At 65.6% G+C, this 56,934-nt stretch carries 52 protein-coding genes, 1 pseudogene and 2 riboswitches (1 of these 55 only partly in view); of the genes and pseudogenes, 36 read left to right on the forward strand and 17 right to left on the reverse strand.

Annotated elements, in window-relative coordinates; all coding sequences use genetic code 11:
* Positions 1–97: pseudogene (locus tag CV770_RS44000) on the forward strand (precorrin-3B C(17)-methyltransferase); the annotation flags it as partial.
* Here the strand turns inward: CV770_RS44000 and CV770_RS00010 are convergent.
* Entirely contained in the window at positions 73–819 is a 747-nt protein-coding gene (locus CV770_RS00010) for a cobalt-precorrin-6A reductase (RefSeq protein ID WP_104460903.1), read from the reverse strand. The pseudogene CV770_RS44000 and the gene CV770_RS00010 overlap by 25 nt on opposite strands.
* A 10-nt stretch (positions 820–829) precedes the next feature.
* Between CV770_RS00010 and cbiE the strand changes: the two genes are divergently transcribed.
* The 8 genes from cbiE to cobT all read left to right on the forward strand — a co-directional run bounded on the left by cbiE (position 830) and on the right by cobT (position 8,030).
* A complete protein-coding gene (gene cbiE, locus CV770_RS00015; protein WP_104461053.1) occupies positions 830–2,011 on the forward strand; it encodes a precorrin-6y C5,15-methyltransferase (decarboxylating) subunit CbiE in 1,182 nt (393 codons plus the stop codon).
* A complete protein-coding gene (locus CV770_RS00020; protein ID WP_104460904.1) occupies positions 2,008–2,376 on the forward strand; it encodes a cobalamin biosynthesis protein in 369 nt (122 codons plus the stop codon). The genes cbiE and CV770_RS00020 overlap by 4 nt, the downstream gene beginning before the upstream one ends.
* The gene (gene cobM, locus CV770_RS00025) at positions 2,373–3,155 is read left to right on the forward strand and encodes a precorrin-4 C(11)-methyltransferase (RefSeq protein ID WP_104460905.1); all 783 of its coding nucleotides are present in this window, start codon (positions 2,373–2,375) and stop codon (positions 3,153–3,155) included. Before CV770_RS00020 ends, cobM begins: the two co-directional genes overlap by 4 nt.
* Positions 3,155–4,465, forward strand: coding sequence for a cobyrinic acid a,c-diamide synthase CobB (locus CV770_RS00030; RefSeq protein ID WP_104460906.1), 1,311 nt, complete (start codon positions 3,155–3,157; stop codon positions 4,463–4,465). Before cobM ends, CV770_RS00030 begins: the two co-directional genes overlap by 1 nt.
* Positions 4,462–5,193 carry a uroporphyrinogen-III C-methyltransferase gene (gene cobA, locus CV770_RS00035; protein ID WP_092256179.1) on the forward strand — a complete coding sequence of 244 codons (732 nt, stop codon included), beginning with the start codon at positions 4,462–4,464 and terminating at the stop codon, positions 5,191–5,193. Before CV770_RS00030 ends, cobA begins: the two co-directional genes overlap by 4 nt.
* Positions 5,194–5,238: 45 nt before the next feature.
* Positions 5,239–5,457: riboswitch (cobalamin riboswitch) on the forward strand.
* Between the two features lie 37 nt (positions 5,458–5,494).
* On the forward strand, positions 5,495–6,172 hold the full coding sequence (locus CV770_RS00040) for an energy-coupling factor ABC transporter permease (RefSeq protein WP_104460907.1): 678 nt from the start codon (positions 5,495–5,497) through the stop codon (positions 6,170–6,172).
* 45 nt (positions 6,173–6,217) lie between these two features.
* Positions 6,218–6,967: a precorrin-6A synthase (deacetylating) gene (gene cobF / locus CV770_RS00045; protein WP_104460908.1), complete on the forward strand. Its 750-nt coding sequence runs from the start codon at positions 6,218–6,220 to the stop codon at positions 6,965–6,967.
* 10 nt (positions 6,968–6,977) lie between these two features.
* Complete coding sequence (gene cobT / locus CV770_RS00050) at positions 6,978–8,030, forward strand: nicotinate-nucleotide--dimethylbenzimidazole phosphoribosyltransferase (protein WP_104460909.1); 1,053 nt, start codon at positions 6,978–6,980, stop codon at positions 8,028–8,030.
* On the opposite strand, the gene CV770_RS00055 is transcribed toward cobT, so the two are convergent.
* Entirely contained in the window at positions 8,023–8,595 is a 573-nt protein-coding gene (locus CV770_RS00055; protein ID WP_201759636.1) for a histidine phosphatase family protein, read from the reverse strand. The two genes, cobT and CV770_RS00055, sit on opposite strands and share 8 nt — an antisense overlap.
* Positions 8,596–8,667: 72 nt before the next feature.
* A riboswitch (cobalamin riboswitch) is annotated at positions 8,668–8,869 on the forward strand.
* A 118-nt stretch (positions 8,870–8,987) separates the two neighbouring features.
* Between CV770_RS00055 and CV770_RS42365 the strand changes: the two genes are divergently transcribed.
* A complete protein-coding gene (locus CV770_RS42365) occupies positions 8,988–11,336 on the forward strand; it encodes a TonB-dependent receptor (protein ID WP_201759637.1) in 2,349 nt (782 codons plus the stop codon).
* A gap of 12 nt (positions 11,337–11,348) precedes the next feature.
* Positions 11,349–12,770 (forward strand): PepSY domain-containing protein, encoded by a 1,422-nt coding sequence (locus CV770_RS00070; protein ID WP_104460912.1) that lies wholly within the window; start codon positions 11,349–11,351, stop codon positions 12,768–12,770.
* A 30-nt stretch (positions 12,771–12,800) separates the two neighbouring features.
* Here CV770_RS00070 and CV770_RS00075 read toward each other — a convergent pair whose 3' ends face one another.
* The 3 genes from CV770_RS00075 to CV770_RS00085 form a co-directional block, all read right to left on the reverse strand.
* The gene (locus tag CV770_RS00075; protein WP_245453633.1) at positions 12,801–13,469 is read right to left on the reverse strand and encodes a siderophore-interacting protein; all 669 of its coding nucleotides are present in this window, start codon (positions 13,467–13,469) and stop codon (positions 12,801–12,803) included.
* A 122-nt stretch (positions 13,470–13,591) separates the two neighbouring features.
* A complete protein-coding gene (locus tag CV770_RS00080) occupies positions 13,592–14,284 on the reverse strand; it encodes an O-methyltransferase (protein ID WP_104460914.1) in 693 nt (230 codons plus the stop codon).
* Positions 14,285–14,391: 107 nt separating this feature from the next.
* Positions 14,392–15,216 (reverse strand): AraC family transcriptional regulator, encoded by an 825-nt coding sequence (locus CV770_RS00085; protein WP_091952768.1) that lies wholly within the window; start codon positions 15,214–15,216, stop codon positions 14,392–14,394.
* 607 nt (positions 15,217–15,823) lie between these two features.
* Here CV770_RS00085 and CV770_RS00090 point away from each other — a divergent pair.
* From CV770_RS00090 to CV770_RS00110, 5 genes are all read left to right on the forward strand, one after another.
* Positions 15,824–17,833, forward strand: coding sequence for a hydantoinase/oxoprolinase family protein (locus CV770_RS00090; protein ID WP_104460915.1), 2,010 nt, complete (start codon positions 15,824–15,826; stop codon positions 17,831–17,833).
* A complete protein-coding gene (locus CV770_RS00095; protein WP_201759638.1) occupies positions 17,830–19,410 on the forward strand; it encodes a hydantoinase B/oxoprolinase family protein in 1,581 nt (526 codons plus the stop codon). Before CV770_RS00090 ends, CV770_RS00095 begins: the two co-directional genes overlap by 4 nt.
* Before the next feature lie 10 nt (positions 19,411–19,420).
* Positions 19,421–20,716, forward strand: coding sequence for a class-III pyridoxal-phosphate-dependent aminotransferase (locus CV770_RS00100; protein ID WP_091952760.1), 1,296 nt, complete (start codon positions 19,421–19,423; stop codon positions 20,714–20,716).
* Positions 20,717–20,846: 130 nt separating this feature from the next.
* Entirely contained in the window at positions 20,847–21,779 is a 933-nt protein-coding gene (locus tag CV770_RS00105; protein WP_091952758.1) for an N-carbamoyl-D-amino-acid hydrolase, read from the forward strand.
* A complete protein-coding gene (locus CV770_RS00110; protein ID WP_091952755.1) occupies positions 21,776–22,444 on the forward strand; it encodes a flavin reductase family protein in 669 nt (222 codons plus the stop codon). Before CV770_RS00105 ends, CV770_RS00110 begins: the two co-directional genes overlap by 4 nt.
* On the opposite strand, the gene CV770_RS00115 is transcribed toward CV770_RS00110, so the two are convergent.
* Positions 22,441–23,103 (reverse strand): aspartate/glutamate racemase family protein, encoded by a 663-nt coding sequence (locus CV770_RS00115; RefSeq protein WP_104460917.1) that lies wholly within the window; start codon positions 23,101–23,103, stop codon positions 22,441–22,443. The genes CV770_RS00110 and CV770_RS00115 overlap by 4 nt on opposite strands.
* A gap of 55 nt (positions 23,104–23,158) precedes the next feature.
* On the opposite strand from CV770_RS00115, the gene hydA reads away from it, so the two are divergent.
* The 13 genes from hydA (at position 23,159) to CV770_RS00180 (ending at position 38,732) form a co-directional block, all read left to right on the forward strand.
* Positions 23,159–24,628 (forward strand): dihydropyrimidinase, encoded by a 1,470-nt coding sequence (gene hydA / locus CV770_RS00120; RefSeq protein ID WP_104460918.1) that lies wholly within the window; start codon positions 23,159–23,161, stop codon positions 24,626–24,628.
* Between the two features lie 16 nt (positions 24,629–24,644).
* Positions 24,645–25,619 carry an NAD-dependent epimerase/dehydratase family protein gene (locus CV770_RS00125; RefSeq protein ID WP_104460919.1) on the forward strand — a complete coding sequence of 325 codons (975 nt, stop codon included), beginning with the start codon at positions 24,645–24,647 and terminating at the stop codon, positions 25,617–25,619.
* 1 nt (position 25,620) lies between these two features.
* The gene (locus CV770_RS00130) at positions 25,621–26,370 is read left to right on the forward strand and encodes an SDR family oxidoreductase (protein ID WP_104460920.1); all 750 of its coding nucleotides are present in this window, start codon (positions 25,621–25,623) and stop codon (positions 26,368–26,370) included.
* Positions 26,367–27,803, forward strand: coding sequence for an NAD(P)-binding domain-containing protein (locus tag CV770_RS00135; RefSeq protein ID WP_104460921.1), 1,437 nt, complete (start codon positions 26,367–26,369; stop codon positions 27,801–27,803). The genes CV770_RS00130 and CV770_RS00135 overlap by 4 nt, the downstream gene beginning before the upstream one ends.
* Positions 27,804–27,921: 118 nt before the next feature.
* The gene (locus tag CV770_RS00140) at positions 27,922–29,541 is read left to right on the forward strand and encodes an ABC transporter substrate-binding protein (RefSeq protein ID WP_091952744.1); all 1,620 of its coding nucleotides are present in this window, start codon (positions 27,922–27,924) and stop codon (positions 29,539–29,541) included.
* A 28-nt stretch (positions 29,542–29,569) separates the two neighbouring features.
* Positions 29,570–30,604, forward strand: coding sequence for an ABC transporter permease (locus CV770_RS00145; RefSeq protein ID WP_104460922.1), 1,035 nt, complete (start codon positions 29,570–29,572; stop codon positions 30,602–30,604).
* Positions 30,601–31,449, forward strand: a complete 849-nt coding sequence (locus CV770_RS00150) for an ABC transporter permease (protein ID WP_018315991.1) — start codon at positions 30,601–30,603, stop codon at positions 31,447–31,449. The genes CV770_RS00145 and CV770_RS00150 overlap by 4 nt, the downstream gene beginning before the upstream one ends.
* Positions 31,446–33,116, forward strand: a complete 1,671-nt coding sequence (gene nikE, locus CV770_RS00155) for a nickel ABC transporter ATP-binding protein NikE (RefSeq protein ID WP_104460923.1) — start codon at positions 31,446–31,448, stop codon at positions 33,114–33,116. The genes CV770_RS00150 and nikE overlap by 4 nt, the downstream gene beginning before the upstream one ends.
* A gap of 141 nt (positions 33,117–33,257) precedes the next feature.
* The gene (locus CV770_RS00160; protein WP_104460924.1) at positions 33,258–34,859 is read left to right on the forward strand and encodes an ABC transporter substrate-binding protein; all 1,602 of its coding nucleotides are present in this window, start codon (positions 33,258–33,260) and stop codon (positions 34,857–34,859) included.
* 17 nt (positions 34,860–34,876) lie between these two features.
* A complete protein-coding gene (locus CV770_RS00165) occupies positions 34,877–35,818 on the forward strand; it encodes an ABC transporter permease (RefSeq protein WP_091952736.1) in 942 nt (313 codons plus the stop codon).
* Positions 35,815–36,738 (forward strand): ABC transporter permease, encoded by a 924-nt coding sequence (locus tag CV770_RS00170; protein WP_104460925.1) that lies wholly within the window; start codon positions 35,815–35,817, stop codon positions 36,736–36,738. The genes CV770_RS00165 and CV770_RS00170 overlap by 4 nt, the downstream gene beginning before the upstream one ends.
* Before the next feature lie 15 nt (positions 36,739–36,753).
* Positions 36,754–37,743, forward strand: a complete 990-nt coding sequence (locus CV770_RS00175; RefSeq protein WP_091952732.1) for an ABC transporter ATP-binding protein — start codon at positions 36,754–36,756, stop codon at positions 37,741–37,743.
* On the forward strand, positions 37,740–38,732 hold the full coding sequence (locus CV770_RS00180) for an ABC transporter ATP-binding protein (protein WP_091952731.1): 993 nt from the start codon (positions 37,740–37,742) through the stop codon (positions 38,730–38,732). Before CV770_RS00175 ends, CV770_RS00180 begins: the two co-directional genes overlap by 4 nt.
* Positions 38,733–38,822: 90 nt before the next feature.
* Here the strand turns inward: CV770_RS00180 and CV770_RS00185 are convergent, their stop codons facing one another.
* The 11 genes from CV770_RS00185 to CV770_RS00235 form a co-directional block, all read right to left on the reverse strand.
* Positions 38,823–39,110 carry a YciI family protein gene (locus CV770_RS00185; protein ID WP_091952730.1) on the reverse strand — a complete coding sequence of 96 codons (288 nt, stop codon included), beginning with the start codon at positions 39,108–39,110 and terminating at the stop codon, positions 38,823–38,825.
* 73 nt (positions 39,111–39,183) lie between these two features.
* Positions 39,184–40,158: a sugar ABC transporter substrate-binding protein gene (locus tag CV770_RS00190; RefSeq protein ID WP_165637094.1), complete on the reverse strand. Its 975-nt coding sequence runs from the start codon at positions 40,156–40,158 to the stop codon at positions 39,184–39,186.
* Positions 40,159–40,199: 41 nt separating this feature from the next.
* On the reverse strand, positions 40,200–41,177 hold the full coding sequence (locus tag CV770_RS00195; protein WP_104460926.1) for an ABC transporter permease: 978 nt from the start codon (positions 41,175–41,177) through the stop codon (positions 40,200–40,202).
* Positions 41,174–42,124, reverse strand: a complete 951-nt coding sequence (locus tag CV770_RS00200; protein WP_091952727.1) for an ABC transporter permease — start codon at positions 42,122–42,124, stop codon at positions 41,174–41,176. Before CV770_RS00200 ends, CV770_RS00195 begins: the two co-directional genes overlap by 4 nt.
* A complete protein-coding gene (locus CV770_RS00205) occupies positions 42,117–43,640 on the reverse strand; it encodes a sugar ABC transporter ATP-binding protein (RefSeq protein ID WP_104460927.1) in 1,524 nt (507 codons plus the stop codon). The genes CV770_RS00200 and CV770_RS00205 overlap by 8 nt, the downstream gene beginning before the upstream one ends.
* 10 nt (positions 43,641–43,650) lie before the next feature.
* Positions 43,651–45,045: an FAD-linked oxidase C-terminal domain-containing protein gene (locus CV770_RS00210; protein WP_104460928.1), complete on the reverse strand. Its 1,395-nt coding sequence runs from the start codon at positions 45,043–45,045 to the stop codon at positions 43,651–43,653.
* A gap of 58 nt (positions 45,046–45,103) precedes the next feature.
* Entirely contained in the window at positions 45,104–45,988 is an 885-nt protein-coding gene (locus tag CV770_RS00215; RefSeq protein ID WP_104460929.1) for an intradiol ring-cleavage dioxygenase, read from the reverse strand.
* 16 nt (positions 45,989–46,004) lie between these two features.
* Positions 46,005–46,907, reverse strand: coding sequence for an NAD(P)-dependent oxidoreductase (locus CV770_RS00220; RefSeq protein ID WP_104460930.1), 903 nt, complete (start codon positions 46,905–46,907; stop codon positions 46,005–46,007).
* 21 nt (positions 46,908–46,928) lie between these two features.
* Positions 46,929–48,293, reverse strand: coding sequence for an amidohydrolase family protein (locus CV770_RS00225; protein WP_104460931.1), 1,365 nt, complete (start codon positions 48,291–48,293; stop codon positions 46,929–46,931).
* Between the two features lie 4 nt (positions 48,294–48,297).
* Positions 48,298–49,377, reverse strand: a complete 1,080-nt coding sequence (locus tag CV770_RS00230) for a maleylacetate reductase (protein WP_104460932.1) — start codon at positions 49,375–49,377, stop codon at positions 48,298–48,300.
* Positions 49,374–49,697, reverse strand: coding sequence for a Dabb family protein (locus CV770_RS00235; protein ID WP_018316008.1), 324 nt, complete (start codon positions 49,695–49,697; stop codon positions 49,374–49,376). The genes CV770_RS00230 and CV770_RS00235 overlap by 4 nt, the downstream gene beginning before the upstream one ends.
* A gap of 107 nt (positions 49,698–49,804) precedes the next feature.
* Between CV770_RS00235 and CV770_RS00240 the strand changes: the two genes are divergently transcribed.
* From CV770_RS00240 to CV770_RS00270, 7 genes are all read left to right on the forward strand, one after another.
* A complete protein-coding gene (locus CV770_RS00240) occupies positions 49,805–50,728 on the forward strand; it encodes a LysR family transcriptional regulator (RefSeq protein WP_091952713.1) in 924 nt (307 codons plus the stop codon).
* A gap of 13 nt (positions 50,729–50,741) precedes the next feature.
* The gene (gene xylB, locus CV770_RS00245; protein ID WP_104460933.1) at positions 50,742–52,187 is read left to right on the forward strand and encodes a xylulokinase; all 1,446 of its coding nucleotides are present in this window, start codon (positions 50,742–50,744) and stop codon (positions 52,185–52,187) included.
* Positions 52,188–52,317: 130 nt separating this feature from the next.
* Entirely contained in the window at positions 52,318–53,841 is a 1,524-nt protein-coding gene (locus tag CV770_RS00250; protein WP_104460934.1) for a sugar ABC transporter ATP-binding protein, read from the forward strand.
* Positions 53,834–54,874 (forward strand): ABC transporter permease subunit, encoded by a 1,041-nt coding sequence (locus CV770_RS00255; RefSeq protein WP_091952707.1) that lies wholly within the window; start codon positions 53,834–53,836, stop codon positions 54,872–54,874. The genes CV770_RS00250 and CV770_RS00255 overlap by 8 nt, the downstream gene beginning before the upstream one ends.
* Before the next feature lie 63 nt (positions 54,875–54,937).
* Entirely contained in the window at positions 54,938–55,885 is a 948-nt protein-coding gene (locus tag CV770_RS00260) for an ABC transporter substrate-binding protein (RefSeq protein WP_104460935.1), read from the forward strand.
* 175 nt (positions 55,886–56,060) lie between these two features.
* Complete coding sequence (locus tag CV770_RS00265; protein WP_104460936.1) at positions 56,061–56,528, forward strand: MarR family winged helix-turn-helix transcriptional regulator; 468 nt, start codon at positions 56,061–56,063, stop codon at positions 56,526–56,528.
* A 46-nt stretch (positions 56,529–56,574) separates the two neighbouring features.
* Positions 56,575–56,934, forward strand: partial view of an FAD-dependent oxidoreductase gene (locus CV770_RS00270; RefSeq protein ID WP_104460937.1) — the beginning only. Its footprint extends 1,362 nt past the window's final position; the window shows 360 of its 1,722 coding nt (coding positions 1–360); the start codon lies at positions 56,575–56,577; the stop codon falls past the right edge of the window.

Consider the following 56,934-nt stretch of genomic DNA (forward strand, 5'->3'; position numbering starts at 1 on the left):
GCCCGAGATGGCCGACATGCGCACGCTGGTGATCGTCGGCAATTCGCAGACGCGCCGGGTCGGCCGCTGGGTCTATGCGCCGAGGCAAGTGCGATGACCGAGCCACTGCATGATCTCGGCCACGCTCTCGACCCGCAGCCGCTCGGGCAGCTTCGGCCGCGAGATCATGATCACGGGCAGGCCGAGCCTGCGGGCCGCGTCGATCTTGGCGCGCGCGCCGTCGCCGCCGGAATTGCGGGCGACGATCCAGCCGATGCCGCGTTCGCGCATCATCTCGATCTCGCTGTCGAACGTGAACGGTCCACGCGACACGATCACGTCAGCGGGGAAGGGCAGCGGCGCTTCCGGCGGATCGACGAAACGCAGCGTGTAGGCATGCTGCGGCTTCATCGCAAACGGCGCGATGTGCTGGCGGCCGATGGCGAGGAACACGTTTGCGGGCGCCTCGGGCAGCGCAGCGGCCGCGACGCTGACGTCCGTGACTTCGATCCAGTTGTCGGTGGGCGCTTTCGTCCAAGGCGCGCGCTCCAGCGCAATCAGCGGTGTGGCGGTTTCCGCGCACGCCTCGACCGCATTGCGGCTCATCTCCGCGGCGAAAGGATGCGTCGCGTCGATCACATGCGTAATGCCTTCGCTGCGGATGGTGTCGGCGAGCCCGCTCACGCCGCCGAAGCCACCGATGCGGGTCGGCAGCGGCTGATCCGCCGGTGCGCGGGTGCGGCCGCCATAGGAATAGATGGCCTCGATGCCTGCGCGCGCGATTGCCGCCGCGAGTTGGCTCGCATCGGCAGTTCCGCCCAGAATGAGGGCGTGCGTCATGGCTGATTCCTTGGCTGATCCCTGGCTGACCATCATCGGTATCGGCGAAGATGGCCTTGCCGGGCTGTCGGAAGCAAGCCGAAAGGCGCTCAACGAGGCCGAAACCGTCTTCGGTGGTGAACGGCATCTCGCGCTTGTCGGCGTCGGCAGCCGCGGCCGTCCGTGGCCGGTGCCGTTCGACGCCGATATCGTTCTGAGCAGCCGCGGCAGGCCGACGGCGGTGCTCGCCTCCGGTGATCCGTTCTGGCATGGCGCTGGTGCAGCTCTCGCCGAGAAGCTGCAAGCCGGCGAGTGGATCGCGCATTCCGCGCCGTCGACCTTCTCGCTTGCGGCCGCGCGGCTGGGCTGGCGGCTCGAATCCGCCGTCTGCCTCGGGCTTCACGCCGCACCGTTCGAACGTCTCGTTCCGCATCTGACGCGAGGAGCGCGCATCATCTGCCTCGTGCGCGATGGGAAAGCGGCAAGCGATCTCGCAAAATGGTTGAGCGAGCGCGGATGGGGTGCCTCGACCTTCTGGACGCTCGCCGCACTCGGTGGTCCGCGCGAAAGCATCCAAGAATATCGCGCCGACGGTTTCGCCGGTGATCCCGCTGGAAACCTGGTCACCGTCGCCGTTGAGGCGAAGGGCACGCATGGTATGCCCCACGCCTCGGGGCGTCCTGACGATCTGTTCGTCCACGACGGCCAGATCACCAAGCGGCCGGTGCGTGCGCTCGCGCTCTCGGCGCTGGCGCCGCGTCCGGGCGAACGGTTGTGGGATATCGGCGCCGGTTCGGGGTCGATCTCGGTCGAGTGGGCGCTGTGCGGCGGGGCGGCGACTGCGATCGAGCCGCGCGAGGATCGCGTCGCGAACATCCGCAGCAATGCAGCGGCGTTTGGACTTTCGCACCGGATCACCGTCGTCACCGGGAGGGCGCCCGAAGCTGTCGCGGCCCTCGAAGCACCGGAGGCGGTCTTCATCGGCGGCGGTCTCGACATCGCGATGTTCGATGCGATCTGGTCGCGGCTTGCACCGGGCGCACGGCTGGTTGCACATTCAGTCACATTGGAGACGGAAGCGTTGCTCGGCGATCTGCACCAGCGCCACGGCGGCGAGCTGATGCGGGTCGACATCGCTTATGCCGGCCCGCTCGGCCGTTACCGGTCCTGGGAGGCGGCACGGCCGGTGGTGCAGTGGAGTACGGTCCGATGAAGGTGGCCGGGTTTGGGTTCAGGAGAGATGTCACTCTCGCTTCGCTGCGCGAAGCGCTGCTGGCGGCGGGTGATCCCGAAGGCCTCACGGCGATGGCAACTGTCAGCGACAAGGCCGACGCGGAGCCGCTGAAGCAGCTCGCGCGCGAGTGCGGCGTGCCGATCAAGGCTGTTCCGGCCGACATGTTGGCCGGTATCGCCACGCCGACCTGGTCCAATCTTGTGGCGGAGAAGTTCGGCACTGGATCGGTCGCCGAAGCAGCAGCTCTCGCTGCGGCCGGGCCGCGTGCACGGCTGATCTCGACACGTGTTGTCTCGCAGGATCGCACCGCGACCGCGGCGATTGCGGAAGGAGACGGCGCATGACGGTGCATTTCATTGGCGCAGGACCGGGCGCGGCCGATCTGCTGACGTTGCGGGGGCGCGACCTGATCGCGGCCTGTGCGGTCTGCCTCTATGCCGGCTCGCTGGTCCCCGAGGGCGTGCTGGCCCATTGTCCGCCCGGCGCGCGCATCGTCAATACCGCGCCGCTGTCGCTCGATGAGATCATTGCCGAGATCGCCGCCGCGCATGCGGCGGGCAAGGACGTCGCTCGCCTGCATTCGGGCGATCTCTCGATCTGGTCGGCGATGGGCGAGCAGCTCCGCCGCCTGCGCGCGCTTGGCATTCCGTTTACCGTGACACCTGGTGTGCCGTCCTTCTCCGCCGCTGCGGCAGCGCTGGAAGCCGAGCTCACGCTGCCGGGGCTTGCTCAGACGGTGGTGCTGACGCGCACGCCGGGCCGTGCCAGCGCGATGCCTGAGGGCGAGAAGTTGGCAGCCTTCGCCGCGACCGGTGCGGTGCTGGCGATCCATCTGTCGATCCATCTGCTCGACAAGGTCGTCGCCGAGCTCGCGCCGTATTATGGCGCGGATTGCCCGGTCGCCATCGTCTGGCGCGCGAGCTGGCCGGACCAGCGCATCGTCCGCGCCACGCTTGCTACGCTCGATGCTGCCGTCGGCACCGAGATGGAGCGCACCGCGATCATTCTGGTCGGCAGAACGCTTGGCGCTGCGGATTTCGACGAGAGCCGCCTCTATGCTGCCGACTATGATCGCCGCTATCGGCCTGTCGGTGCCGAGCCACGCTTTCCGGAGGCCTCGTGATGGCGGCAGGGCTCGTCATCTCCGCACCGGCTTCCGGCGTCGGCAAGACCACGGTGACGCTGGCGCTCGCGCGCGCCTGGCGCAATCGCGGATTGAACGTGCAGTGCTTCAAGAGCGGTCCCGATTACATCGATCCCGCCTTCCACGCCGCCGCTACGGGACGCGCTTCCGTCAACGTCGATAGCTGGGCGATGGACCGCGGGGCGATCTCGCATCTCGTCAGCCGCGGCGCGAACGCCGATATCGTGCTCGCCGAGGGCTCGATGGGCCTGTTCGACGGCGTCGCCGCGCGCGGTGTCTCCGGCACCGGTGCCACCGCCGACATTGCGGAGTTGCTGGGCTGGCCAGTGGTTCTGGTGATCGATCCCTCCGGCCAGGCGCAGACCGCGGCGGCGATCGCCGCAGGCCTTCGCGATTATCGCCCCGGTGTGCGGCTTGCCGGCGTCGTGCTCAACCGCGTCGCCAGCCCGCGCCATGAAGATCTCGTGCGGCGTGCGCTCAACGGCGTCGGCATTGCCGTGTTCGGCGCGCTGCCGCGTCACGCCGAGATCAACCTGCCGAAGCGACATCTCGGCCTGGTGCAGGCCGAAGAGCAGGGCGAGATCGGCAAGCTGATCGACGAGGCCGCTCGCTTCGTTGCCGAGCATGTCGATCTCGATGCGGTGCTGGGATCGGCTGCCAGCTGGTCGCCGCAACCTGCCGCGAATGGGCTGAACGTGACACCGCCGGGGCAGCGCATTGCGCTGGCCCGCGACGAGGCGTTCTCCTTCGTCTATCCGCATATGCTGGAAGCCTGGCGCGGGGCGGGCGCGGAGATCTCGACATTCTCGCCGCTCTCCGATGAGGCGCCCGACGCGAGCGCCGACGTGTGCTGGCTGCCCGGCGGCTACCCCGAGCTCCATGCCGGCAAGATCGCGGCCAATGCGCGTTTTCGCAGCGGCCTGCGCGCGTTCGCCGAAACGCGGCCGGTGCACGGCGAATGCGGAGGCTATATGGTGCTGGGAACCGCTCTGACCGACGCGGACGGTGTCCGCCACGAGATGACAGGCCTGCTTGGCCTCGAGACGAGCTTTGCCAAGCGTCGCATGCATCTCGGTTATCGTCTGGCCGAACTCGCCGCGCCGATGCCGGGACATCGCTCCGGCGCGCGCCTGCGCGGCCACGAATTCCACTATTCGACCATTCTTGCCCAGCCGGACATGCCGCTGGCCGTAGTGCATGATGCGACTGGCGCAGTCATCGCCGAGACCGGCTCGCAGCGCGGCCACGCCACCGGCACGTTCTTTCATCTGATCGCGGAGGACCGGTGAGCGGATTCGTCTCCTTCATCTCCGCCGGACCCGGCGACCCCGAGCTTCTCACGCTCAAGGGCGCCGCGCGGCTGCGCGAAGCCGACGTCGTGCTCTATGACGATCTTGCCTCCGGCGCGATCCTCGATCTCGCCCGGCCCGGCGCCAATCTCGTCGCGGTGGGGAAACGGGCAGGGCGTCCCTCGACCAAGCAGCACCACGTCAACCGCTTGCTAGTCGACTATGCCGCAACCGGCGCGCGCGTGGTTCGGCTCAAGTCGGGCGATGCCGGCATTTTCGGCCGGCTCGAGGAGGAGTTGGAGACGCTGCGTGAGGCCGGCATCGGCTACGAGATCGTTCCCGGCGTGACATCGGCCTGTGTTGCCGCGGCGCAAGCCGGCATTCCCCTGACCCGGCGCCATACCTCGCGCCGGGTGCAGTTCGTCACCGGGGCTGATGTCACCGGCGAGCTGCCGCCCAACCTGAACTGGGCGGCGCTGGCCGACCCTGAAGCGACGACCGTGGTCTATATGGGCCGGCGCACCTTCCCGGCGCTTGTCGCAAAGTTGATCGCGCACGGGCTCGCTGCGGATACCCCCGCGCTGTTCGCCGAATCCCTCGGACGCCCCGACGAACGGCTGGTCCGCACCACCATCGCCGAGCTTGCCGAGCAGCTTGCGCGCGGCGGCGCCGCCTCGACGGCCGCCGTGATCCTGTTTGGGGCGCTGGCGGGGGATTATCCGTCATGACGGCCTTGGCCGCCGCTCGCCCCTTGACGCAGGCTCAGCGAAAGGGGCACACAAGAGAGGCATGGTGCTCGACGCGGCGCAAAGCGCCGGAGCATAATCGGGAATGGGGGTGGGCGGACCCAGTTGCGGCGCCCAAAACCCCAGCCGCCCCCGCGACTGTAAGCGGTGAGGGACTCCGATCAGCCACTGGGCCGCAAGGTCCGGGAAGGCCGGAAATCCCGGGGAACCGCGAGCCAGGAGACCGGCCCTGCACGTTTTGAGGCCAAGGCCGTCGGGTGTGACGGCAGGAAGGAATTGAGCCATGCATATCGAACCCGGGGTCGTGACGGGCGCCAAGCTCGTGTTGAGTTACGCAACCGGCATCGCCGCAGGCGGCGTTGCGCTGAAGCTCGCGGTGGAGACCGTGCGTGAGCAGGGCATCACGTCGTTCGCGGCGCGGACGCTCGCCACCACAGTCCTTGTCTTCACCTTCTTCGAGATCCTGCCGCACTTCCCGGTCGGCGTCTCCGAGGTGCACTTCATTCTCGGCTCGACACTGTTCCTGCTGTTCGGTGCGGCGCCCGCGGCCTTCGGCCTCGCATTCGGCCTGCTGCTCCAGGGCGTCTTCTTCGAGCCGGTCGACATCCCGCAATATGGCATGAACGTCACGACGCTGCTGGTGCCGCTGTTCGCGATCCAGGCGATCGCCACACGGATCATTTCGCGCAACACCGCCTATGTCGATTTGAAGTATCGGCAGGCGCTGGCGCTCTCGACGACCTACCAGGCCGGCGTGATCGCCTGGGTGGCGTTCTGGGCGGTCTATGGCTCCGGTTTTGCCATGACCAATCTCGCCAACATCGCGACGTTCGCCGCGTCCTATGCGCTGGTCATCGTGATCGAGCCGCTCGCCGATCTCGCGGTGCTGGCGCTGGCGAAGTCGCTGCGCGGCGTCACCGCGCCCGGCCTCGTCACCCCGCGCCTGCACAACGCGGCCTGAGAGACAAGCGAGCGGGCGGCCGCAGGGCCGCCCGTCGCGTTCGCGATGCTCACGCTCTCTTTGATAGGCATCGGTTGCGGTGATCCCGACCAGCTCACGCGCGCCGCTGTTCGAGCGATCAACGCCGCTGATCTCGTCCTGATCCCGCGCAAGGGAACGGCGAAGTCCGATCTCGCCGATCTCAGGCGGACGATCTGCGCGGATGTGCTCACCAGCGACAAGACAGCCATCGCTGAGTTCGACCTTCCCGTGCGCGACGTCGCTGAAGCTGACTACCGCAAAGGCGTAGACGATTGGCACGATGCGGTTGCCGCGGCCTGGTCGCAGACGGTCTCAAACCATCTCGAAGGTGAGGGCAAGGTTGCGCTGCTGATCTGGGGCGATCCCTCGCTCTATGATTCCTCGTTGCGGATTGCGCGGCGGCTCAATCCGTTGCCGACGATCAAAGTCGTGCCCGGCATCACCTCGATCCAGGCGCTGTGCGCGGCCCATGCGCTGCCGCTCAACGACATCGGCGAGCCCTTTCTGGTCACGACCGGGCGGCGTTTGCGTGAAGGCGGCTGGCCGCAAGGTGTCGACACCGTGGTGGTGATGCTCGATGGCGGCACGGCGTTTCAATCGCTTGATCCGGAAGGCTTGCAGATCTGGTGGGGCGCCTATCTCGGCATGCCCGACCAGATCGTCATGTCCGGCGTGCTCGCCGAGGTTGGCCCGCGCATCGTCGCGGCGCGGCAGGAAGCGCGCGAGCGGCACGGCTGGATCATGGACAGCTACATTCTGAAGCGCAGGCCGTAAGCGAGGCAGTATGCTCCCCGAATGGGTCACCCGAAACTGCCCCGACGTCTCCGCCGTCCATCGCGAGGCGGCAATCGCGCGGCAGGCGCAATTGACAAAGCCGACCGGCGCACTCGGCCGGCTGGAGCAGCTCGCGATCGAGCTTGCGGGCCTGCAGGCGACCGAACAGCCGCGTACCGCGCGGGTGCCGATCATCATCTTCGCCGGCGACCACGGCATTGTCGCGCAGGGCGTCTCGGCCTATCCGCAAGCCGTGACCATCGCGATGATGGCGAATTTCGCCGCTGGCGGCGCCGCGATCTCGGTGCTGGCGCGCGAGCTTGGCTCGAGCCTGGACGTCGTCGATGCCGGAACGCTGGCAACAGAGGCAATGGCGGGTGTCATCACCGACAAGCCGCGCCTTGGCACACGCGATTTCAGCGTGGACGCCGCGCTGACGCCTGCGGAGCTGGCGTTCGCCTTCGAGGCTGGCCAGCGCGCGGTTTCACGTGCCGAGGCGGGCAAGCCGGATCTGCTGATCTTCGGCGAGATGGGGATCGGCAACACCACGACGTCGGCGGCGATCGCGGCGAGCCTGCTCGGCATCAGCGCCGAAGAGATCGCCGGCAGCGGCACTGGCGTCGATGCGGTGGGTCGCGCGCACAAGGCGCGGGTGATCGACGCGGCGATTGCGCATCACGGCGTCGCGGGCGCGGCGCCCGAAAAAATCCTATGCGCCGTTGGCGGCCTGGAGATCGCGGCGATCTCAGGTGCGATCATCGCGGCCGCGCAGCGCCGCATCCCCGTCTTGATCGACGGCTTCATCGTATCGGTGGCAGCGCTCGCAGCAGTGCGGCTCAACCCGTCGTGCCAGCCGTTCCTGCTGCCGTCACATCAATCAGCGGAGCAGGGCCATAGGCTGGTGCTTCGCGCGCTGAACGTGCAGCCCTTGATCAGCCTCGATCTCCGGCTCGGCGAAGGATCGGGCGCGGCCATCGCGCTGCCGCTGGTTCGGCTCGCCTGTAGCCTTCACAACGGCATGGCGACGTTTGCGCAGGCCAATGTGCCTGACAGACCTAGCTGATCCGCTGATTGACCGAGACGACACGCCAGCCGGCCGCGAGGCGATCGATCCGGGTCAGCGACAGCGGATCAATCACGAAGCGCAGGGCGGCCTGTGGCGTGAGATCCAGCGCGATGCAGAGCGCAGCGCGGATGGTGCCGGAATGCACGACGAGCGTGGCCGATCCGGCTGCGATCCGCGACAGACCCAGCCGGACACGCGCGACCTGATCCGCAAAGCTCTCGCCGCCCGGCGGCCGTCCGGCAGCCGGATCGCTCCAGAACTGCGCATAGGCGTCGCCGCCGGTGGCATTGAGCTCGTCGTGCCGGCGGCCGGTCCAGTCGCCGAAATCCTGTTCGCGGAATTCACTGACCAAGTCCGGTTCGAGCCCCAATGCGCGCGCCGTCTCGACCGTGCGCCGCGACGGGCTGGCATAGCTGGCGGCATCCCGCGGCAGACGCCGCCGCAGAGCGTCCAATTGCACGCGATCGCTGAGATCGGCCGGCGCGTCGGTGGCATGGATGGTGCCTGTGACGCCCGCGACGGGCGCGTGTCGTATCAGCCAGAGGAAGGTCTCGCCTTCCATGCTCATCTCCAAGGAAGTTGGTCGTTGTGGCCATAACGCCGCAACTGGCACATTGACTCTGTTGTGATGGTAATCCTAGATGCTTGCGACGGTTTCCCCGAGAGGGGATGAAAAGGGAATACGGTGCGGGGACATTGTCCCCAACGCCGTGGCTGCCCCCGCAACTGTGAGCGGATAATCCTTCGTCATAAGCCACTGGGTCCTCGGTCCCGGGAAGGCGACGAAGTGGTAATGACCCGCGAGCCAGGAGACCTGCCGTCAGCCGCGGTCACACGCGAAGATGTCGGTCGGGGAGTACAGACATTCGGCTTCATCGGACGGCTGAAGAGCCAAAAGGTGAGACCTCGTTCGCTGTGACGTGCCACTGACGTCATACCGAGGTCCGAAAAACCGTGTCTTCCATCCGTATCGTACGACCGCGAAAATTCCTGCTCGCCTCCGCGGCACTCACATCCTTTGCCGCTCTCGATCTGCCCGCTGCGCTGGCGCAGCAGGCCCGTGAACCCCTGCCGCCGGTCGAAGTATCGCCGGCTCTATCCCGCAAGCAGGCCAAACCTGCCGGCCGGGAGGCGCAGAGCACGCGCCGCGCAGCAGCGCGCAGGCCGGCGGCCGCAGCAGCGATGCCGAAGCCCGTCGTGCCGGCTGCGGCACCTCCGACGCCGCTCAACAGCAATGCCGTCGCCGAAAGCGCCTCGCGGCTCGGCCTGACGGTGCGCGAGACGCCCGCGACCGTCGAGGTGATCTCCGCCGAGACCATTCGCGAGCAGGGCTATCGCACCGTGTCCGACGTGGCGCAGGGCGCGGTCGGTGTCACCGCCGGCGACAATCCGGCCGAGCCTTCCGCCTTCTCGATGCGCGGCTTCACCAACAGCCAGATCAACACGCTCTACAACGGCATCAAGATCGGCCCGCAGAACATGACCTCACGGATCATGGACACCGCCAATCTGGAGGCCGTCGAATTCCTGAAGGGCCCGGCATCGCTGATCTCGGGCGAGGGCGCCGCCGGCGGCGCGATCAATTTTGTGACCAAGCAGCCGCACACGGGACCGATCCGGAACGAAGCTGATTTCTCCTGGGATTCGCTGAATTCGTTTCGCGCGCATTACGGCTCGGGCGGCAGCACCAACGTCCAAGGCCTCGACTACCGCTTCGACGTCAGCCGCTCCGCGCTCAACGGCTTTGCCGACGACACCAACACCAAGATGCTCGACGTGTCGGGCCAGCTCAACTATCGCATCTCCGACAGTCTCAAGATCTGGGGCGCAATCGAGTATCGCGAAGACCGCTCGAAGGCCTATTGGGGCGCGCCGTTGGTGCCGATCGCCTTCAGCGGCTCGCATGCGACGACGGGGATCGTCTCCGGCAATTACTTCAACAGGACCGACCTGGGCGCGGTCACGATCGACGACCGCACCTTCAACACCAATTACAACGTTCTCGACAATCGCAACGTCGCGCAGGAGGTGTGGCTGCGCGGCGGTTTCGAGCTGAAGCTGGCGCCGGGCCTGACGCTGAAGAGTCAGGCCTATGGTTACGGCGCGGAGCGCACCTGGTTCAACAACGAGATCGAGGCGTTCGATTCCACCAACAACCAGGTGTATCGCGAGCGCTTCTATGTCGCGCACAGCCAGCGCCTCGTCGGCAACATCACCGATTTGATCTGGGACGCTGATATCGCAGGCTTCGATAACCGCCTGGTCACGACGCTTTCGTCGAGCTATCTCGACTTCGTCAGGCCGGGCGCGGCCAACTTCCCGAACGATTATGTTTCGCTGGTCGATCCCGACCGCGGCTTCTACGGTCTGCTCACGACCAAGCAGCAGACCGCGCGGATCGACAACGAGGCGCTGTCGTTCGAGGACCGGCTGAAGCTGACGCGGACCTTCGCGCTGATCGGCGGCCTGCGCGTCGAGCACATCGGGCTGGATCGCAACTCGACGGATACCGCCGGCCTGATGAACGCGGGCTTCCCGTTCACGAAAGACTGGGCGCCGGTGACGGGCCGCATCGGCTATACCTGGGAGGCCGTGCCCGGCCTGACCTTCTTCAGCCAGTACGCCACCGGCGCCGACGTCTCCGCGAACACCAGCTTCCTGTTGTTGCCGACCCAGCCGCTCGACCTCACGACCTCGCGGACCTACGAGACCGGCGTCAAGCATCTGTTCTGGGACAACAGGGCGGAGTGGTCGTTCTCGGCCTACGACATCGTGCGCAAAAACGTCTATGCCGCGGCCGGCGGCATGGCGCTCAACATCGCCGGACGACAGGAATCCAAGGGTGTCGAGCTTGCCGCCTCGGTCCGTCCGATCGATCCGCTGCGCCTGTGGGGCAACATCGCCTATGTCGATGCCCGCTATGCCGACTACAATTTCGTCGGCGGCTCGTTCTCCGGCAATACGCCGCCGAACGTGCCGCGCATCGTGGCGAATGCCGGCGCGTCGTACCGGTTCTTCACGCCCTGGCCGGTAGAGCTCGGCATCACCGGCCGCCATGTCGGCGATCGCTACAACACCGATGCCAATGTCGTGACGATGAAGGCGTATACCGTCGCCGACGTCTACGCGTTCGTCGACATCCCGAAGACGGTGTTCAATGCGGTCGACCAGGCCCGCCTGACCTTCCGCGTGCGCAACATCACCGATAAGCGCTATGCGGTCTGGGGCGATCCATTCTATCCCGACCAGATCCTCTTGGGCGCGCCGCGGACCTACGAGCTCTCCGCCGCGTTCAAATGGTAGGGCGCTGACCACATGATGAGCGCGATCGTCCTTACGCATCGCTGGCTCGGGATCGCGTTCTGCCTGCTGTTCGCGATGTGGTTCGCGACGGGGATCGTCATGCACTTCGTTCCGTTTCCGTCGCTGACGGAAGCGGAGCGGTTGGCCGGCCTTGCGCCAATGGATCGCGGAGCGGCGAGGATCCCGGTTGCGCAGGCGGTCGCTGCCAGTGGGGTCACCGACGCCGTGCGCGTCCGGCTGATCCAGCGGAGCGATGCAGCGGTCTACATCGTGTCGGGACCAGCGCATTCGCGCGCGGTCCGCGCCTCCGACGGAGGGGATGCGTCGGTCGCAATTGCCGATACCGCGCTTGCCATCGCGCGGGAGCACGGGCGCAATCGCGGGCTCGATGCCGCGCAGGCCGCGGTCGTTGCGCGTTCGGACCATGATCAGTGGAGCGTGCCGAACGGCTTCGATCGCCACCGGCCGCTGTTTCGTGTGACCCTCGGCGATGCTGCCGGGACGGAAGTCTATGTCTCCTCGACCACCGGCGAGGTCATCCTGGACACGAGGCGGCGCGAGCGGGGCTGGAATTGGGCTGGCAGTGTGCTGCACTGGATTTATCCGACGGTCCTGAGAAGCAACTGGTCGCTGTGGGATCGTGTCGTCTGGACACTGTCATTGCTGGCCCTGATCGCGGCGATGCTTGGTGCGGTGCTCGGGATCGCGCGGGTGCAGCTGCGAGGGCGCCGGATGTCCTCGCCCTATCGTGGCTGGCACGCGTTGCACCACGTCATTGGCCTCACGGCAACAATGTTCGTGCTGACGTGGAGTCTGAGCGGCTGGCTCTCCATGGATCACGGCCGGCTGTTCTCGCGGGGGCAATTGACCTCGGCCGAAGCCGGCGTGATGAACGCGTTGCCTGATTGGGCGGCTGCCTCATGGCTCGATCGGCGGCCGATATCGCCCTCGGCCCGGGAGATCGAATGGTTTGCCTTCAACGGCAAAGTCTATCGCCGCGATCGGGTGAGCCTTGACCATCAGGTCTTGATCAAGGCAGGGGACGCGTCCCGCGACGGACCAACGGAATTTGTGGACGTGCATGAGATCCAGAGTCTGGCGGCGCGCCTTGCCGCCGGCTGCGGCGCGCCGTCCGTTCTTGCTGGCAACGACGACTACCCCGCGCAATCGGCTATCCCGGGTGCGCCCGCCTACCGCTCGCGCTGCGGCGACCTCTGGTTCGATATCGACGGTGCCGATGGCAGTGTGCTGCAAAGGCTGGATTCGTCGCGGCGGGCCTATCGCTGGTTCTACAGCGCGCTCCACACGCTCGATTTTCCGGTCCTGCTGGCGCATCCGCGTCTGCGCGATGTCCTGATCGTCGGACTCTGTGCGTTGGGACTGGCGTTCTCCGTCACCGGGATCGCGATTGGCTGGCGGCGCCTGCGGTCCTGACTAATGGCCGTCGGTCACATCGGCTCCTCTCTAATCCAGACCGGCCTTGCCCGGTGCCCAATAGGCTTTTGCCCTGATCCGCGATGACGCGACGCCGGCGGCCTTCAAGGCGCGGCCGATGCGCTGGATCGAGGATGCCTTGCCGGTCAGGACGAACTGTGCGCCGTTTGCGGCAAGGCGGAGCAACTCGGATTCGGCGGTTGCAAGATGGGTATCATCGGCGCTGCGTGCGATTAGCCTGGCCTGGCCGAGGCCGATGGAGTCCAGCACCAATCTCGACTCTGCGATATCAGTGGCTTCGAACAGATGCAGTGCGCCGCCAGCCCGCAGGCTGTCGCGCAACGCCGCCGCAAGGCCGAACGAGGTTTCATCGCCGAACAGAACGATGGGCGCTCCGAGGTCGGCAAGGTCGAACGAGCGGCGTGGACCAAACAACTGGCAGGTGTCATCTTCGCGCAGACCTCTGGCCCAGCGGCTGCCGGGGCCTTCGCCGTGTGCAAAGGCGAGCAGCCGCGTTCTGCCGTTGCGAGCGTCCCACGACATCGGCGTATAGGTGCGCGCGCTCAGGCCCGAGCCCATCGCGACCTGGATCTTCTCGCCGGCCGTCCAGGCGACGTTCTCGAGCGCTTCGCCTTCGAGCTCGACGAGCCGGAAACGCGCCGAGAGCGTCCTGACGCCTGCAACGTGTGCAGGACGCATCAGCCATCGCAGCAACATCCGTGTGAGCCGTCCCTGCGGTGCCCGCGATGGCTCGGACGTTTGTGGCTCGTGAGCGGGCTCGTTCAAGTTTGGCTCCATCACAGGGTTCACCTCCGTGCCGATCATCTGGTCTTGATCGTGAATTCGTTGCCACGTCCCGGCTCGAACGGCAGCGATAGTGAGAGGTAACTGTTCTCGGGATCGCGCACGTAGTCGATATAACCCGAGGCTTCTTCGAGCGCGTTCTCGCCGACGATGAGCGCGCCGCGCTTCAGGTGCGGCTCCAGCAGCCTGAGAATAGGAAGATAGAGAGTGAAAGCGCCATCGAGCATCACCATGTCGATCTCGGCGCCAAGGCCGGAGCTGAGCGTTTCGCGCGCATCGCCGTGCCTGAACTCGACGAGGTCGGCGAGCCCCGCGGCGGCGACGTTCGCCCGTGCCCGCTCGATCTTGCCGGGTTCGAGATCGGTCCCGATCAGGCGGCCGCCGCCGATGTCGCGCAGGCCCGCCGCCATGTAGATCGCGGAAATCCCCATCGAGGAGCCGAACTCGACGATGCGCTTTGCCTTGCAGACACGGACGCACATGTAGAGGAAGCGTCCGAACCGTGGAGAGACGCTCAGGAAATTATCCGCGAGTCCGCGATAGACTTCGTTCAGATCGCGGCTCTCGGCTGCGATGGCCTTGCTGATGATCTCATCGCGGCTCTTCGCTTCATTCGCGAAGGTTTGCATCAGTTGCCCGTCGGCAATCTCCGCTTCCTGGTGAAGGCGATGGAGGACGTCGGCGATGACGCCCTTGCTGAGTGAATCCATGTCGGTCGGCTCCTTGCCAATGCGCCCGCCTGGCGCTTCGGAGCCTGGATACGAAATGGTCCCTCAGACCGCATTCCGCGAACGGGACAATCGATTGCGAATTCCGGTCAGTGTGCGCCGATGCGGCGTTCGGCCAGATATCGCGCCGGCGGCTTGCCCAGCGCCTTGCGGAACATAGTGACGAAGGCGCTGGCCCCCTCATAGCCGAGATCGAGCGCCACCGCTTGAACCGATGCGCCCTGGTCGAGGCGCTGAAGCGCGATCAGGATGTGGAGCTGCTGGCGCCAGCGGCCGAAGCTCATGCCGGTCTCGCGTTGCAGGATGCGGGTGAGGGTGCGCGGGGCGACGGCCATGCGCCGGCTCCAATCCTCAATCGTCGCGCGATCGGAAGGATCAGTCATCATCGCGCTGGCGATACGGCGCAGCCTGGCATCGGCCGGCATGGGGAAGCGCAGCTCTTCGGCGGGAGCCAGCGAGAGCTGGTCGAGCAGCACCGCGGCGATCCTGCCGTCGGCGCCGTCGGGATCGTACATGACCGGCATGTGGGTGGCGTGCACCAGCAAACGCTCGAGCAAGGGCGAGATCGTCAGCGCGCAGCATTGCCGCGGAAGCGCCGGCACCGCGTCCGGTTCGACGAACAGGCAATGCATCTCGACGTCGCCGGCGACGCTGACGCTGTGCGGAACATGCCCGGGAATCCACACCGCACAGCGCGGCGGGACGATCCAGACGCCGTGTCCGGCCTCCAGCTTGACGAGGCCGCGCATGGTCAGGACGAGCTCGTCCTTGCGATGCTCGTGCATGGCCAGCTCCATGCCCTTGGTGACCATGTGGCCCCCGAAAGCGGCGACGGCGCGCGGCACGGTTTCAGGGTCGAAATCCCCGAGATCATCGGGGTTCATATGGTCGTCGTTGAGCCGGAAGAAGGGCATGGTGGGCGAAGGTGGATCCGAATTTGACTGGCTGGTTCAGGCAATATCTGGCCCGTGATCGCGACTTTCAACGCAGGACGTCCGAATCTCGATGGTTTCTAACGAGCTCGTCCCAACGGATGGCTGTGCTGTCGCCCATCGATCGGACCGGACGATATCCTCGCTTACTGACCGTACAATAAAGAAAGGCTGAGCCGCCTGCCGTGCATAGCTCATGGGCATCCGAACCTCGCGCAGCGCCGTTCGATCGCCTGCAAATTAGACAGATGATTTTGGACGTTGGGATTGCAGTGCAACGGACGTGACGGTTTGCGCCGAAAAATCCGTGGTGCGATGCACTCTGCTGGCGTCCAGCAGTCGACATCTGCATGCTCTCCGCGCGGGCACAGCTGCACCAAAACGTGCAACCGAACTTGCGGCTCGCAGCGCGGCCCGGTGATTTGCGACAACTCTGGCTCTATCCCGACCTGACCGCTCTGTCGCACACTCGCGGACAATGGCAAGACAAGGGATGCATGATGAGCGCTCTCGGTTGGGCATTGGATGTCGCGATGGACGGTAACAGCCCGACGTCCGGTTCGGACCTCATCTGTCGCTGTCCCCGCACATGAGTTCCTCCGAAAATCACTGGGAGGTCGGCACCGATATCGGCGGCACCTTCACCGATATCATCGCGATCCGGCGCGATTCCGCCGAGGCGCGAATTGCGAAGGTGCCGTCGCGCCCCGCCGCTCCGGTTCAGGCGATGCTGGAGGCGATCGAGGCGGTGGGCCTGCGCAGAAGCGAGGTCAAGCGCTTCGTCCACGGCACCACGCGCGTGACCAACGCCATAGTCGAGGGTCGGTTGCCGAAGGTGGCGCTGGTCGCGACCGAGGGATTTGCCGATGTGCTCGAGATTGCGCGTTATCGCCGCCGCGATCTCTACCGTCTCGACGTTCCGCCGAAATCGCCGCCGCTCGTGCTGCCTGAGTGCTGCTTCGGGCTCGCCGAGCGCCTCGATCACGAGGGACGCGTGCTGAAGCCGCTGGAACAAGCGGAGATCGAGCGCCTGGTGGCCTGGCTGAAGGAGACCGGCGTTCAGAGCGTCGCGGTGGCTCTGCTTCACGCCTATGCCAATCCCGTGCACGAAAAAATGCTCGGCGAGTGCCTCAAGGACGTCGTCGCCCATGTCTCGCTGTCGCATGAGGTCAACCCCGAGGCACGCGAATATGAGCGGACCTCGGCAACCGTGTTCAACGCGGCTGCGATGCCGATTGCGGTGGAATATCTGAGCGAGCTGGAGCAGCGGCTGCCGATTGGCCCCGGCCTGCAGGTGTTCCATTCCGCCGGCGCCATGATCCCGATCTCCGCGGTGAAGCGCCGCCCGCTCGTGATGGCGATGTCGGGCCCGGCCGCCGGCGTCTCGGCGTCGGTTAGCATCGCGCGCCAGCTCGGCACGCCGCGCATGCTGACCTTCGACATGGGCGGCACCACGACGGATGTGTGCCTGATCGTCGACGGCCAGGCCGAGATGACCGACGGCCGCATGCTCGGCGACAAGCCGCTGCGCCAGCCGATGCTCGCGGTTCACTCGATCGGGGCGGGCGGCGGATCGATCGTGCGCAACGGCCCGGGTGGCCTGACGGTCGGGCCGGAGAGTGCCGGTTCCGAGCCGGGTCCGGCCTGCTACAGCCGCGGCGGCACCGAGCCAACCATCACCGACGCCAACGCCGTGCTCGGCTATCTCAATCCCGAAACGAAGCTTGGCGACCGCATCGGCATCGACATCGAGGCCGCCAAGCGCGTCATCGCGCCGATCGCGGGGGCGTTGGGGTTGAGCCTGACCGAAACGGCGCTCGGCATCATCAAGGTCGCCAACGCGACGATGGCCCGCGCGCTGCGCCGCGTCACGGTCGAGCGCGGCATCGACGGGCGCGACTGCACGCTGCTCGCCTTCGGCGGCGGCGGCCCCATGCATGCCGCAGGACTCGCCGATCTCTATGGGATTGCGCAGGTCGTCGTGCCCAGCGCATCGAGCGCGTTCTCGGCGCTGGGGTGCCTCACCGCCGATTTCAGCTTCCTGCAGCAGCAGACTTTGCGCGCCGGTCTCGACGGCATCGATCTCGTACGCGTATCGGAGCGCATTGGAGCGTTGATCGACGATGCTTCGGTGCCGCTGATCGCCAACGGTGTCGCACAGGCGGAGATCGAGATCGAGCTGGTGGCGCTGATGCGTTACGCGGCGCAGAATGACGCCATTCCAGTCCCGCTCGCACTGCCGCTCGACGTGATCAGGCTCAAGAAGGATTTTCTGGCGCGGCATCACGAACTCTTCGGCTATGCGACGAGCGAGCCCTGCGTCATCGAATCTGTGCGGGTACAGGCGCGCCGGCCGTCGACAACAGTGGTGAGCCGGCCGGCGACGGCGGCGAGGGCGATGTCGTCAGGCACGCGCCTCTGCTCGTTCGACGGCTTCCACGACATCGCGACAGGGATCATCGACCGCGCCTCGCTGGCCGACACCGTCCGCGGCCCGGCGATCATCGAAGACGCCTGGTCGACTGTGGTGGTGCCGCCGGGCTGGCAGGCGAGGCCGGACGTTTCAGGCAATCTGTTCCTGACGCGGAGGGCAACATGAAGCTCGATCCGTTCGTCGTCGAGGTTATCAGGCACGGGCTCTCCGCGGCAGCCGAGGAGATGAGCCTGGTGATGACGCGGTCGGCGCGCTCGCCGCTGCTGCGCGAGGCCGGCGATTTGTCGTCGGCGATCACGGACGGCTATGGCGGCCTGGTCGGGCAGGGCCGCGACATCCCGATCCACCTTGGCGCGATGGCTTACACCGTCCCCGAATTGCTGAAGGTGGTGCCGCGCGACAGCCTGAATGATGGTGACGTGCTGATCTACAATGTCGGCGCGCTCGGCGGCAATCATCTCAACGACGTCAAGGTCGTCCGCCCCGTCTTCGTCGACGGCGAGATCGTGGCCTTCGCGGTCAGCCTCGCGCACTGGCCCGATATCGGCGGCACCTGGCCCGGCAGCTATTTTGCCAAGGCGATCGACACGTTCCAGGAGGCGATGCGCATTCCGCCGGTGCTGATCGCGACCGCGGCCGGCGTCAACGCGCCGATCGTGCAATTGCTCAAGGCCAATGTTCGGGACGCCGAATCCTGTGAGGGTGATCTGCTAGCGCAGATCGCGGCGACAAAGGCCGGCGAACGGCGCATCGTCGATCTCTGCCGCGAGCACGGCAAGGCGGTATTCACCGCGACGCAGTCGCGCCTGCACGATCTCTCCGAAATCGAGATGCGCGAGGCGTTGCGCGCCTTGCCGGATGGCGTCTACGAAGGCGAGGACCATCTCGACGACGGCAGCGTGAACGACGCGCCCGCGCGTATCCACGTCAGGATTACCATTGCCGGTGACGAGGCGACCTTCGACCTTTCGGGGAGCTGTGACCGCGTCTCGAATTTCTGCAACACGACGCCGTTCATGGCGCGGTCGGCCGTCGCCTATGCCGCGCGCATCATGAGCGGGCGCGACATGCAGCAGAACGCGGGCGCGCTCCGTCCCCTGACCATCATCACCCGCCCGGGCTCGATCCTGGAGCCGGGTTGGTCGGCCTCCGTCGCCGCCGGCAACCACGAGACGTCGATGCGCATCGTCGATGCGATCTTTCGCGCCATGCAAGACACCATTCCGGAGCGCTTGTCGGCGGGCGGCGCGACCACCGCGGGCGTCCTGTTCTTTGCGCAGCCGCGGCAGGACGGTTCCTGGAAGATGCTCTACGAGGTCCACGGCGGCGGCGAAGGCGCGCGTCATGACCGGGCCGGCATCTCGGCAACCCGGGTGCATCTGTCCAACACCTCGAACACGCCGGTCGAGGTGATCGAGGCGAACTACGCGATCCGCCTCGAGCAGCAGGCCATTCGCCGGCAATCCGGCGGCGCCGGCGCCCATCGCGGCGGCGATGGCGTCGTGCGCGCTTACCGCATTCTGGCTCCGTCGATGCATCTGACCACCTGCATCGAGCGCATGGTGATTCCGCCGTTCGGCATGCAGGGCGGTGAACCCGGCAAGGCCTGTCGCATCTCGCTTGTCAGGCAGGGCGCAAGCGTCGCGATCGACGGCAAATCTAACCTCGTGCTGCAGCACGGCGATCTCGTCACCGTCGAGACTTGCGGCGGCGGCGGCTACGGCGCTGAAGCTGCGGAGTGAAGGGATTGCGATGAGCAAATTGTTGCGAACCGGGCTGAACGCGGGCGACAGCGCGCCCATGGCCGTGGTCGGCGGCGAGGGCGTCTATTTTCATCTTGCGGATGGCCGCAAGCTCATCGACGGCAGCAACACCGGTGGCGGTCTCGGTCACCGTCATCCCGCGATGGTGGAGGCGATCCGCCGCGCGGCGGATACGCCCGTCGTCAACGAGGGCTGGACCTGGGTCGGCCGCGAGCAGGCCGCCGACGATTTGATGGCGACGGCGTTCGGCGGCGAGGAGGATTGGGTCGGCGCAGTGCGCTTTTGCATCAGCGGCAGCGAGGCCAACGATATGGCGCTGTCGCTCTGCCAGGCCTTGACGCAGCGCTCGGCGCTGGCAACACGCGAGCGTGCCTATCACGGCATCACGGGCCTGTCGCGCAGCATGACCGTGCAGCCGCAATGGCACGGTGGCCTTGCGGTGCACTCCGGCGGCTCCAGGCTGCCGGCGCCGATGGCGCCGGTGCGAATCCTGCCGGCGCCGGATGGCGCGATCTACGGTGGGCCGGCCAACAACAAGCCGCCGCGCGAATATCTGGCCGACGCCACGCGTCTGCTGTCGGATACCGCGGCAACGATCATCGACTACACCCAGGGCGGCATCTATTACGACGGCGCCTATCAGGACGAAGTGGCGCGCTGTGCGCGACAGGCCGGCTCATACTGGATCGCCGACGAGGTCGTCACCGGCGCGGGCCGGGCCGGGCGCTGGTTCGCGTTTCAGGGCGCCGAAAGTCGCCCCGATATCGTGACGCTCGGAAAGTCACTCGGCGGCGGCGCGGCCGCGGTGGCGGCGGTCGTGGTGTCGAAAGAGATCGTCGAGCGATTGAAAGGCACGAGCTGGCAAAACTACGGCACCTTGCGCGGCCATCCGATCAGCATGGCTGCGGTCAGCGCCTACCTGAAGGTCATCAGCGAAGAGAAGATTCTCGAGCATGTGAAGAGCCTCGAAAAGCTGTTCAGCCGCCGCCTGCTCGCGATCGCGCAGAAACATCCCAGCGTGCAGCGCGTAGCGGGGCAGGGGCTGCACTGGACGGTGGAGCTGCACGGACCGGACTGGCGCTCCTGGCACGCCGACACCACCGAAGTGCCGATCGCCTCGCGCGTCGCGACGCGGGCGCTGGAAGCCGGCGCGGTGATCGGAACCAGCGGCGAGCAGGTTTCGCTGTTCCTGGCACCGCCGCTCGTCATTTCGGAGAACGAGGCCGACCGGCTTCTGGACGCGCTCGATCATGGCCTGGATGTTGCCGACGAGGAGCACCGATGAGCGCCGATCACGCCACAAAAACTGTCCAGCCCATGCGGCTGGAAACCTTCGGCGGTGCCGCGTTATGCTGCACGCGCCGGCAATTCGTTGAAGCTTTCACTTCCTCCAAGAGATCACCGGGAAATCGCTGATGCGTATCGTCAATGTTGCCGCCGCCCAGATGGGCCCGATCCAGAAGGCCGATAGTCGCGAGGCCGTAGTCAAGCGCATGATCGCGCTGATGGACGACGCCAAGAGCAAGGGCGCCGATTTGATCGTCTATCCGGAACTGGCGCTGACGACATTCTTTCCGCGCTGGTACGCGGAGGACCGCGCCGAGTTCGACATCTGGTTCGAGCGCGAGATGCCGAACGCGGCGACGAAGCCGCTGTTCGAGCGCGCGGCGCAGCACCAGATGGCGATGAACTTCGGCTATGCGGAGCTGACGCCGGACGGCCATCATTTCAACACCGCTATTCTGACCGATAAGTCCGGCAAGATCGTCGGCAAATATCGCAAGGTCCATCTGCCGGGCCATGTGGACTACGACACCAAGCGCTCGCACCAGCATCTGGAGAAACGCTATTTCGAGCCCGGCGATCTCGGCTTCAACGTCTGGCGCGAGCTGGGCGGCATCATCGGCATGGCCATCTGCAACGACCGGCGCTGGCCCGAGACCTATCGCGTGATGGGCCTGCAGGGCGTCGAGATGGTGCTGATCGGCTACAACACGCCCTCCGTCAATGCGGAGCGAAGCGAGGAGGGCGTCGAGAAGCGCCTGTTTCACAACCGCCTTTCCGTGCAGGCCGGCGCCTATCAGAATTCGACCTGGGTCGTCGCGGTGGCCAAGGCCGGCAATGAGGATGGCCATCCGCTGTTCGGCGGCAGCCTGATCGTCGATCCCAACGGCGAGATCGTCGCGGAAGCCAGGACCGAGGACGACGAGCTTCTGGTCCATTCCTGCGATCTCGACGCCACAAATTTCGGCAAGACCACGATCTTCAATTTCTCGCAGCATCGCCGGATCGAGCATTACGGCCTGATCACCAGCCAAACCGGCGCGGTGCCGCCGCCGGAGAAATGACGCCGATGTCGGATCATGGCATTTCCTTGCGCGAGCTTGATCCGCGCGATCGCTACAAGCTGCTCTGCGGCGTGATCGTGCCGCGGCCGATCGCGCTGGTGACGACACTGGACGAGAACGGGGCGGTCAATGCGGCCCCGTTCAGCTTCTTCAACGTGTTCTCCGAGAGCCCCGCGCTGATCGTGCTCGGTCTTCAGCACAGGCCGGATCACAGCCCGAAGGACACCACCCGCAACATCCATCGCGACGGCGAGTTCGTCGTGCACATGGTGGATGAGGCGCTGTCGGTGACGATGAACGACTGCGCGGTCGATTTCCCCTCCGGCGACAGCGAGGTCGCCGCGACCGGGCTCGCAACGCTTCCCTCCGTCGATGTGAAAGTGCCGCGCCTCGCCGCCGCACCCTTCGCGCTCGAATGCCGGCGCCACGTGGTGCTCACCTTCTCGCCCGATCGCGAATTGCTGGTCGGCGAGGTACTCAGGGTTCACGCCCGCGAGGGCCTTGTGGATGAGGCCAACATGTATGTCGATCTCGACGCCTACCGGCCGATCGGCCGCATGTTCGGCAATCTCTACACCACCCAGCGGGATGTTTTTTCGCTGACGCGCGAGAGCCACGCGCAATGGCGCGCGCGGCAGGACGCCAAAGAGCTGAAGGACGCCTAGTGAGCCGAGAACTGCACCGTACCCAGCGCCATGGTGACCGCGGCCTGTGTCGGGTCGATCACGGGGATACCGAGCGCGTCTTCGAGCGGGCGGCGGTGCCGCGCCATGCTGGCGCAGCCCATCACGATGGCGCGGGCGCCGTCCTGGTCGCGCAGCGCGCGGCCGATTTCGATCATCTTCGCCAGCGTGCCTTCGCCCGAGGCGGTCTCCGCGACGCTCATGTTGAGCGGCCGTTCGCCGGCGAGGCGATCGGTCAGGCCCATCTGCCTGAGATAGCGCATGTGCCGCGGGATCGAGCGCTGCGCGATGGCGATGACGCCAAAGGTCTCGGCGCGGGCGAGCGCCATCAGCACGCCGCACTCGGCAATGCCGAACACGGGCCGTTCGGTGCCTTCGCGGCAGACCTGAAGACCGGGATCGCTGTAGCAGGCGATGACGAAGGCAGCCGAGCTGTTGTCACCTTCCACCAGCCGTCGCAGCGGCATCGCGACGCTGTCGACGTCCGCCTGGCTTTCGATGCCGAAGGGACCTTCGGCCAGCGTCTGGCAGACGACTTCCGGCCCGCCCTCGAAACCGAGCGGCTTCAACGCATCCTCCAGCCCCAGCGTGACCGCAGGATTGGAGTTCGGGTTGATGACGAGAATGCGCGGCCGGGACATGATGGTCTTCCTGCGGAATGGAGATCATTTGCCCAAGCCTATCACGGAGTGCCTCATGACTGAACCCACTTACGATCTGATCATCCGCGGCGGACGCGTCGCCACCACCACAGACGTGTTCGAGGCCGACGTCGCCATATCAGGCGAGACCATCGCCGCGATCGGCCGCGGGCTTCCGGCGGCCAGGCGCGAGATCGACGCGCGAGGCAGGCTGGTGCTGCCGGGCGGCGTCGACAGCCACGCCCATATCGAGCAGCTGTCGGCCGCCGGCATCATGAACGCCGATACGTTCGAGAGCGCGACGGTCTCTGCCGCTTTCGGCGGCACCACGACGGTGATCCCGTTCGCCGCCCAGCATGTCGGCATGAAGCTGCCGCAGGTGGTGGAGGATTATCATGCGCTGGCGAAGAAGGGCGCCGTGATCGACTACGCCTTTCACATGATCATTGCGGACGCGACCAAGGAGACGGTCGAGGAGCACATTCCGGCGCTGGTGAAGCAGGGCCACGCCTCGATCAAGATCTTCATGACCTACGACCGGCTCAAGGTCGACGACGAGCCGTTGCTCGACATCCTGCTCGCGGCGCGCCAATCCGGCGCAATGCTGTGCGCGCACGCCGAAAATCACGGCATCATCGCATGGATGGTGAAGCGGCTGCTCGCGCGCGGCTACACCATGCCGAAGTACCACGCCGTCAGTCATGCCCGTGTGTCGGAAGCGGAAGCCTTCACCCGGCTGATCGGCATGGCTGCGCTGATCGACCAGCCGATCATGATCTTCCACGTCTCGACCGCCGAAGGCGCCAAGGTGATCCGCGACTCCCGCGGGCAGGGGCTGAAGGTGTTCGCCGAGACCTGTCCGCAATATCTGTTCCTCACCGCCGCCGATCTCGACAAGCCCGGCGCCGAAGGCGCCAAATGGATGTGCAGCCCGCCGCCGCGCACGCATGCGGATCAGGAGGCGCTGTGGCAGGCACTGTCGCTCGGCGATCTCCAGACCATCTCGTCGGATCATGCGCCGTATCGCTTTGACGAGACCGGCAAGCTGCGCGCCGGTCCCATTCCGAATTTCAAGCAGGTCGCGAACGGCCTGCCTGGGCTGGAGCTGCGGCTGCCGCTGCTGTTCGACGCGATGGTGTCGAAGGGGCGGCTGGGCCTGGAAAAGTTCGTCGAGCTGACGTCGACCGCGCCGGCAAAGATCTACAATCTGCACCCGCGCAAGGGCTCGATTGCGGTCGGCGCCGATGCCGATATCGCGATCTGGGATCCCAACCGCGAGACCGTGATCGCCGACGAGATGATGCACGACCTCACCGGCTACACGCCGTTTGCGGGCCGCAAGCTGAAGGGTTGGCCGGTATCGGTGCTGTCGCGCGGCCGGGTCATCATCGACGGCGATAAGTGTCTCGCGAGCGCCGGCAGCGGAAAGTTCCTGGCGCGCAGCGGTGGCGAGGCGGCGAAGCCGACGGGCCGGCTGGTTGCGGACATGGATCCGGAACGGAATTTTGGAGCAAAACTGCTGTGATCGCGGATCGCGCGCGATGAGGATCGTCATTTTCGGCGGCACCGGCTTTGTCGGGCTCAACCTCGCCGAGGTGCTGCTCGCGCGCGGCCATGAGGTGACGCTTTATGACCGTAAGCAACTTCCAGCGGGTGCGGAGCGATCCTGTGCCGACCACCGGGAGCGGCTTACGATTGTTCAGGGCGAGATCACGGACGTCGACGGGATTGATAAGCTGATAAAGCGGGGATTCGATACGATCGTCCTTGGCGCCGCCATAACCGCCGGGGACCACCTCGAACGAACCAACACCTCGAGTATCCTTGAAATTAACGTGATGGCTCAGATGCCGATCCTGAGCTCGGCGATCCGCCGTGGCGTTCGGCGCGTCGTGAATCTGTCGTCGGCTGCGGCCTATGGCGCCGCAGGCCAGCATTACCAAGTCCTCGACGAGGAAACGCCTTGCGATCCTGTCTCGTTCTACGCGCTTAGCAAGTTTACGTCGGAAAGATCGGTGGCACGCCATGCCGAACTATTCGGTGGTGATTTCCTCAGCGTGCGGCTGAGCGCCGTATTCGGTCCATGGGAGCGGATTGGAAAAGTACGCGACACGCCGAGCCTCCAGTTCCAGATTCTCGCCGAGTTCGCCCGCGGTGAGCCGGCGCTCCTTCCCGCACCGGGCATCAAGGATTGGACCTATGCCGTCGACGCCGCCGAGGCCGTGGCATTGCTGATCGAAGCCGAGCGGCCGCGCCATCGGCTCTACAACATCTCCAGCGGTGCTGCCTGGTCGGCGTTGCAATGGGGCGAGGCCTTTGCGGCGTTGCATCCGGGACTGGTGTGTCGGCTCGCGTCTCCCGGAGAGAAGACCTTCATCAAGCTCCACGGCGGGGATCGGGCGCCGATGTCGGTCGAGCGGATGGCCGATGAGTTCGGCTGGCGCGCCCGGTTCGGCTGTGCGGAATCGGCCGCTGCGATGAGCGCTTGGTGGATGCAGCACAAGGATGGGATCTGACATGCGGCTGCAGGGGCGCACGGCCATCATCACCGGAGCGGGCTCGGGCATCGGGCGGGCCAGCGCCAAGCTGTTCGCTGAGGAGGGCGCGCATCTCGCTCTGGTCGACCGCGATGCCGCGGGGCTTGAAGAGACATTGCGCTTGGTGGGCGAGGCCACGACGCATATCGGCGACGTCGGCGATGCCGCATTCGCCGAGACCGTCGTAAGCGACATCGTCTCTCGGCACGGCCGGCTCGATATCCTGATGACGGCGGCCGGAGTTTCCGTCGGCGGCACGGTGCTGACCACGAACCCGGACGACTGGGACGCCGTGTTCCGCACCAATGTCGGAGGCACCTGGCTGTGGGCGCGGGCCGCGGTGCCGCAGATGCAGCGGCAGAACAGCGGCTCGATCATCACGCTGGCGTCGCAACTTGCGATCGCCGGCGGCAAGGGCAACAGCGCCTACATCGCCGCCAAGGGCGCCATCGTCAGCCTGACGCGGACGATGGCGGTGGATTTCGCCGCGGAGGGCATCCGCGTCAACGCGATCGCGCCGGGTGCGATCGACACGCCGATGCTTCGCCGCAGCTTTGCCCGGCACGCCAACGCGGACGAGGTGCGCGAAGCCTCCCGCAACCGCCATGCCATGAAGCGGTTCGGTGTGGCCGAGGAGATCGCGCAGACCGCGCTGCATCTGGCGAGTGATGCATCCTCGTTCACGACCGGCACGGTGATGGTGGTCGACGGAGGTTGGCTCGCGGCATGAGTGGTGCGCTGACAGAGCTCGAAGCGGGCATTCGCGCCGATCTCGCCAGGATCGCGCATCCCGGCGCCGCCTGGCTCGAGCCGAAGATGGGCCCGGACGGCAAGCCTGCACTGGACGTGCTCATCGTCGGCGCCGGCCAATCCGGCGTGGCCATCGGCTTTGGCCTGATGCGCTCCCGCGTCGGCAACATCCTGCTGCTCGACAAGGCCGCGGAGGGGAAAGAGGGTCCGTGGCTGACCTATGCCCGCATGCCGACGTTGCGCAGCCCGAAGGATTATACGGGGCCCGACCTCGATATCCCGAGCCTGACTTATCAGTCCTGGCATGAAGCCCGCTTCGGCAAGGAGAGCTGGCAGACGCTCGACCTTATCCCGCGCGGCCATTGGGCCGACTATCTACTCTGGTTGCGGCGCACGATAGACCTACCTGTGCGCAATGGCTGCGAGCTACTGAAGATTGCGCCATCGGCCGACGGCCTGCTGGCTGCCCTCGTGACAAGTGCCGATGGCGTCGAGACGCTCCACGCGCGCAAGATCGTGCTCGCGACGGGGCAGGAAGGCATGGGCGGCTGGATGATCCCCGAGCCGCTGCGCGATCTGCCGGCACGCTCGGTCGCAACCGTCGCCGACGATATCGATTTCGAAAACCTCCGCGGCAAGCGCGTCGCCGTGATCGGTGCCGGCGCATCAGCGTTCGACAATGCGGCCACGGCGCTGGAGGCGGGTGCTGCGGAAGTGCATCTGCTCTGCCGCCGGGCGCAGATCCAGGTGATCCAACCTTATCGCTGGCTGACCTTCCGCGGCTTCCTGCGCCATCTCAGCGATCTCGACGATGCCTGGCGCTGGCGCTTCATGCGAAAAATCCTCGAAATGCGCGAAGGCTTTCCGCAGCCAACTTTTGACCGCTGCGCGCGTCACGCCAATTTCATATTGCACGAAGGCGCGCCAATCGAGGCTGCGCGTGAGACACGCGAAGGGGTCGAATTGCAGACGCCGCGCGGCATCATCGCCGCGGATTTCGTCATCTGCGGCACCGGCATCGACATGGACTATTCCGGCCGCGGCGAGCTGCGCGCCTTTGCCGGCAATATCGCGATCTGGGCCGACCGCTACCAGCCGCCGGACAACGAGCCCAACGCGCGGCTCGGCCGCTTCCCTTATCTCGCCGACGATTATGCCTTCACCGAGCGTGTGCCGGGAAAGACGCCGTGGATCTCCGACATCCATCTCTTCGCCATCGCCTCGACCATGAGTTTCGGTCCGTCGGGGTCGTCGATCAACGCGATGACGACCGCGGTGCCAAAGCTGGTTCACGGCCTGACGCGCGGCCTGTTCCGCGCCGATGTTGCGCGGCACTGGGCCTCGCTCAGCGCCTACGACGTGCCGCAGGCGGTGGTCACGCGGCCTGCGCGAAACAGTGGGGAATTGCGATGATCATCCATGCGCCGCCGCGACGAAGCATCCGCAACAGCGCTCCATGAGACTGGCGCGCAACTTGCTTCTTTCTTAACCTGCCTTGCTGGCGTTGTTGTCGAAATCTTGGGGAAAACGAATGCGTTTTGTGTCTTTCAGGCCGGCGTCCTCCGTGCTCGCCGCCACTGCGCTGTTGCTCATCGCCACCGCGCCTTCGCAGGCGCAAACCCGGGCGGAGACGCTGCGCTATGTCACCGGCGCATCCGTCAACACGCTCGATCCCAACATTCCCGGCTCGACCCGCGAATCCTTCGCGCTGAGCATGAGCACCTATGACCGGCTGGTGGCGTTCGGTCGCAAGCAGCTCAACGGCAAATGGGTGTTCGATCTCGACAAGATCACCGGCGAGCTCGCCGAATCCTACGACGTCAGCCCCGACGGATTGAAGCTCACCTTCCGTCTGCGCAAGGACGCAAAATTCCAGGACGGCTCGCCGGTCACGGCCGAGGACGTGAAATGGTCGCTCGATCGCTGCGTTACCGCGCCGATCCTCGGCAAGGCGCAGCTGCTGACGGGCTCGTTGACGTCGGCCGATCAGTTCAAGGTGATCGATCCCCTCACCATCGAGGTGACGCTCCCCAAGCCCGACAAGCTCGCGCTGCCGAACTTGGCCACCGTCTATCCCATGATCATCAACTCGAAGGTGGCGAAGGAGCACGCGACCGCGGATGATCCCTGGGCCACCGCCTGGCTGAAGGAGCACACCGCCGGCAGCGGCGCCTATGTGATCGAGACGTTCAAGCCGGGCGAGCAGGTGATCGTCAAGCGCAACGAGGCCTGGAATCGCGGCTCGCCTGACAAGCCGGCGTTCTTCAAGCGTGTGATCATCCAGTCGGTGCCGGAGCCGGCGACCCGCGCCAATCTGGTCGAGCGCGGCGATGCCGATCTCGTGGTCGATCTCCAGGCCAGCGACGTGCAGTCGTTGGAGGCCAAGGGCAAGTTGAAGGTGATCTCGACGCCGCAATACAATTCGATCACCTTCGTCTCGATGAACAACCAGATCCCGCCCTTCGACAACGTCAATGTCCGCCGCGCCGTCGCCTTCGCGCTGCCCTATGACGACATGTTCAAGGCCGCTCTGTTCGGCCGCGGCGCGCCGCTGTTCGGTGCGAGCTGGCCGGACGGCAAGCCGCTGAACGGCATCTATCCGTTCCAGCAACCCGTGAAGATCGATCTCGACAAGGCCAGGGAATATCTCAAGGCCGCCGGGCTCCCCGAGGGCTTCTCGACCACCTTCAGCTTCAATGTCGGCCAGGCCTCGACCGCCGAGCCGATGGCGGCACTGGTCAAGGAGTCGCTCGGCAAGATCGGGATCAAGGTCGACATCCAGAAGCTGCCGGATGCGCAGATGTCGACACAGATCAACGAGAAGAAGCTGCCCTTCTACACCGAAGGCATCGTCGCCTGGCTGCCGTCCACGGACTACTTCTACCGCAATTTCTACACCGGCAATCAGCGCTGGAATTACAGCTCGATCAACAACCCGGACCTTGCCGCGATCGCGCAGGAAGCCCGCTTCGAGCCGGATAAGGCGAAGTACGAGGAAGCAGGTCGCAAGCTCAACGCGATGCATTTCGATTTGATGCCGCAAATCATGCTGTGGCAGCCAAACCAGGATGCGGTAATGGCGTCCTCGATCGAGGGCTACACCTACGAGTTTCACCGCCAGGTCGACTATCGCGATGTCAGCCGCAAGTGATAGCGTCAGACGAAAGGAGCCCTGAAAGGTGATGACCGGTCTCGGCGCAACGATGGTGCGGGCGGGCAGGCGGCTGTTGTCGTCGCTGCCGGCGCTGTTCGGTGTGTTGGTCTTCACTTTCCTCCTGATGCGCGTCCTGCCCGGCGACCCCGCGGTGTTCTTCGCCTCGGGGCCCAATGCCGGCAAGGAGGAGATCGAGCAGATCCGCAAGCAGATGGGGCTCGACAAATCGGTGCCGGAACAGCTCGTGTTCTATCTCTCCGATATCGGCCGCGGCAATCTCGGCCGCTCCATGATGACCGGGCAGCCGGTGCTGAAGGATCTGCGCGAGCGGCTGCCGGCCTCGCTCGAGCTCACCTTCACCGCGCTGCTGATCGCGCTGATTGCGGCGGTGCCGCTCGGCGTGCTCGCGGCCTTGAGGCCGGGATCGGTCGTCGACCACGGCGTGCGGCTGTTCTGCGCGCTCGGCGTCTGCGTGCCGACCTTCGTGTCGGGCCTGCTGCTGATCTATGTCTTCTACTATCTGCTCGGCCTTGCACCCGATCCGACGGGGCGGATCGACGTCTTCACCTCGCTGCCGCCGCAGCGCACCGGGTTCCTCTCGATCGACTTCCTGCTCGCTGGCGATTTCGAGGGCTGGTGGGCGGCCTGCAAGCAATTGATCCTGCCGGCGGTGAGCATGGCGCTGTTCGTGATCGCGCCGCTGGCGCGGATCACACGGGCCTCGATGCTGGTCTCGCTCGGCAGCGACTTCGTGCGTACCGCGCGCTCGGTCGGGTTGTCCTGGCGCAAGGTGGTCGTGACCTACGCGCTGCGCAATGCGATCCTCCCCGTCATCACCATCGCCGGCATCGTGTTCTCGACCATGCTGGGCGCCAATGTGCTGGTCGAGAAAGTGTTCTCCTGGCCGGGCGTTGCCTCCTATGCGCTCGATGCGCTGCTGTCCTCCGACTATGCGCCGGTGCAGGGCTTTGTGCTGCTGATGGCCAGCCTGTTCGTGCTGGTCAATCTGGTCGTAGACATCTGCTACGGCATCGCCGATCCCAGGGTGTCGATCGGATGACCAGCGCAACCCTCCGCCATTCGGTCTGGATCCTGCGCGGCAACCCGCTCACCGCCGTTGCCGCAACCGGCGTGCTTCTGTTCGTGCTGGTCGCGATCTTCGGACCGTGGATCGTGCCTTACGATCCCGTGGCCTCCAATGTCTCGGAGGCATTGCTGCCGCCGAGCGCGGCGCACATCGCCGGCACCGACCAACTCGGACGCGACGTGTTCAGCCGTCTCATCATCGCCGCGCGACTTGATCTCGCCATTGCGGTCTCGGCCGTCGGCATCTCCTTCGCGATCGGTGCCGTGGTCGGCTCGTTCTGCGGCTATGCCGGTGGCCGGCTCGATCGCGGCGTCGGCCGCTTCGTCGACGTGATGATGGCCTTTCCACTGTTCGTGCTGGCGATGGCGATGGTCGCAGCCCTCGGCAACCGGATCGAGAACATCGTGATCGCGACCGCGATCATCAATCTTCCCTTCTACATCCGTTTCGCGCGGGCCGAGGTCAATGTCCGGCGTAACGTCGGCTGGGTCGAGGCGGCGCGGGCCTGCGGCGAGAGCCATTTCTCGGTGGTGCTGCGCTTCCTGCTGCCGAACATCCTGCCGGCGATGGCGGTGCAGATCTCGCTCAACCTCGGCTGGGCCATTCTCAACGCCGCGGGCCTGTCCTTCATCGGTCTGGGCGTCAAGCCGCCGACGCCGGAATGGGGCATCATGGTCGCGGAAGGCGCGCGCTTCATCTCGACCGGGCGGTGGTGGCTGGTCGCATTTCCTGGCCTGGCGCTGATGATGGCCGTGCTGTGCTTCAATCTCCTCGGGGACGGGATGCGGGACATTCTCGACCCCCGCATGCGCACATGAGCGAGGCGCTGCTCAGCATTGACGACCTCCACGTCGCGTTCTCGACGCGACGTGGCATGGTCGAGGCTGTGCGCGGCGTGACGCTCACGGTCGAGAAGGGCGAGATGCTCGGCCTCGTCGGCGAGAGTGGCTCGGGCAAGTCGGTGACCGGCTTTGCCACGACGCGGCTGCTCGACGCAGCAGGGCGCGTCACCGGCGGCAAGATCCTGTTTCGCGGACAGGACGTGACCAAGCTCAGGGGCGATGACCTCCGTCAGCTCCAGGGCGCCGCGATGTCGATGATCTTCCAGAACCCGCGGGCGGCGCTCAATCCGATCCGGGCCATCGGCCTGCAGATCGCGGACGCGATCCTCACCCATAAGCGGATCTCGAAAGAAGCCGCGCGGGGCGAGGCGCTGGACTTGCTGCGCGCCGTTCAGATCCGCGAGCCCGAGGCGCGGATGAACGCCTATCCGCACGAGCTCTCCGGCGGCATGTGCCAGCGCGTCATGATCGCGATCGCGATCTCCTGCAATCCCGCGCTGCTGATCGCGGACGAGCCGACCACCGGCCTCGACGTCACCACCCAGAAAGTGGTGATGGATCTTCTGGCGGATATCGCCGCCGCGCGCGGCATGGCCACGATCCTGATCACGCACGATCTCGGGCTCGCGGCGCGCTATTGTCGCCGCATCGCCGTGATGGAGCGTGGTCGCATCGTCGAAGAGGCGAGTCCCAGGTCGCTCTTCAGCGCGCCGCAGCACGCTTATACCAGGCGTCTGGTTGCGGCATCGCCGACGGCGACGTCCCGTATCGAAGACCTCGTGACGGAGGAGGAGCGGGAGCGCTACGCGACTGTCGTCGGCAAGCCCCGAGCGGAGCTCGCGCACGGCACGCCGCCACTTCTGGAGGTGCGAAAACTGGCAAAGCGTTTCGACCAGGGCTCTGCTGCGGTGGCCGACTTCTCGATGACGATGGCCGGCGGCGAGAGCGTCGGTCTCGTCGGGGAGTCCGGGTCCGGCAAGAGCACGACGTCGCGGATGATCTGCCGCCTGATCGACCCGAGCGAAGGCGACATCGTGTTCGACGGGCATTCGATCGGTCACGTGGCCTCGCGCGACTTTTACCGCTCGCCCTTGCGCAAAGACATCCAGATGGTGTTCCAGGATCCGAACGAGAGCCTCAATCCGCGCTTTACGGCCTTCGATTGTATCGCCCACCCCCTGCTGCGGCTTGGCGGCATGCGCGCGGGTGAGGCGCTGCGCGAACGGGTGGAGGAATGCGCCGTGCGGGTGGGGCTGCCGCTGGATCTGTTGCCGCGGTTTCCGCACCAGCTCTCCGGCGGCCAGAAGGCCCGCGTCGGCATCGCCCGCGCCATCGCCTGCCGGCCGCGGCTCCTGGTGCTGGACGAACCGACGGCCGCGCTCGATGTCTCGGTGCAGGCGGTTGTGCTGCAACTGCTCGATCGCCTCAGGCGCGAGAACGACATCGCGCTGCTGTTCGTCAGCCACGATCTCAACGTGGTGCGTATGCTCTGCGACCGCACCATCGTGCTGCGCAATGGCGGAATCGTCGAGCAGGGCGAGAGCCGGGCGCTGTTCGACAATCCGAAGACCGACTACACGCGCAAGCTGGTCGAGGCCATCCCGCATATCGAGACCGGCGAGATGCTGGCGGCAGCTCTGTGAGACCTGGGCCGGCCCAAAAGACGTTGAGATCCCGCTGGCGAAGGTCCGGTTAGTGGCATACCATTTGCACGCCAACGGGTTCTGGTTTCACCTGCTCTTGGCCAACGATGGCCGGCATCACGGCATTACTGGGAGGACTTCATGGATCGCAGGACCGTATTGAAGGGACTGGCTGGCGCGGGCGGTCTGGCATTGACGGGCCTCTCGGCCCCCGCGATCGCGCAAGGCGCATCAGCCCGCACCCTCCGCTTCGTGCCGCAAGCCAATCTCGCCAACTTCGATCCGATCTGGGGCACGCAATATGTCGTGCGCAATGCCGCCGCGCTGGTCTGGGACACGCTTTACGGCATCGATTCCTCGCTGCAGCCGCAGCGGCAGATGATCGAGTCCGAGGAGACTTCCGACGACGGCAAGACCTGGACGTTCCGCTTGAGGCCCGGTCTCAAGTTCCATGACGGCGAGCCGGTGCTGGCCAAGGACGTCGTTGCGAGCCTGTCGCGCTGGGCTGCGCGCGATCCGATGGGCCTGATGATCATTGCGATCCAGCAGGAATTGACCGCCGTCGACGACCGTACCTTCAAATGGGTCTTGAAACAGCCCTTCCCGAAAATGCTCTACGCGCTCGCCAAGAACAACGCGCCGTGCTCCTTCATCATGCCCGAGCGCATCGCGAAGACCGATCCGTTCAAGCAGATCACCGAATATGTCGGCTCGGGTCCGATGAAATTCGCCAAGGGCGAATGGGTCCCCGGCGCCAAGGCCGTGTTCGAGAAATTCGCGGACTACGTGCCGCGGCAGGAGAAGGCCTCCTGGCTTGCCGGCGGCAAGCAGATCCTGGTCGATCGCGTGGAATGGATCGTGATGCCGGATCCGGCCACCGCGGCGGCCGCATTGCAGAACGGTGAAGTCGATTGGTGGGAGAATCCGATCGCCGATCTCGTGCCCGTGCTGAAGAAGAACAAGAACATCAGCGTCGACATCGGCGATCCTCTCGGCAATATCGGCTCGTTCCGAATGAACCATCTGTTCGCGCCGTTCAACGACGTGCGGGCGCGGCGCGCGGTGCTGATGGCGCTCAGCCAGGAAGATTATATGCGCGCGATCGTCGGCGACGACAACGCATTGTGGAAATCGCTGCCCGGCTTCTTCACGCCGGATACGCCGCTCTACAGCGAGTTGGGCGGCGAGATCCTGAAGGGCAAGCGCGATTTCGACGCGGCCAAGAAGCTACTGGCCGAGAGCGGCTATTCCGGCCAGCCGGTGACTTGTCTGGTGGCGCAGGACCAGCCAATCACGAAGGCGCAAGGCGACGTCACCGCGGATCTCCTGAAGCGGCTCGGCATGAATGTCGACTTCGTCGCGACCGATTGGGGCACGGTCGGCTCCCGCCGGGCGCAGAAGACCCCGCCCGGGCAGGGCGGCTGGAACATGTTCCACAGCTGGCATGCCGGCGCCGACTGCATCACGCCCGCCGCCTACACCGCCATCCGCGCCAATGGCGAAAAGGCCTGGTTCGGCTGGCCCAATAGTCCGAATACCGAGAAGGAGATCACGACCTGGTTCGACGCCAAGAATCTCGAGGAAGAGAAGGCGGCGATCGGGCGGGTCAACAAGGCGGCGCTCGAGGATGTCGTCTATGCGCCGACCGGCTTCTTCCTGACCTACACGGCCTGGCGCAAGAACGTCTCCGGCATCACCAAGGGGCCGCTGCCGTTCTTCTGGGGCGTGTCGAAGTCTGCATGATCGTGCGTTGAGGCCAGATGCTCTCCTACATCCTCCGTCGCATCGTCGCGACCCTGCCGGTCATGGCAATCGTCGCGCTGTTTGTGTTCAGCCTGCTCTACATTGCGCCGGGTGATCCCGCCGTGGTGATCGCGGGCGACCAGGCGAGTCCGGAGGATGTGGAGCGCATCCGCCAGAGCCTCGGTCTCGATCGTCCCTTCCTGGTCCAGTTCGGAGGCTGGGTCTGGCGCATCCTGCATGGCGATCTCGGCACGTCGATCTTCACCAATTTGCCGGTCTCGGCGATGATCGGACAGCGCCTCGGACCGACGCTGTCGCTGATGATCGTCACGCTGCTGCTCACGATCGTGGTGGCAGTGCCGCTCGGCGTGGTGGCGGCCTGGAAGGCCGGCAGCCTGATCGATCGCGTCATCATGGGCTTTGCCGTGTTCGGATTCTCGCTGCCCGTCTTCGTGGTCGGCTACATACTCGCCTACATCTTCGCGCTCGAGCTCGAATGGCTCCCAGTGCAGGGCTATACGCCGCTCACGCAAGGCTTCTGGCCATGGCTCGAGAACCTGATCCTGCCCGCGATCGCGCTCGGCTGCGTCTACATCGCCCTGGTCGCGCGAATCACGCGCGCCGCCATGCTCGAAGTCCTGCAGCAGGATTATATCCGCACCGCGCGCGCCAAGGGGCTCGGGCAGGGCGGCATCCTGTTCATTCACGCGCTGAAGAACGCGGCGGTGCCGATCGTCACCGTGATCGGGATCGGCATCGCGCTGCTGATCGGCGGCGCGGTGGTGACCGAGAGCGTGTTCGCGATTCCCGGCCTCGGCCGGCTCACGATCGACGCCATCCTGCGCCGTGACTATCCCGTCATCCAGGGCATCGTCCTGCTGTTCAGCTTCGTCTACGTCCTCGTCAATCTGATGATCGACGTCATTTATACGCTCGTTGACCCGAGGATCCGCTATTGACCGACACGACAGTCAATCCGCAATCGCTCCCGTCCGGCCTCGTCCTTGCGCCACAACTGCCTGAAATCCTGCGGCCGGTCGCGATCCGGCGCGGCTTCATTGGGTTCTTGCGTGGCCATCCGACGGTCGCGATCGGCGGCGCACTGCTGCTGGCGCTCGTCCTGATCGCGATCTTTGCGCCCTATCTCTGGACGGTCGATCCGACAGCGCTCGCCCCCGCCAAGCGCACCCGGGCGCCGTCGGCCGATTTCTGGTTCGGCACCGACGTGCTCGGCCGCGATATCTACTCGCGCGTGCTGTTCGGTGCGCGGGTCTCGCTCACGGTCGGCCTGTCGGTCGCGATCTTCGCATCCGTGGCCGGCCTTGCCATCGGCATGGTCTCCGGCTTCATCCGCTGGGCCGACGGCATCCTGATGCGCTTCATGGACGGCTTGATGTCGATCCCGCCGATCCTGCTGGCGATCGCGCTGATGGCGCTGACGCGGGGGAGCGTCGGCAACGTCATCCTCGCCATCACCGTCGCCGAGATCCCGCGCGTTTCGCGGCTCGTGCGCAGCGTGGTGCTGTCGCTGCGCGAGCAGCCCTATGTGGATGCCGCGGTCGCCTGCGGCACGCGCACACCGATGATCATCCTACGTCACATCCTGCCGAATACGCTGGCGCCCATGCTGGTCCAGGCGACCTATATCTGTGCCAGCGCCATGATCACCGAGGCGATCCTGTCCTTCATCGGCGCCGGCACGCCGCCGACCATTCCGTCCTGGGGCAACATCATGGCCGAGGGCCGCGCGCTGTGGCAGGTCAAGCCCTACATCGTGTTCTTTCCGGCGGCCTTCTTGTCCGTCACCGTGCTCGCGGTGAATTTGCTCGGCGACGGCCTTCGCGATGCGCTCGATCCGCGCATGGCCAAGCGTCTCTGACCGGGGTTGATCGCGATGGCGCTGCTCGAAGTCGATAACCTCCAGACTCATTTCCGCACCCCCGGCGGCATCAACCGCGCGGTGGATGGGGTGTCTTTTCATGTCAACGAGGGCGAGACGCTGGCCATCGTCGGTGAATCCGGCTGCGGCAAGTCGGTGACATCGATGTCGCTGATGCGGCTGATCCCGGAGCCGCCGGGCAGGATCGCAGGTGCGATCCGCTTTGCAGGGAGAGACCTGCTGCAACTCTCCGATCGCGAGATGCGCGCGATCCGCGGCAACGACATCTCGATGATCTTTCAGGAGCCGATGACCAGCCTCAATCCGGTGCTGACCGTCGGCCGCCAGATCCGCGAGACGCTGATGATCCATCAGGGCCTCGACAAGCAGGCCGCCGAGGCACATGCGGTCGAGATGCTGACGCTGGTCGGCATCCCCGAGCCGAAACGCCGCGTGCGCGAATATCCGCACCAGCTCTCCGGCGGCATGCGCCAGCGCGTGATGATTGCGATTGCGCTGGCCTGCAATCCCAAGCTTCTCATTGCCGACGAGCCGACCACCGCGCTCGACGTGACGATCCAGGCGCAGATCCTGAAGCTGATGCTGGACCTCAAGCGACGGGTCGGCGCGGCCATCATCCTGATCACCCACGACCTCGGCGTCGTCGCCGAGATCGCCGAGCGCGTCATGGTGATGTATGCCGGACGCAAGGTCGAGGAGGCACCGGTCGCGGAACTGTTCCGCTCGCCGCGTCATCCCTACACGCAGGGCCTGCTTGGCGCGGTGCCGCGGCTTGGCTCGTCACTCACTGGCACGGCAAGACGCCTCGCCGAAATTCCCGGGCAGGTGCCCGATCTCAGAAAGCCGATCACCGGCTGCGTCTTTGCCGGCCGCTGCGCGCTTGCGACCGATCTCTGTCGTCAATATGCGCCGGGGCTCGAGGAGAAGGGCCCTCGTCACGTCGCCGCCTGCCACTACGCAGCCAAGGGAGCCGTCGCGGCATGAGCCCTCCGCTGCTCCAGGTCAACGACCTCAAGAAGCACTTTCCGGTCAAGTCCGGCCTGTTCGGCCGCAAGTCCGAATTCGTTTATGCGGTCGATGGCGTCTCCTTCGAGATCGCGCGCGGCGAGACGCTGTCGCTGGTCGGTGAGTCCGGCTGCGGCAAGTCGACGGTCGGGCGCGCCATTTTGCGGCTGTTCGACATCACCGCGGGCCAGGTCATCCTCGACGGCCAGCGGATCGACGACGCACATCCGGGCACGATGCGCCAGATGCGCCGGCGCGTGCAGGTGGTGTTCCAGGATCCGTTCTCCAGCCTCAATCCGCGCATGCGGGTGCGTGACATCCTGGCCGAGCCAATCCGGAATTTCGGCCTCGCCAAATCCGCCGAAGATCTCGAGGTCCGCGTCACCTCCCTGATGGACACCGTGCGCCTGCCGCGGGAGGCGCTGAACCGCAGGCCGCACGAATTCTCCGGCGGCCAGCGCCAGCGCATCGGCATTGCCCGCGCGCTCGCGGCCGAGCCCGAGCTGATCGTGTGCGACGAGGCGGTCTCAGCGCTCGACGTCTCGGTCAAGGCGCAGATCGTCAATTTGCTGCAGGATCTCCAGAGCGAGTTCGGCCTCGCGTTGCTGTTCATCAGCCACGACCTCGCGATCGTCGAGCACATGACCCACCGCGTGGCCGTCATGTATCTCGGCAAGATCGTCGAGATAGCGCCGCGCCGAGAGATCTTTGCGGCGCCAAGGCATCCCTACACCAGAGCGCTGCTGTCCGCGGTGCCGCTGCCCGAGCCCGGCGCCCAGCGCAATCCGATCATCCTCAAGGGCGACGTGCCGAGCCCGATCAATCCGCCGAAGGGATGCCGCTTCCACACCCGCTGTCCGTTGGTGTTCGATCGCTGCCGGGTCGAAGAGCCGGTGCTTCGCGCAACTGGGACCGAGCAGTGGGTGGCCTGTCATCTCGAAGACGGAGCTGTGGCGACGAGCGGCTGAAGGGGGAGATTCGCGCCGGAAATTCGTCAGCTAAAACAACCCCATTCTACTGTGCATGGGGTTGTTTTCGCATTTTTGATTTGGCCGTCCTCAACCCTGCCGGCGCAGGAAGCCCGTGATCGTCACCTTTTCCCAGATGCCGGCCGCGGCAAAGGGGTCGGCGCGGTTGAAGGCCTCGACGTCGTCACGGCCGGGCGCCTCGATCAGGAACAGGCTGCCGATCATGGTTTGACCATCGTCGGAGACGAGCGGCCCCGACATCACGATCTTGACGCCGAAGCGCGAGGTGTCGCTCAGGAACGCCTTGTGGGCATCGTAATTGGCGAGCCGGGTCGGCAGCGCGCCGGCGCGGTCGACGGCGTGAATGGCGAACAGCATGGTGGTCTCCGTTTCTTAGCTCGGTTCTTGGGACGGCCGCCGCGACGGCCGTCCGAGATTGTCGTGAATGCGACTACTTCGCGCTGAGCTTGCCGGCATCTTCGAAGGTCGGGCAGGTCCGCTGCTCCAGCGGCACGTCGAAGGGCCCAAAATTGTCCTTGGTGATGACGGTCGGCTTCAGCACGATCTCGCTGATGACCGGCTGATTGCGCAGGGACCGGATCGCCATCATGGTGCCGAGGCAGCCTTGCGCAAATCCGTTGTAGTCGCCGCTCGCGAGCAGCTTGCCGGACTTGATCGCGTCGATCGCCTCCTTGGTGCCGTTGATGCCGATCACCTGGGCCTTGCGGTTGGCGCCGTCGAGGGCCTCGATCGCACCGACCGCCATGGCGTCGTTGGCCGCTAACACGCCGTCGATCTGCGAGTTCGACTGCATCAGGTTTTCCATGACCTGGAGCGCCTGCAGCCGCTGATAGTTGCCGGGCTGCGACGCCAGCAGCTTTGCGCCGGGGGTCTCCTTCAGCGCGTCGTTGAAGCCGCGGACGCGGTCGACATTGGTCAGCGAGCCCTTGACGCCCTCGATGATGACGATGTTGCCCTTGCCGCCCAGCGTCTTGAGCAGGTAGCGCGCTGTCTCCAGGCCAAGGCTGTAATCGTCGGCGCCGACGAAGGAGAGGAACTTGCCGCCGGCAGAGCGGTCGGTGATGTTGACGACGGGGATCTTGGCTTCGTTGATCTTCTCGACACCAGGCACCATCGCCTTGTAGTCGACGGGCGTGAAGACGATCGCGCTCGGCTTCTTCACCACGACGTCCTCGATCTGGCTCAGCTGCTCCGGGATCGAATCCGGCTTGGTCGGGATGTACTGAAGCGTCTTTGCATTCAGCGTCTTTGCCATGTTGTCGGCGCCGACCCGCACCGTCTGGAAGAACGGGTTGGTCTGGTTCTTGGTGAAGACGGCGATGGTCTCGCCGTCGGCGCGCGCCTCGGTGGTGAACGCGGCCGCCATCAGCAGCGGCAGCGCAAGGTAAGCCAGTTTCTGTTTCATGTTGCCTCCATCCCTCATTTTGCTTGTTGGAACTCTAGAACTCATTGCGCGCGGCGGCGGGTCTTCATGTCGAGCCAGACCGCGAGAATGACGATGATGCCGGTGACCAGCGGCTGCCAGTTGGCGCTGACCGAGAGCAGGTTCATGCCGTTCAGCACCAGCGTCAGGATCAGCGCGCCAATGAAGGTGCCGAACACGGTGCCGACGCCGCCGAACAGCGAGGTGCCGCCGATCAGCACGGCCGCGATCGCCGGCAGCGTCAGGCTTTCGCCGATGTCGGCCTCGGCCGAATTGAGCCGCGACAGGAAGATGATCGAGGCAAGTCCCGCCATGGTGCCTGATACCGCGTAGACCAGCAGTAAGCGGCGCGCGACGGGAATGCCTGATAGCCGCGCTGCGACCGGATTGGCGCCGATCGCATAGATCTCCTGGCCCCAGATCGTGCGCTGCGCAAACAGCGTCCCGATCCCGAGGAACACCAGCAGCAGATAGACCGGGATGGGAAGGCCGAACAGATAGCCACTGCCGATCTGGCGGAAGCCCGCGGGGAAGCCGTGAAGGGTCTCGCCCGCCATGTACCAATAGGTGAGGCCGTTCAGCACCCAGAGCATGCCATAGGTGGCGATGAAGGAGGGGATGCGTAGCGCGGTGACCATGATGCCGTTGAGCAGGCCAACGATGCCGCCGCAGGCAAGCCCGGTGAGGATACCGAGCGCCGGCGAACCGGTCTTGTGGATCACGGTCCCGGCGATGCAGGCCGACAGCGCAACATTGGCGCCGACGGAGAGATCAAGGCCGGCCGTCAGCACCACCAGCGTCAGGCCGGAGGCGATGAAGAAGGTCAGGCTCGCCTGCCGGAGGACGTTGAGGATGTTGCCGAGGCTCAGGAAGGAATCGCTGAGCACGGCGAGCACCGCGCAGATCAAGAGGGCCGCGAGCAGGCGATAGAACACCTGGATCGCATCCTGCGACAGGAATGAACGGGGCCGCATGATCGCCTCTTTGGTGATGTCGGTCATGCCCGGCTCCTGAGACCATCGAGGAACAGCGCGACGATGACGAGGACGCCGACGCTTGCGACCTGCACCGAGGACGGCAGCGAGATCAGGTTCAACCCGTTGCGCAACACGCCGACCGAGAGGACGCCGAGCAGGGTACCGAGCAGCCAGCCATTGCCGCGCTCGAACGAGGTGCCGCCGACCGCGACGGCGGCGATGGCATCGAATTCAAGTCCGAGGCCGGCGGTGGGGTGGCCGGAATTCATCCGCGCGGTCATCAACAGGCCCGCGATGCCCGCCATGGCGCCGCCGATCGCGTAGACCGCGATCAGCAGACGGTTCGGCGAGAGGCCGGCATAGCGCAGCGCCTCGCGGTTGCCGCCGAGTGCGAAAATGTAGGTGCCGAAGCGGGTATGATAGAGCAGGCCGTGAAACGCGGCGTAAGTCACGAGTGCCATCACGATCGGCACGGGAATGCCGAACAGCGTCGCCGAATAGATGTCGCGGACGCTGTGGGGGATGCCGACCACGCTCTGGCCGTCGCTGACGATCAGCGACAGGCCCTGCGCCATGCCGAGCGTACCGAGCGTCGCAACGAAGGGCGGAATGCCGAGGATCGCCACCAGCCAGCCGTTGGCGAAGCCGAAGGCCGTGCCGACCAGCAGGCCGGCGCCTAAACCGAGCAGCATCGATTTGGTCGCGAGCGACACGATCGCGACGCAGAGGGATGTGAGGGTCAGCACCGCGCCCATCGACAGGTCCAGGCCCTCCGTCATGATGATCAAGGTCATCGGCAGCGCGAGCATGGTCAGGATGGTCGACTGCACCAGCACGTTGGAGAGGTTGGCGACCGACAGGAAGCCGGGCGCGATCACGCTGAACAACGTGATCAGGAGCACCAGCACGATGGCAACGCCGGGAATGCGTTGCAACGGATTGGGCTGTGAAACGACCGCGGCCTCACGCATGATGCATCCCCAGTCGCACGATGTTCTCCTCGGTCAGTTCGTTGCGGTTCAGGTGGCCGGCGATGCGCCCCTCGCGCATCACATAGGCGCGGTCGCAGACATGGCAGATCTCGACCTGCTCGGACGAGATCATCAGTGCCGCCGCGCCTTCCGCGACCAGGCGGTCGATCAGCGCAAAAATCTCGGACTTGGCGCCGATGTCGATACCGCGCGTCGGCTCGTCGAAGATGAAGAGCTTTGAACCGGCGGCCAGCCATTTGCCAATCACCACCTTCTGCTGGTTGCCGCCGGAGAGCAGGCCGACGGTCTGACGGGCGCTGGGTGTCGCGATCCTCAACTGCCGGATCAGGGCGTCGGAGGTGCGCTGCGCACCGCGCTGGTCGAACAGGCCGCTCGGGAACAGCTTTCGCAGCGCCGACACCACCAGATTGTCGCTCACCGAGCGCAGCAGCGCGAGACCTTCGCTCTTGCGGCTCTCTGGGATCAGCGCGATGCCGCGGCGGGCGGCAAGGTCCGGCTCGCCGGAGATGGTCTTGCCGTCGAAGATGATCTCGCCGGCGCTGACGGGATCGGCGCCGAAGATGGCGCGCGCGACTTCGCTGCGGCCGGAGCCGACGAGGCCACACAGGCCGACGATCTCGCCCCGTCGCACCTCGATGTTGATGTCGGAGATGCCGGTCGAGGCGGTCAGGCCCTTGACCTCGAGCAGCAGCTCACCGGGCTTGTCGGCAAAATTGCGAGGATAGGTCATGTCGACGTTGCGGCCGACCATCATGCGGACGAGCTGGTCCGGCGTGACGTCGGCGGGCCGGACGCCGTCGATGCGCCGGCCGTCGCGCAGTACCGTGATACGATCGCCGAGTGCGAACACTTCGGCCATGCGGTGCGAGATGTAGACGATCGACACGCCGTCGGCCTTCAGCCGTGCGATCAGGGCAAACAGCAGCTCGGTCTCGCGGTCGGACAGCGCCGCGGTCGGCTCGTCCATCACGAGGATGCGGGCGTTCTGGCTGATCGCTTTTGCGATCTCGACCATCTGCTGCTGCGCGACGCCGAGCTTATCGACGATGGTGGAGGGATCGATGTCGAAGCCGATGGTGTCGAGCACGAGCTTTGCGTCAGCCAGGATCTTGCGGCGGTCGATGGTGCCGGGGATGTGGCCTTTCGGCTCGCGGCCGAGGAAGATGTTCTGTGCGATATCGAGATAGGGGACCAGCGAGAATTCCTGGAAGATCACGGCAATGCCGAGCTTCTGCGCATCCGCGGTCGAGGAGATCGCGACCTTCTTGCCCTCATAATAGAACTCGCCGGCGTCGGCGCGGTAGGCACCGCACAGCACCTTCATCAGGCTCGACTTGCCGGCGCCGTTCTCCCCGAGCAGCATGTGGACTTCGCCGGGGTAGACGGCAAAGGACACGTCATCCAGCGCCTTGACGCCGGGAAACTCCTTGCTGATGCCGCGCAGCTCCAGCAGCGGGGTGGGCGAGGTGACCTCGATCGGAAGCGCGTCGCTCATGCCTTGTCACTCATGCCGTGGCTCCGCTCGCAAAGATCTTTCCGGGGTTCATCAGACCATTCGGATCGAGCGCGGCCTTGATGGATCGCATCACATCGACGGCTTCGCCAAGCTCGTCGGTGAGATAGTCGATCTTGCCGAGCCCGATGCCATGCTCGCCGGTGCAGGTGCCGTCCATGGCGATGGCGCGGGCGACCATGCGGGCCTGAAGCGCCTTGGCGCCCTCGGCCTCCTCGGGCTGAGCCGGGTCGATCAGGATCAGCATGTGGAAATTGCCGTCGCCGACATGGCCAACAATCGGTGCGGTAAAGCCGTGCTCGTCAGCGTCGCGCCGCGTCTCGGTCAGGCATTCCGCCAGCCGCGAGATCGGCACACAGACATCGGTGATCACGGCGCGTGCGCCGGGCCGGAGGCCCAGGCCCGCGTAGAGCGTGTTGTCGCGGGCGTGCCAGAGCCGGCTGCGGTCTTCCGGTGCCTTGGCCCAGGCAAAGCCGTGGCCGCCATGGTCGTCGGCGATTGCCTGCGCGGCTTCGGCCTGCTCGGCGACGGAGGTCTCGGAGCCGTGGAATTCGAAGAACAGGGTGGGCGCTTCGCGATAGCCGAGCTTGGCGTAGGCATTGATGCCGCGCATCATGACGTCGTCGAGCAGCTCGATGCGCGCCACGGGGATCGCGGACTGGATCACGGAGATCGCGGTATCGACGGCGTCGTGCAGGGTGTCGAAGCTGCAGACCGCGGCCGAGATCGCCTGGGGCACCGGATGCACCTTCAGCGTGATCTCGGTGATGATTCCGAGCGTGCCCTCCGCGCCGACGAACATGCGCGTCAGGTCGTAGCCGGCGGCCGACTTCCGCGCACGCTTCGCGGTCCGGATCACGCGGCCGTCGGCCAGCACCACCTCCAGCGCCATGACATTGTCCTTCATCGTGCCGTAGCGCACTGCCATAGTGCCGGAGGCGCGCGTGGAGGTCATGCCGCCGATCGAGGCATCGGCGCCGGGGTCGATCGGGAAGAACAGGCCGGTATTGCGCAGCTCCGCATTGAGCTGCTTGCGGGTGATGCCGGGCTGCACGACGACATCCATGTCGCTGTCGTGCACGGTGAGCACCTTGTTCATGCGCGCGAAGTCGAAGCAGACGCCGCCCGCGACCGAGGCCGCATTGCCTTCGAGCGAGGTGCCGGCGCCGAACGGGACGATCGGCATGCCCGCGCTCGCGCACAGCTTGACGATCTCCGCGACCTCCTGCGTGGTCTCAGGGAAGACGACGATGTCAGGCGGCAAATTGCGATAATGCGACTCGCTTTGCCCGTGCTGATCGAGCACGCCGCGCGCAACGCTCGCGCGCGGGCCGATCATGCCCGTGAGGCGCTCGGCCAAGATGCTCGTGCTGACCCGCGGTCCCATCCTCAGCTCCCGTCTGCTCCCTGTTGCCGGACTCTTGCTGGTCCGTCGCCGCTCTAGCTTAAGCGGCTCTTGCGTTGCTCGCGACCTGCTTCAGGCCGAAATCATAGTTGAGATGGAAATACTCGCTGTCCACCATGCGACCATCCGGCGCACGGCCGGCCGGATGCCTGGCGAATTCGCGGATCAGGCTGTCTTTGACGCCGAACACGACGTCCGAGTCGAGATACTGGTCGCCGGCGACGAACACGTGTGTCACAAGCTGCTCGAAGCCGGGCGCGGAAATCATGAAATGCACATGCGCGGGGCGCCAGGGATGGCGGCCCTGCGCCTCCAGCATCTCGCCGACCGGGCCGTCATGCGGAACGGGATAGGCGGCCGGCTTGATCGACCAGAAATGGAATCTGCCGTCGGCGTCGGTGTGGAAGCGCGCGCGCATCGCGAGATCGCCGATGTCGTCGAGCTGCTGCACGTCGTAATAGCCGTCATCGTCGGAGTGCCAGACATCGACGACGGCGCCCGCAAGCGGTTTGCCGTCGACGGTCGACACCGAGCCGGTGACCAGCATCGGATCGCCCTCCATCGGACCGGAGATATCGGCGCCGCTGTCCTTCTCCGGCGCGGCCTGGACGAAGAAAGGGCCGAGCACCGTGGTCTCGGTCGCTCCCTCCGGCACCGGATGGTTGATCGCGTCGACCAGCATGGAGACGCCGAGCGTGTCCGACAGCAGGATGAACTCCTGGCGCTTGTCGTCGCACATGTGCCCGGTGCGGGTCAGGAAATCGATGCCGAATTCCCATTCTTTCTGGGTCGGCCGCACCTCGCGGACGAAGGCATGAAGGTGCCGCACCAGCGCTTCGCTGACTTGCTTGATGCGCGGATCTCCAGCGTCCTTGATCCGATCCAGCACGGCGTCGGTGATCGTGTTCTCGTTGAAATTGCGCATATGTGCCTTCCGCCGATCAGAGTTTGGGCTCGCCGAGCCCGGACAGCCGTTCCAGGTGCTTGACCGTCGCGATGAAGTCGGTGTCGCCGTCGCCTTGCGCGACCAGCGAGCCGTAGGTCTCGCGGACTTGGGCCGCGAGCTGCAACGGCACGCCGACGGCATGGCCGGCACCCAGGATCAGGTCGAGATCCTTGGCCATCTGCTTGCAGGAGAAGGTCGACTCGAAATCGCGGGTTCGTAGCGGCGCGGTCTTGTATTTCACCATCGGCGAGGCAACCGCGCTGTCGTCGAGCACCTTCAAGATATCCTGCCAGGCGATGCCGCCCTTGCGCGCCAGCGCCAGGCTCTCCGCCATCATCGCCGCCGACACCGCGATCATCAGATTGACCGAGAGTTTCGCGTAACGGGCTTCCTCGGCCGGCCCGAGATAGGTCTGCGCGCGGGTGAAGGTGGCGAACAGCGGCTTTGCATTTTCGAAGGCGTCATTCGGCCCCGAGACGAAGCAGGTCAAGGCGCCGGTATGAACGATGCTGGCATTGCCGGAGACCGGTGCGCGCAGATAGGCAATCCCGCGGGCGTGTGCCGCGGCGGCAACTTCAGTGGAAGCCTCGACACTGACAGTGCTGGTTTCGATCAAACTGGCGCCCGGCGCCATCGCGGCGATGACGCCGGTGGGGCCGAGCAGGGCGCCGCGCAACGCGACGTCGTCGGGCAGGGAGGTGACGACAGCCGCCTTGCCGCTCACGGCCTCGGCCGGCGATGCGGCAATCGCAATACCTTGCGCGCGTGCCTCGTTCATCCGCGCCGCGCTCTGGTCGAATGCGGTGACGGCAAAACCGGCCTTGGCGACGAGCGCCGACATCGGCAGTCCCATCTTGCCGATCCCGATGAAAGCGATGTTTTTCGAGGTGTCTGTCATTGTTGTTGTCCGTTGGCGCCTTCAGGCGGCGCGTCCCTGTCGTTCAATGTCCTGCACCAGCCGCCGGCCGGATTGCGCCAGTAGCTCTTTCTTCGTTCCCAACCCGTCAACCAGCAACTGGCCATTTCGCTTCTTCCAGGCGCCGCCGATCATGACGGCCTCGATATTGACGAGGCTCGTCTGCATCACGACGGTGGCGACGGGATCGTGTACCGGGACAAGGTTGAGATCGGAGGCGTTGATGATGACGAGATCGGCAAGTTTCCCGGGTGTCAGCGAGCCGATCTGGTCTTCGCGACCGAGCATGCGAGCGCCTTCCGTCGTGATCCAGCGCAGCGCTTCGCGAACGGGGATCGTGGTCGTCACCGGAATGGCGCCGCTGGCCTTGCGGGACTCCGCGTTGTCGAGCGCCCGTTGCATCGAGAGCGCAACGCGCGCCGCGGAGAAGAGATCGCCGGCCAACACGGATTCCAGATCGATCCCAATGGTAGGCCGAACACCACGCTTGAGCAGCCGCCCGGTGATCGGAAAACCGTGGCCCTGGATCATCTCGTTCTCGGGCGTCACCGAGAAGGAGACGCCGAGATCGACCATTATGTCGAGGAGATTGTCGGGCAAATCGTTGCCATGGACGATGTTGGTGCCGGTACCGACGAGGCCAGCCTCGATCAGCTTCTCCCAACCGCCAGGCGTCTTGGCCGGACCGCCCCCCTGATGCATCGATGCAATCAGCTTGAGCTCGCGCGCCATGCGGAAGTCGTGCATGGCGACGTCGAGGGTCGAATAATGCGGGCCGAGGATAGCAAGGCCAAGCGTGACGAGGCCGTCGCGGTCGGCGAGGGGACCCGCGAGCAGCCGCTCCACCTCGCGGCGCGGATGCGGCACTTCCGAGAAATGCGGCTCGCCGGGCTTTGGCTCCGGCTTCGGCGAGCCATGGAAGAACGCGGCGCGAATGCCGCTCTCGATCAGGCCGCGCACGGCGGCGTCGGTATGATCAGGCGTCGGATTGTTGTGGCACCAGTCGACCAGCGTGGTGGTGCCGCAATTGATCTGGTTCAGCGCGCCGACGAGGGTTGCGATATGGATGTCCTCGGGCCGGAACACGGTCGCAAGGCCGGCATGCATGCGGCGGAAATATTCCAGCAGGGTCCAGTTCGCGGCATAGCCGCGCAGACCCGTCTGCCAAGTGTGCATATGCGCGTTGATCAGGCCGGGGATGACGATGCGCCCATTGCCGTCGACAATCTCTGTGTCGGCCGCGACATCGATCGATGGCCGCACCTCGGCGATCCGGTTGCCCTCGACCAGCACGTCGCCGGTGCCGAGGTCGCCGATCGCGTCATCCATGCTGATGACGCTGGCGGATCTGATCAGCGTGCGCCGCATCGCCTCAAGCCGCCGCTTTGATTGGGGCCGGCGGCTCGCCGGCCCAGGCGCGTGCGATCAGGTCGCGGATGGCGCCGCGCTCGAGCGGGCGTGGATTCCAGTAGGCGTTGGTGACGGCAAGATCAGCTGCCTTGTCGATGCCGCCCTCGGGCATGCCGATATCGCGCAGCGCCGTCTTCGCACCCAGCCGTTTCGCAAGTTCGAAAAGTCCCTGCGATGCATCGGTAGCGCCAATTGCGCGCGAGATGCGCATCATGGCGTCGGGCACCGCCGGCGCGTTGTAGGCGAGCGCATGCGGCAGCACGATGGTGTGAGTCTCGGCATGCGGCAGATCGAACGTGCCGCCGAGCGTGTGGCAGAGCTTGTGATGCAGCGCCATGCCGACGGTGCCCAGGCAAACACCGCACAGCCAAGCGCCGTAAAGCGCTTCGGTGCGAGCTTCGCGGTCGTCGCTTTTGGCGGCGATGGCGGGCAGGGCGCGGGCCAGTGCGCGGATGCCTTCTTCCGCCATCAGCGAGGTGACAGGATTGGTGTCGCGCGCGTAAAGCGCTTCCACCGCGTGGGCGATCGCGTTGATGCCCGATGTCGCGGCGAGACCCGCCGGCAGCGTCAAGGTGAGATCGACATCGTAGATCACGGTCTCCGGCAGGATAGCCGCATCGCGCACGGTGGTCTTCAGGCCGTTCTCGGTCTGGCCGACGATCGGCGTCATCTCCGAGCCGGCATAGGTGGTGGGAATGCAGAGCTGGTTGATTCCGGTGCGCAAGGCGAGCGCCTTGCCAAGGCCCGTGGTCGAGCCGCCGCCGAGCGAGACGACACAGTCGGCCTCGCACGCCTTCATCGCCGCGAGGGCACGCTCCGTGACGTCGACCGGCGTGTGCATGGTGGCGCCGGGAAAGATGCCGGCATAGAGCGGGCCGAGCGCGGAACCGAGGCTCTTGCCTTGCGCCTCCTGCTGCGGTGTCGTCAGGACCAGCGTGCGTTTACCGCCGAGCCGCTCGACCTCGGCCTTGGCGGAGCCAAGCGTTCCGCTGCCGAAGACGACGCGGCAGGGCAGGTTTTCAAAGGTGAACGAACCGATCATGCGCCGGTCTCTTTGATGGGATAATCGACCTGGAAGCGCCCGATCCGCAAGTCGCCAAGCGCCTCGCGCACGCGCAGATGTTCCGGGTGGTTGGCATAGGCCGAGAGCGCGGCCTGGTCGGTAAATTCGGAGAACAAAACGACGTCGCAGGCGTAATCCACCGCGCTGACATCAACGCCGACCTCGATATGGGTGAGGCCGTCGATCCGGCCCTTGAGGCCTTCGAACAGGGTCTTGACCTTGACCCGGGCGGCGGAGCGCTCCTCGGGGCTTTCCCCGCGCAACCGCCACATCACGATGTGCCTGATCGGGCCCGACATTTCCTGATTTCCTCGCCTGCGATTATGTCTCGTTGCAGCTATTTTGCCTTGCAGAAAACGGAAATAAAGGACAAAATTTGTAAGTCTCTTTTCCTATTTTAGCAAAAATGGACCGGCTGCTCCAACTCGAAGTCTTCTCCAAAACCGCTGAACTCGGCAGCCTGTCCAAGGCGGCCGAAATCCTGCGGATGTCGAACGCGGCCGCCAGCCGCCACCTCAGCGCGCTGGAGGAGCGGCTCGCAGTCCGGCTGATCGAGCGCAACACGCGCCGGCTATGGCTGACGGAGGCCGGGCAGGAGCTTCTGCAGCGCTGCAGCACATTGTTGAACGAGCTGGCCGAAGCCGAGGATGCCGTCTCCGACCGCGCGCTGTCGCCGAAGGGGATGCTGCGCGTGACGAGCTCGCTGTCCTTTGCGATGATCTATCTCGCGCCGATGCTGCCCGCCTTCCGCGCGCTCTATCCTGATCTCAGCGTGCAGATCATCAGCGCAAATCGCTATCTGGACTTCATCGAGGCTGGCATCGACGTGGCGATCCGCACGCGCGAGCACGAGCCGGATTCCAACATCATCGTCCGCCGCATCGGCCAGATGCACCGCGTGCTCGCGGCGGCGCCGTCATATCTGGAGAAGCACGGCCGGCCGGAGCACCCTGCCGATCTCGCCCGCCACAACATGCTGATCTACAATCTCGCCAACGATCCCTATTCGCTGCGGCTCAGCCAGGGCAGCACGACGCAGACGGTGCGGATCGCGCCGACGCTCGACAGCAATGACGGCCAGATCATCTGCGGTGCGGCACGCGCGGGGCTCGGCATCCTGATCCAGCCGCTTTACATCGTGCAGAGCGATATCGCGGCCGGCCGGCTGGTGCCTGTCCTGATGGGCTGGGAATTGCCGCTGCTCACCATGAACATCGCCTATCAAAACCGCGTCCGGCTGCCCGCCAAGATCAGGGTGTTTTCCGACTTCCTTGTCAGCCATATCCGCGAGCATTCCGAGCCGGGGATCTGGATCGACGCGGCGAAGTGAGCGGAAGGCAGTCATGTATCTCGGCATCGATCTCGGCACCTCCGCAGTCAAGACCGTTCTCGTCGACGGTGCCCAGCGCGTGATTGCAAGCGAAAGCCGGCCGCTGACGATCACCTCGCCGCAATCAGGTTATTCCGAGCAGGATCCCGCGCAGTGGATCGAGGCGACCTTTGCCACGCTCGATGCCCTGAAGGCGTCGCATGGAAACGAGCTGGCCGCGGTCAAGGGCATTGGACTATCCGGCCAGATGCATGGCGCCACGTTGCTCGATGCGAGCTTGAGGCCGCTGCGGCCCTGCATCCTCTGGAACGACGGACGCGCCGCCGCCGAGTGTCGCATTCTGGAGCAACGCTGGCCCGCCTTGCCTGCGGTGACGGGCAACAAGGCGATGGCTGGATTCACCGCGCCGAAACTGCTCTGGGTTGCGACGCACGAACCTGAGATTTTTGCAGCGACGAGACTCGTTCTGCTGCCGAAGGCCTATCTGCGCCTGGTGTTATCAGGCGAAGCCATCGAGGACGCCTCGGATGCGTCGGGATCCCTGTGGCTCGACGTCGCGCGCCGGGACTGGTCGGATGCAGCGCTCGCCGCGACTGGACTGTCGCGCGAGCACATGCCGCGTCTGGTCGAGGGATGCGCGCCTGCAACGACGCTGCGCAGCGAGCTCGCGCGACGCTGGGGTATGACCCGGCAGCCGGTGATCGCGGGCGGCGCCGGCGACAATCCGGCCGGCGCCGTCGGCATCGGCGCGACCGAGCCGGGAACCGCATTCATATCGCTGGGAACCTCGGGGGCCTTGCTGGCCCCGACCAACAGGATAGCCGCCAACCCCGACCGCGTCGTGCACACGTTCTGCCACGCCATTCCCGGCATGTGGATTCAGGCCGGCGCGATCCTCTCGGCTGCCTCCTGCCTCGCGTGGGCCGCGCGCCTGTTCGGGGTCACCGAGGCCGAGTTGCTGGCGCCGCTTGGATCGCATCCACAGGCGCCGTCGCCGGTGAGCTTCCTGCCTTATCTCGCGGGTGAGCGGACGCCGCACGACGATCCCGTCGTGCGCGGCATGCTCGATGGTTTGAGCCATGGCACCGATCGCGCGGCGATCGTGCAGGCGGTGCTTGAGGGCGTTGCCTTTGCACTGGCCGATTGCCGCGACGCGCTCGCCGATGCTGGCATTGTGATTACGGAAGCCGATGCTATTGGCGGTGGTTCACGGTCCGGCTTCTGGCTCGCGGTGCTGGCGAACGTGCTGAATGTTCCGATCCACCGCTTCGCCGGAGGTGAGACCGGCGCAGCGTTCGGTGCGGCGAGATTGGGGCGACTTGCTGTCACCGGTGAGGCGATCGCCACCGTTTGCACGCGACCGCAGCGCATCGAGACGTTCGAACCTGACACCGGGCTGACTGATGCTTATGCCGAACGGCTTCCCGCGTGGCGCGAACTGTATCGGCCCCGCCACTAGCATCGCCTCGATGCTACATTCCCGTCTGTTCGGTATTGCCCTGTGCCGCTGCCTTTTGTTTAATGCGCAAGCCGCGCTGACAGAATGATTGAGACGCGGGTGGGAAACGCATTGTGCGCCGGGAGGCACGATGAACGATCCGATCCTCGAGATGCGTGGGGTCTCGAAATCCTTCTTCGGCATCAAGGCGCTGCGTGCCGTCGATCTCACAGTCTATGCCGGCGAAATTCATGCCCTGATGGGTGAGAACGGCGCCGGCAAGTCGACGTTGATGAAGATCCTGTCCGGAGCCTACAGACCTGATCCCGGCGGCGAGATCCGCATCGAAGGACATCCGGTACGGATCGAAGGCCCGCTCGGCGGCCGCGCGGCGGGCATCTCCATCATCTATCAGGAGCTGTCGCTCGCACCCAATCTCAGCGTTGCCGAGAATATCTATCTGGGACGCGAGATATCGCGGACTGGATTGCTGGCGCGCGGTGCCATGCGCGAGGCCGTCGGTCCCATCCTGAAACGGCTCGGCGCGGACTTCCTGCCGTCGACGCTGGTGACGCATCTGTCCATGGGACAACGGCAGCTGGTCGAGATCGCACGTGCGCTGCACGCGAGATCGAAGATCCTGATCATGGACGAGCCGACCACGGCGCTGTCGGCCGGCGAGAGCGCACGGCTGTTCGCGCTGATCCGCCAGCTTCGCGCCGAGGGCCTCGCCATCATCTACATCTCGCATCGCATGGACGAGGTCTACGCGCTCGGCGACCGCGTCACCGTGCTGCGCGACGGCCGGCTGGTCGGCTCGCTCGACAAGGCCGAGATCCGTGCAGACACCATCGTGCGGCTGATGGTCGGGCGCGACGTCTCATCGTTCTACAAGAAGGACCATGATCCGGAGGCAGGACGCGGCCATCCCGTGCTCGCCGCGATCGACATGGCTGATGGATTTCGCGTGAAGGGCTGCTCGATCACCGTGCACGCTGGCGAGGTGGTGGGTCTCGCCGGCCTGATCGGCGCCGGCCGCACCGAGCTTGCGCATCTCATCATCGGCGCGTTGCCAAAAACCTCCGGCCGGCTCGAGCTGGAGGGGCGCCCGGTCGAGATCCGCACGCCGGGTGAGGCGCTCGATGCCGGGATCGCCTATCTAACCGAGGACAGGAAGGCGCTCGGTCTGTTTCTGGACATGTCATGTCTGGACAACATCAACCTCGCGGTGCTTGGCCGCGATGCGAAGCTCGGCTGGTTCCTGGATCGCGACAAGGCACGCGAGCGCGCCGATCGGGCCTTCGCAGGGCTCAGCATTCGCGCCGCCAATGTCGGCGCTCCCGCCGGTGGCCTGTCCGGCGGCAACCAGCAGAAGCTGCTGCTGTCGCGGCTACTTGCCATTGCGCCAAAGGTGCTGATCCTCGATGAGCCGACGCGCGGCGTCGATGTCGGCGCCAAGTCCGAGATCTATTCGATCATCGACAATCTCGCCAAGGCCGGCACCGCCATCCTGGTCATCTCGTCCGATCTGCCGGAGATCATCGGCATCTGTGACCGTGTCGTCGTCATGCGAGCCGGGCACATCGCCGGTGAGGTCAGGCGTGAAGCTGCGGTCGCACTGAACCAGGAAGACATCATGGCGCTTGCCACGGGGATGGAGCATCTCGATGCCTGACAATGGTGCTTCGCAGGCCAAGGCGGCATCGACGGCGACCAACGGTGCTGCCGCAGAGTCAAAGCGCCAGCGGGTGAGGGTGCTGATCAGCGCGCTCGGTATGTTGCCGGTGCTGCTGATCCTCTGCGGCGGCTTCCATTTCCTGTCCGAGGGCCGCTTCTTCACCGGACAAAATCTAGGCATCGTGCTGCAGCAGGCCGCGGTGAACACCGTGCTCGCCGCGGGCATGACCTTCGTCATCCTCACCGGCGGCATCGACCTTTCGGTCGGCTCGATCCTGGCGGCTTCCGCGATGGCCGGGTTGACGCTCTCCAAGATGCCGGAGCTCGGAATGCTGTGGCTGCCGGCCGCGCTGCTCACCGGCCTTGGCTTCGGTGTCGTCAACGGCGCGCTGATCGCGCTGCTCCGATTGCCGCCCTTCATCGTCACGCTCGGCTCTCTCACCGCGGTACGCGGCCTGGCGCGACTGCTCGGTGCCGACACCACGGTGTTCAATCCCTCGATTCCCTACGCCTTCATCGGCAACGGCTCGCTGACACTCATCCCCGGCGTCGCGTCGATCCCGTGGCTCTCGGTGATCGCCTTGCTCGTCATCCTCGTCTCGTGGCTGGTGTTGCGCCGGACCGTGCTCGGCGTGCACATCTATGCGGTGGGCGGCAATGAAAGTGCGGCGCGGTTAGCCGGCATCAAGGTCTGGGCCGTGCTGATCTTCGTCTACGGCGTCTCCGGGCTTTTCGCCGGGCTGGGCGGCGCCATGCAGGCGGCGCGGCTCTATGCGGCCAACGGCCTGCAGCTCGGCCAGTCCTACGAACTCGACGCCATCACCGCCGTGATCCTCGGCGGCACCTCATTCGTCGGCGGCATCGGCTCGATCTGGGGCACGCTGGTCGGCGCGTTGATCATCGCCGTGCTGTCGAATGGCCTGATCCTCGTCGGCGTCTCCGACATCTGGCAATATGTGATCAAGGGTTTGGTGATCATCGGTGCCGTCGCGCTCGACCGCTATCGGCTGCAAGGTTCGGCCAGGACGTGAAAGGTTCCGGTGCGGCTACTGGTCTGCCGTGCCTGACATGAAGACAGACCAGGGAGGAAGCCAATGTTGAAGACGATCACGCTCGCCGGCGCCGCGACGGCGCTTGCCCTAAGCGCCGCGCCATCCTTCGCCAAGGAGCTCAAGTCGATCGGCGTCTCGCTGGGGTCGATGGGCAATCCGTTCTTCGTCGCGCTGTCGAAGGGCGCCGAGTTCGAGGCGAAGAAGACCAATCCCAATGTGAAGATCACGACGGTCGGCTTCGAATACGACCTCGGCAAGCAGGTCACCCAGATCGACAATTTCATTGCCGCCGGCGTCGACCTGATCCTGCTCAACCCCGGCGATCCCAAGGCGATCGGGCCGGCGATCAAAAAGGCGCAGGCGGCAGGCATCGTCGTCGTCGCGGTCGACACCGCGGCCGAAGGCGCCGACGCCACCGTGACCACGAACAACGTGCAGGCCGGCGAGATCTCGTGCCAGTACATCGTCGACAAGCTGGGCGGCAAGGGCGATGTCATCATCGAGAACGGGCCGCAGGTCTCGGCGGTGATCGACCGCGTCGTCGGCTGCAAGAACGTCTTCTCGAAGAATTCCGGCATCAAGGTGTTGTCCAACGACCAGGACGGCAAAGGCTCGCGCGAGGGCGGCCTCACCGTTGCGCAGGGTTATCTGACGCGCTTCCCCAAGATCGACGCCATCTTCGCCATCAACGATCCGCAGGCGATCGGCACCGACCTTGCGGCGCGCCAGCAGAACCGCAGCGGTATCGTCATCACCGCGGTCGACGGCGCGCCCGATATCGAGGCGGCGCTGAAGGATCCGCAGTCGCCGCAGATCCAGGCCTCGGCTTCGCAGGACCCGTTCTTCATGGCGCGGCGGGCCGTGCAGGTGGGCGTCGGCATTCTCAATGGCCAGAAGCCAGCCTCGACCGTCGAGCTGCTGCCGTCCAAGCTGGTGACCAGGGACAACGTCGCCGAGTACAAGGGCTGGACCTCGGATCGTTCCCAGTAAAGCGCGCTTCCTTACCGGCAGCGCTCCAAGCACGACATGGCGGGCGGCGTTTTGATCCACGCCGCCCGCCGTGCCGGAGCCGCCATCACATGCGCTGACCGGCCGTACGAGCGCGCAGGCTGCCTCTTGTGTTAGCTTCGCACAACCTCGGTCGGTCGATTCGGAAGCAGATCTCGTGAAATCCAGGACATCCGGGACCGCGTGGCGGCATGCCAATATCGGTCGCCTGCTCAACAACGCGGTGCGGCGCTTCGAAGGCCGCGTGCTCGAATTGATGAGCGAGCGGGGACATGACGAAACCCGCATTGCCCATGTCAGCCTCACCCGCAATCTCGACGTGGAGGGCACACGGCTCACCGAGCTCGCCCGCCGGGCGTCCATGAGCAAGCAGGCGATGGGGGAGCTGGTCGATCAATGCGCAGAGCTCGGCCTCGTCGATCGCATCGCCGATCCGACCGACCGGCGCGCGCGCATCGTCATGTTCACGCCGGCCGGGCGCAAATGGCTCGATGCGTTCCGCGACGCCGTCGACATTGCCGAACGGGAGATGCGTACCGAGCTTGGCAAGCCCGCCATGGACGCGATCCTGAAAGGGCTGGCGGTTTATGGCGAGCGGTTCGACACGCTTGAGGATGCCGATTAGTCAGGTCACTTGACGATATCGTCAGGCAACCTTACCATGCAAAATCGTGCTGGTAGGGAGAAGCGTCTTGGAAACAGGTCTGACGGCCTCGGTGCTCATCGTGGGCGGGGGGCCATGCGGGCTGATGCTGGCCAACGAGCTCGGCCGGCGCGACGTGTCCGCGATACTGATCGACGAGAAGCCGGGTACCGCGTTCAATCCGCAAGCCAACGCGACGCAGGCGCGCTCGATGGAGCACTACCGGCGGCTGGGTTTTGCCGACGAGATCAGGCGCGAAGGTCTGCCCGCCGATTATCCGACCGATGTTGCGTATTTCACCCGCTACGCCGGTTACGAGCTGGCGCGGTTTCAACTGCCGTCGTCGTCGCGCGCAGGTGAGCTGATCAAGGGCCTGTCGGGCTCCTGG

The organism is Bradyrhizobium sp. AC87j1 (assembly GCF_002936975.1).
GTDB lineage: Bacteria > Pseudomonadota > Alphaproteobacteria > Rhizobiales > Xanthobacteraceae > Bradyrhizobium > Bradyrhizobium shewense.

Bases quoted from the DNA above. Each gene is read 5' to 3' on its own strand.
- CV770_RS00010 (WP_104460903.1), bottom strand. From the start codon at position 819: ATGACGCACGCCCTCATTCTGGGCGGAACTGCCGATGCGAGCCAACTC.
- CV770_RS00080 (WP_104460914.1), bottom strand. From the start codon at position 14,284: ATGGATTCACTCAGCAAGGGCGTCATCGCCGACGTCCTCCATCGCCTT.
- CV770_RS00230 (WP_104460932.1), bottom strand. From the start codon at position 49,377: ATGATCGGTTCGTTCACCTTTGAAAACCTGCCCTGCCGCGTCGTCTTC.
- hydA (WP_104460918.1), top strand. From the start codon at position 23,159: ATGACTGAACCCACTTACGATCTGATCATCCGCGGCGGACGCGTCGCC.
- nikE (WP_104460923.1), top strand. From the start codon at position 31,446: ATGAGCGAGGCGCTGCTCAGCATTGACGACCTCCACGTCGCGTTCTCG.
- CV770_RS00075 (WP_245453633.1), bottom strand. From the start codon at position 13,469: ATGCGTCCTGCACACGTTGCAGGCGTCAGGACGCTCTCGGCGCGTTTC.
- CV770_RS00100 (WP_091952760.1), top strand. From the start codon at position 19,421: ATGAGCAAATTGTTGCGAACCGGGCTGAACGCGGGCGACAGCGCGCCC.
- CV770_RS00135 (WP_104460921.1), top strand. From the start codon at position 26,367: ATGAGTGGTGCGCTGACAGAGCTCGAAGCGGGCATTCGCGCCGATCTC.
- CV770_RS00250 (WP_104460934.1), top strand. From the start codon at position 52,318: ATGAACGATCCGATCCTCGAGATGCGTGGGGTCTCGAAATCCTTCTTC.
- CV770_RS00055 (WP_201759636.1), bottom strand. From the start codon at position 8,595: ATGGAAGGCGAGACCTTCCTCTGGCTGATACGACACGCGCCCGTCGCG.
- CV770_RS00020 (WP_104460904.1), top strand. From the start codon at position 2,008: ATGAAGGTGGCCGGGTTTGGGTTCAGGAGAGATGTCACTCTCGCTTCG.
- CV770_RS00195 (WP_104460926.1), bottom strand. From the start codon at position 41,177: ATGACCGACATCACCAAAGAGGCGATCATGCGGCCCCGTTCATTCCTG.
- cobT (WP_104460909.1), top strand. From the start codon at position 6,978: ATGCTCCCCGAATGGGTCACCCGAAACTGCCCCGACGTCTCCGCCGTC.
- CV770_RS00140 (WP_091952744.1), top strand. From the start codon at position 27,922: ATGCGTTTTGTGTCTTTCAGGCCGGCGTCCTCCGTGCTCGCCGCCACT.
- CV770_RS00200 (WP_091952727.1), bottom strand. From the start codon at position 42,124: ATGCGTGAGGCCGCGGTCGTTTCACAGCCCAATCCGTTGCAACGCATT.
- CV770_RS00030 (WP_104460906.1), top strand. From the start codon at position 3,155: ATGGCGGCAGGGCTCGTCATCTCCGCACCGGCTTCCGGCGTCGGCAAG.
- CV770_RS00180 (WP_091952731.1), top strand. From the start codon at position 37,740: ATGAGCCCTCCGCTGCTCCAGGTCAACGACCTCAAGAAGCACTTTCCG.
- xylB (WP_104460933.1), top strand. From the start codon at position 50,742: ATGTATCTCGGCATCGATCTCGGCACCTCCGCAGTCAAGACCGTTCTC.
- CV770_RS00110 (WP_091952755.1), top strand. From the start codon at position 21,776: ATGACGCCGATGTCGGATCATGGCATTTCCTTGCGCGAGCTTGATCCG.
- CV770_RS00105 (WP_091952758.1), top strand. From the start codon at position 20,847: ATGCGTATCGTCAATGTTGCCGCCGCCCAGATGGGCCCGATCCAGAAG.
- CV770_RS00115 (WP_104460917.1), bottom strand. From the start codon at position 23,103: ATGTCCCGGCCGCGCATTCTCGTCATCAACCCGAACTCCAATCCTGCG.
- CV770_RS00095 (WP_201759638.1), top strand. From the start codon at position 17,830: ATGAAGCTCGATCCGTTCGTCGTCGAGGTTATCAGGCACGGGCTCTCC.
- CV770_RS00040 (WP_104460907.1), top strand. From the start codon at position 5,495: ATGCATATCGAACCCGGGGTCGTGACGGGCGCCAAGCTCGTGTTGAGT.
- CV770_RS00190 (WP_165637094.1), bottom strand. From the start codon at position 40,158: ATGAAACAGAAACTGGCTTACCTTGCGCTGCCGCTGCTGATGGCGGCC.
- CV770_RS00130 (WP_104460920.1), top strand. From the start codon at position 25,621: ATGCGGCTGCAGGGGCGCACGGCCATCATCACCGGAGCGGGCTCGGGC.
- CV770_RS00205 (WP_104460927.1), bottom strand. From the start codon at position 43,640: ATGAGCGACGCGCTTCCGATCGAGGTCACCTCGCCCACCCCGCTGCTG.
- CV770_RS00090 (WP_104460915.1), top strand. From the start codon at position 15,824: ATGAGTTCCTCCGAAAATCACTGGGAGGTCGGCACCGATATCGGCGGC.
- CV770_RS00210 (WP_104460928.1), bottom strand. From the start codon at position 45,045: ATGGGACCGCGGGTCAGCACGAGCATCTTGGCCGAGCGCCTCACGGGC.
- CV770_RS00225 (WP_104460931.1), bottom strand. From the start codon at position 48,293: ATGCGGCGCACGCTGATCAGATCCGCCAGCGTCATCAGCATGGATGAC.
- CV770_RS00255 (WP_091952707.1), top strand. From the start codon at position 53,834: ATGCCTGACAATGGTGCTTCGCAGGCCAAGGCGGCATCGACGGCGACC.
- CV770_RS00215 (WP_104460929.1), bottom strand. From the start codon at position 45,988: ATGCGCAATTTCAACGAGAACACGATCACCGACGCCGTGCTGGATCGG.
- CV770_RS00175 (WP_091952732.1), top strand. From the start codon at position 36,754: ATGGCGCTGCTCGAAGTCGATAACCTCCAGACTCATTTCCGCACCCCC.
- CV770_RS00240 (WP_091952713.1), top strand. From the start codon at position 49,805: ATGGACCGGCTGCTCCAACTCGAAGTCTTCTCCAAAACCGCTGAACTC.
- CV770_RS00085 (WP_091952768.1), bottom strand. From the start codon at position 15,216: ATGCCCTTCTTCCGGCTCAACGACGACCATATGAACCCCGATGATCTC.
- CV770_RS00150 (WP_018315991.1), top strand. From the start codon at position 30,601: ATGACCAGCGCAACCCTCCGCCATTCGGTCTGGATCCTGCGCGGCAAC.
- cobF (WP_104460908.1), top strand. From the start codon at position 6,218: ATGCTCACGCTCTCTTTGATAGGCATCGGTTGCGGTGATCCCGACCAG.
- CV770_RS00165 (WP_091952736.1), top strand. From the start codon at position 34,877: ATGCTCTCCTACATCCTCCGTCGCATCGTCGCGACCCTGCCGGTCATG.
- CV770_RS00070 (WP_104460912.1), top strand. From the start codon at position 11,349: ATGATGAGCGCGATCGTCCTTACGCATCGCTGGCTCGGGATCGCGTTC.
- CV770_RS00220 (WP_104460930.1), bottom strand. From the start codon at position 46,907: ATGACAGACACCTCGAAAAACATCGCTTTCATCGGGATCGGCAAGATG.
- cobM (WP_104460905.1), top strand. From the start codon at position 2,373: ATGACGGTGCATTTCATTGGCGCAGGACCGGGCGCGGCCGATCTGCTG.
- CV770_RS00160 (WP_104460924.1), top strand. From the start codon at position 33,258: ATGGATCGCAGGACCGTATTGAAGGGACTGGCTGGCGCGGGCGGTCTG.
- CV770_RS00125 (WP_104460919.1), top strand. From the start codon at position 24,645: ATGAGGATCGTCATTTTCGGCGGCACCGGCTTTGTCGGGCTCAACCTC.
- CV770_RS00260 (WP_104460935.1), top strand. From the start codon at position 54,938: ATGTTGAAGACGATCACGCTCGCCGGCGCCGCGACGGCGCTTGCCCTA.
- CV770_RS00185 (WP_091952730.1), bottom strand. From the start codon at position 39,110: ATGCTGTTCGCCATTCACGCCGTCGACCGCGCCGGCGCGCTGCCGACC.
- CV770_RS00235 (WP_018316008.1), bottom strand. From the start codon at position 49,697: ATGTCGGGCCCGATCAGGCACATCGTGATGTGGCGGTTGCGCGGGGAA.